Source organism: Klebsiella sp. CN_Kp100, assembly GCF_040065315.1.
In the GTDB taxonomy this organism is placed as follows: domain Bacteria; phylum Pseudomonadota; class Gammaproteobacteria; order Enterobacterales; family Enterobacteriaceae; genus Klebsiella; species Klebsiella oxytoca.
The window spans coordinates 342,599-399,255 of sequence record NZ_JBEAIJ010000001.1; the positions used below are offsets into that span (position 1 = coordinate 342,599).

At 58.1% G+C, this 56,657-nt stretch carries 56 protein-coding genes (2 of these 56 running past the window's edge); 30 read left to right on the plus strand and 26 right to left on the minus strand.

Annotated elements, in window-relative coordinates:
- The 12 genes from ABLV12_RS01630 to ABLV12_RS01685 all read left to right on the plus strand — a co-directional run.
- Positions 1-345: the 3' portion of a hypothetical protein gene (locus ABLV12_RS01630; RefSeq protein WP_004104924.1), read on the plus strand. Its footprint begins 327 nt before the window's first position; 345 of the gene's 672 nt are visible here — the last part of the coding sequence; the start codon falls outside the window, past its left edge; it ends in the stop codon at positions 343-345.
- A gap of 103 nt (positions 346-448) precedes the next feature.
- On the plus strand, positions 449-658 hold the full coding sequence (locus ABLV12_RS01635) for a DUF4762 family protein (RefSeq protein ID WP_004104922.1): 210 nt from the start codon (positions 449-451) through the stop codon (positions 656-658).
- A gap of 70 nt (positions 659-728) precedes the next feature.
- Complete coding sequence (locus ABLV12_RS01640) at positions 729-1,397, plus strand: DsbA family protein (protein ID WP_004104920.1); 669 nt, start codon at positions 729-731, stop codon at positions 1,395-1,397.
- 2 nt (positions 1,398-1,399) lie between these two features.
- Positions 1,400-2,350, plus strand: coding sequence for a hypothetical protein (locus ABLV12_RS01645; protein ID WP_064356453.1), 951 nt, complete (start codon positions 1,400-1,402; stop codon positions 2,348-2,350).
- Between the two features lie 9 nt (positions 2,351-2,359).
- Positions 2,360-4,471 (plus strand): ATP-binding cassette domain-containing protein, encoded by a 2,112-nt coding sequence (locus ABLV12_RS01650; RefSeq protein WP_024274621.1) that lies wholly within the window; start codon positions 2,360-2,362, stop codon positions 4,469-4,471.
- Positions 4,468-5,628, plus strand: coding sequence for an efflux RND transporter periplasmic adaptor subunit (locus ABLV12_RS01655; RefSeq protein WP_004104907.1), 1,161 nt, complete (start codon positions 4,468-4,470; stop codon positions 5,626-5,628). Before ABLV12_RS01650 ends, ABLV12_RS01655 begins: the two co-directional genes overlap by 4 nt.
- Positions 5,628-7,571, plus strand: a complete 1,944-nt coding sequence (locus ABLV12_RS01660) for an ABC transporter permease (RefSeq protein ID WP_064397892.1) — start codon at positions 5,628-5,630, stop codon at positions 7,569-7,571. The genes ABLV12_RS01655 and ABLV12_RS01660 overlap by 1 nt, the downstream gene beginning before the upstream one ends.
- Positions 7,568-8,965 (plus strand): TolC family protein, encoded by a 1,398-nt coding sequence (locus ABLV12_RS01665; RefSeq protein WP_004114794.1) that lies wholly within the window; start codon positions 7,568-7,570, stop codon positions 8,963-8,965. Before ABLV12_RS01660 ends, ABLV12_RS01665 begins: the two co-directional genes overlap by 4 nt.
- Positions 8,952-10,205, plus strand: coding sequence for a beta-ketoacyl-[acyl-carrier-protein] synthase family protein (locus tag ABLV12_RS01670; protein WP_049591648.1), 1,254 nt, complete (start codon positions 8,952-8,954; stop codon positions 10,203-10,205). The genes ABLV12_RS01665 and ABLV12_RS01670 overlap by 14 nt, the downstream gene beginning before the upstream one ends.
- A complete protein-coding gene (locus tag ABLV12_RS01675) occupies positions 10,202-10,996 on the plus strand; it encodes a MaoC/PaaZ C-terminal domain-containing protein (protein ID WP_064397894.1) in 795 nt (264 codons plus the stop codon). The genes ABLV12_RS01670 and ABLV12_RS01675 overlap by 4 nt, the downstream gene beginning before the upstream one ends.
- 16 nt (positions 10,997-11,012) lie before the next feature.
- Positions 11,013-11,264, plus strand: a complete 252-nt coding sequence (locus tag ABLV12_RS01680) for an acyl carrier protein (protein WP_004104899.1) — start codon at positions 11,013-11,015, stop codon at positions 11,262-11,264.
- A gap of 1 nt (position 11,265) precedes the next feature.
- The gene (locus tag ABLV12_RS01685; RefSeq protein WP_064397896.1) at positions 11,266-11,997 is read left to right on the plus strand and encodes an SDR family NAD(P)-dependent oxidoreductase; all 732 of its coding nucleotides are present in this window, start codon (positions 11,266-11,268) and stop codon (positions 11,995-11,997) included.
- A 23-nt stretch (positions 11,998-12,020) separates the two neighbouring features.
- Here ABLV12_RS01685 and ABLV12_RS01690 read toward each other — a convergent pair whose 3' ends face one another.
- Genes ABLV12_RS01690 through ABLV12_RS01700 form a run of 3 tightly spaced genes read right to left on the minus strand, consistent with a single transcriptional unit; the run spans position 12,021 to position 14,473 of the window.
- Positions 12,021-13,217, minus strand: coding sequence for an HD domain-containing protein (locus ABLV12_RS01690; protein ID WP_064397900.1), 1,197 nt, complete (start codon positions 13,215-13,217; stop codon positions 12,021-12,023).
- Positions 13,218-13,251: 34 nt separating this feature from the next.
- Positions 13,252-13,740: a hypothetical protein gene (locus tag ABLV12_RS01695; RefSeq protein WP_064397902.1), complete on the minus strand. Its 489-nt coding sequence runs from the start codon at positions 13,738-13,740 to the stop codon at positions 13,252-13,254.
- Positions 13,733-14,473 carry a winged helix-turn-helix domain-containing protein gene (locus ABLV12_RS01700; RefSeq protein ID WP_064397904.1) on the minus strand — a complete coding sequence of 247 codons (741 nt, stop codon included), beginning with the start codon at positions 14,471-14,473 and terminating at the stop codon, positions 13,733-13,735. The genes ABLV12_RS01695 and ABLV12_RS01700 overlap by 8 nt, the downstream gene beginning before the upstream one ends.
- 171 nt (positions 14,474-14,644) lie before the next feature.
- Between ABLV12_RS01700 and ABLV12_RS01705 the strand changes: the two genes are divergently transcribed.
- The 3 genes from ABLV12_RS01705 (at position 14,645) to fucO (ending at position 16,882) form a co-directional block, all read left to right on the plus strand.
- Positions 14,645-14,965 carry a FaeA/PapI family transcriptional regulator gene (locus ABLV12_RS01705; RefSeq protein ID WP_004104889.1) on the plus strand — a complete coding sequence of 107 codons (321 nt, stop codon included), beginning with the start codon at positions 14,645-14,647 and terminating at the stop codon, positions 14,963-14,965.
- A gap of 363 nt (positions 14,966-15,328) precedes the next feature.
- A complete protein-coding gene (locus ABLV12_RS01710) occupies positions 15,329-15,514 on the plus strand; it encodes a hypothetical protein (RefSeq protein WP_335269679.1) in 186 nt (61 codons plus the stop codon).
- 216 nt (positions 15,515-15,730) lie between these two features.
- Positions 15,731-16,882 (plus strand): lactaldehyde reductase, encoded by a 1,152-nt coding sequence (fucO, locus tag ABLV12_RS01715; RefSeq protein WP_004104888.1) that lies wholly within the window; start codon positions 15,731-15,733, stop codon positions 16,880-16,882.
- Between the two features lie 112 nt (positions 16,883-16,994).
- On the opposite strand, the gene ABLV12_RS01720 is transcribed toward fucO, so the two are convergent.
- The 5 genes from ABLV12_RS01720 to ABLV12_RS01740 all read right to left on the minus strand — a co-directional run bounded on the left by ABLV12_RS01720 (position 16,995) and on the right by ABLV12_RS01740 (position 23,058).
- Entirely contained in the window at positions 16,995-17,774 is a 780-nt protein-coding gene (locus ABLV12_RS01720; protein WP_023321507.1) for a heme ABC transporter ATP-binding protein, read from the minus strand.
- Positions 17,767-18,762, minus strand: coding sequence for an iron ABC transporter permease (locus tag ABLV12_RS01725; protein ID WP_064397909.1), 996 nt, complete (start codon positions 18,760-18,762; stop codon positions 17,767-17,769). The genes ABLV12_RS01720 and ABLV12_RS01725 overlap by 8 nt, the downstream gene beginning before the upstream one ends.
- The gene (locus ABLV12_RS01730) at positions 18,762-19,580 is read right to left on the minus strand and encodes a hemin ABC transporter substrate-binding protein (RefSeq protein ID WP_004114781.1); all 819 of its coding nucleotides are present in this window, start codon (positions 19,578-19,580) and stop codon (positions 18,762-18,764) included. Before ABLV12_RS01730 ends, ABLV12_RS01725 begins: the two co-directional genes overlap by 1 nt.
- Positions 19,577-20,617, minus strand: a complete 1,041-nt coding sequence (locus ABLV12_RS01735) for a hemin-degrading factor (RefSeq protein ID WP_004104883.1) — start codon at positions 20,615-20,617, stop codon at positions 19,577-19,579. The genes ABLV12_RS01730 and ABLV12_RS01735 overlap by 4 nt, the downstream gene beginning before the upstream one ends.
- 71 nt (positions 20,618-20,688) lie before the next feature.
- Positions 20,689-23,058 (minus strand): TonB-dependent receptor, encoded by a 2,370-nt coding sequence (locus ABLV12_RS01740; protein ID WP_064370244.1) that lies wholly within the window; start codon positions 23,056-23,058, stop codon positions 20,689-20,691.
- Between the two features lie 215 nt (positions 23,059-23,273).
- On the opposite strand from ABLV12_RS01740, the gene ABLV12_RS01745 reads away from it, so the two are divergent.
- Together ABLV12_RS01745 and ABLV12_RS01750 are read left to right on the plus strand one after the other, a co-directional pair.
- On the plus strand, positions 23,274-23,558 hold the full coding sequence (locus ABLV12_RS01745) for a SelT/SelW/SelH family protein (RefSeq protein ID WP_004104881.1): 285 nt from the start codon (positions 23,274-23,276) through the stop codon (positions 23,556-23,558).
- Between the two features lie 76 nt (positions 23,559-23,634).
- A complete protein-coding gene (locus ABLV12_RS01750) occupies positions 23,635-23,985 on the plus strand; it encodes a nitrous oxide-stimulated promoter family protein (protein ID WP_004104880.1) in 351 nt (116 codons plus the stop codon).
- 177 nt (positions 23,986-24,162) lie between these two features.
- Here the strand turns inward: ABLV12_RS01750 and sitD are convergent, their stop codons facing one another.
- The 9 genes from sitD to ABLV12_RS01795 all read right to left on the minus strand — a co-directional run bounded on the left by sitD (position 24,163) and on the right by ABLV12_RS01795 (position 31,928).
- A complete protein-coding gene (gene sitD, locus ABLV12_RS01755; protein WP_269776794.1) occupies positions 24,163-25,017 on the minus strand; it encodes an iron/manganese ABC transporter permease subunit SitD in 855 nt (284 codons plus the stop codon).
- Positions 25,011-25,859, minus strand: a complete 849-nt coding sequence (sitC, locus tag ABLV12_RS01760) for an iron/manganese ABC transporter permease subunit SitC (protein WP_049593564.1) — start codon at positions 25,857-25,859, stop codon at positions 25,011-25,013. The genes sitD and sitC overlap by 7 nt, the downstream gene beginning before the upstream one ends.
- Positions 25,856-26,677: a manganese/iron ABC transporter ATP-binding protein gene (locus ABLV12_RS01765; RefSeq protein WP_004104877.1), complete on the minus strand. Its 822-nt coding sequence runs from the start codon at positions 26,675-26,677 to the stop codon at positions 25,856-25,858. Before ABLV12_RS01765 ends, sitC begins: the two co-directional genes overlap by 4 nt.
- Positions 26,674-27,591, minus strand: a complete 918-nt coding sequence (locus tag ABLV12_RS01770; protein ID WP_024274611.1) for a metal ABC transporter substrate-binding protein — start codon at positions 27,589-27,591, stop codon at positions 26,674-26,676. Before ABLV12_RS01770 ends, ABLV12_RS01765 begins: the two co-directional genes overlap by 4 nt.
- 174 nt (positions 27,592-27,765) lie before the next feature.
- Positions 27,766-28,728 carry a LacI family DNA-binding transcriptional regulator gene (locus tag ABLV12_RS01775; RefSeq protein WP_348866739.1) on the minus strand — a complete coding sequence of 321 codons (963 nt, stop codon included), beginning with the start codon at positions 28,726-28,728 and terminating at the stop codon, positions 27,766-27,768.
- Positions 28,729-28,784: 56 nt separating this feature from the next.
- Positions 28,785-29,699: an ROK family protein gene (locus tag ABLV12_RS01780; RefSeq protein ID WP_348866740.1), complete on the minus strand. Its 915-nt coding sequence runs from the start codon at positions 29,697-29,699 to the stop codon at positions 28,785-28,787.
- Between the two features lie 244 nt (positions 29,700-29,943).
- Positions 29,944-30,258 carry a PTS lactose/cellobiose transporter subunit IIA gene (locus ABLV12_RS01785; protein WP_004104873.1) on the minus strand — a complete coding sequence of 105 codons (315 nt, stop codon included), beginning with the start codon at positions 30,256-30,258 and terminating at the stop codon, positions 29,944-29,946.
- A gap of 23 nt (positions 30,259-30,281) precedes the next feature.
- The gene (locus ABLV12_RS01790; protein ID WP_004104872.1) at positions 30,282-31,604 is read right to left on the minus strand and encodes a PTS cellobiose transporter subunit IIC; all 1,323 of its coding nucleotides are present in this window, start codon (positions 31,602-31,604) and stop codon (positions 30,282-30,284) included.
- Between the two features lie 9 nt (positions 31,605-31,613).
- Positions 31,614-31,928 carry a PTS sugar transporter subunit IIB gene (locus ABLV12_RS01795; RefSeq protein ID WP_004104871.1) on the minus strand — a complete coding sequence of 105 codons (315 nt, stop codon included), beginning with the start codon at positions 31,926-31,928 and terminating at the stop codon, positions 31,614-31,616.
- Positions 31,929-32,102: 174 nt separating this feature from the next.
- Here ABLV12_RS01795 and ABLV12_RS01800 point away from each other — a divergent pair, with 174 nt between their 5' ends.
- The 4 genes from ABLV12_RS01800 (at position 32,103) to ABLV12_RS01815 (ending at position 38,597) form a co-directional block, all read left to right on the plus strand.
- On the plus strand, positions 32,103-33,374 hold the full coding sequence (locus tag ABLV12_RS01800) for a PTS cellobiose transporter subunit IIC (RefSeq protein ID WP_016809474.1): 1,272 nt from the start codon (positions 32,103-32,105) through the stop codon (positions 33,372-33,374).
- 223 nt (positions 33,375-33,597) lie between these two features.
- Complete coding sequence (locus ABLV12_RS01805) at positions 33,598-34,935, plus strand: carbohydrate porin (protein WP_004104869.1); 1,338 nt, start codon at positions 33,598-33,600, stop codon at positions 34,933-34,935.
- Between the two features lie 14 nt (positions 34,936-34,949).
- A complete protein-coding gene (locus ABLV12_RS01810) occupies positions 34,950-37,142 on the plus strand; it encodes a CBM35 domain-containing protein (protein WP_348866748.1) in 2,193 nt (730 codons plus the stop codon).
- Positions 37,143-37,196: 54 nt separating this feature from the next.
- Positions 37,197-38,597 carry a glycoside hydrolase family 1 protein gene (locus tag ABLV12_RS01815; RefSeq protein WP_016809472.1) on the plus strand — a complete coding sequence of 467 codons (1,401 nt, stop codon included), beginning with the start codon at positions 37,197-37,199 and terminating at the stop codon, positions 38,595-38,597.
- Between the two features lie 119 nt (positions 38,598-38,716).
- Here the strand turns inward: ABLV12_RS01815 and ABLV12_RS01820 are convergent, their stop codons facing one another.
- From ABLV12_RS01820 to hypA, 7 genes are all read right to left on the minus strand, one after another.
- Positions 38,717-39,673, minus strand: coding sequence for an alpha/beta hydrolase (locus tag ABLV12_RS01820; RefSeq protein WP_348866741.1), 957 nt, complete (start codon positions 39,671-39,673; stop codon positions 38,717-38,719).
- A 117-nt stretch (positions 39,674-39,790) separates the two neighbouring features.
- Positions 39,791-41,863, minus strand: a complete 2,073-nt coding sequence (gene flhA, locus ABLV12_RS01825; protein WP_004104864.1) for a formate hydrogenlyase transcriptional activator FlhA — start codon at positions 41,861-41,863, stop codon at positions 39,791-39,793.
- Between the two features lie 258 nt (positions 41,864-42,121).
- The gene (gene hypE, locus ABLV12_RS01830) at positions 42,122-43,132 is read right to left on the minus strand and encodes a hydrogenase expression/formation protein HypE (RefSeq protein WP_016809470.1); all 1,011 of its coding nucleotides are present in this window, start codon (positions 43,130-43,132) and stop codon (positions 42,122-42,124) included.
- On the minus strand, positions 43,129-44,250 hold the full coding sequence (gene hypD / locus ABLV12_RS01835) for a hydrogenase formation protein HypD (protein WP_004114762.1): 1,122 nt from the start codon (positions 44,248-44,250) through the stop codon (positions 43,129-43,131). The genes hypE and hypD overlap by 4 nt, the downstream gene beginning before the upstream one ends.
- Positions 44,251-44,523 carry a HypC/HybG/HupF family hydrogenase formation chaperone gene (locus ABLV12_RS01840; protein ID WP_004104861.1) on the minus strand — a complete coding sequence of 91 codons (273 nt, stop codon included), beginning with the start codon at positions 44,521-44,523 and terminating at the stop codon, positions 44,251-44,253.
- Positions 44,514-45,386, minus strand: a complete 873-nt coding sequence (hypB, locus tag ABLV12_RS01845) for a hydrogenase nickel incorporation protein HypB (RefSeq protein WP_064343701.1) — start codon at positions 45,384-45,386, stop codon at positions 44,514-44,516. Before hypB ends, ABLV12_RS01840 begins: the two co-directional genes overlap by 10 nt.
- A gap of 7 nt (positions 45,387-45,393) precedes the next feature.
- Positions 45,394-45,738, minus strand: coding sequence for a hydrogenase maturation nickel metallochaperone HypA (hypA, locus tag ABLV12_RS01850; protein ID WP_004114752.1), 345 nt, complete (start codon positions 45,736-45,738; stop codon positions 45,394-45,396).
- A gap of 208 nt (positions 45,739-45,946) precedes the next feature.
- Between hypA and hycA the strand changes: the two genes are divergently transcribed.
- From hycA to hycI, 9 genes are all read left to right on the plus strand, one after another.
- On the plus strand, positions 45,947-46,396 hold the full coding sequence (gene hycA, locus ABLV12_RS01855) for a formate hydrogenlyase regulator HycA (RefSeq protein ID WP_004104858.1): 450 nt from the start codon (positions 45,947-45,949) through the stop codon (positions 46,394-46,396).
- 82 nt (positions 46,397-46,478) lie between these two features.
- Positions 46,479-47,087, plus strand: coding sequence for a 4Fe-4S dicluster domain-containing protein (locus tag ABLV12_RS01860; protein ID WP_023321498.1), 609 nt, complete (start codon positions 46,479-46,481; stop codon positions 47,085-47,087).
- Positions 47,084-48,910, plus strand: coding sequence for a formate hydrogenlyase subunit 3 (gene hycC, locus ABLV12_RS01865; protein ID WP_064397924.1), 1,827 nt, complete (start codon positions 47,084-47,086; stop codon positions 48,908-48,910). The genes ABLV12_RS01860 and hycC overlap by 4 nt, the downstream gene beginning before the upstream one ends.
- 2 nt (positions 48,911-48,912) lie before the next feature.
- Positions 48,913-49,836 carry a respiratory chain complex I subunit 1 family protein gene (locus ABLV12_RS01870; RefSeq protein WP_004104852.1) on the plus strand — a complete coding sequence of 308 codons (924 nt, stop codon included), beginning with the start codon at positions 48,913-48,915 and terminating at the stop codon, positions 49,834-49,836.
- A gap of 17 nt (positions 49,837-49,853) precedes the next feature.
- The gene (gene hycE / locus ABLV12_RS01875) at positions 49,854-51,563 is read left to right on the plus strand and encodes a formate hydrogenlyase subunit HycE (protein ID WP_014839316.1); all 1,710 of its coding nucleotides are present in this window, start codon (positions 49,854-49,856) and stop codon (positions 51,561-51,563) included.
- A gap of 9 nt (positions 51,564-51,572) precedes the next feature.
- The gene (locus ABLV12_RS01880) at positions 51,573-52,115 is read left to right on the plus strand and encodes a formate hydrogenlyase complex iron-sulfur subunit (RefSeq protein WP_004104848.1); all 543 of its coding nucleotides are present in this window, start codon (positions 51,573-51,575) and stop codon (positions 52,113-52,115) included.
- On the plus strand, positions 52,115-52,882 hold the full coding sequence (locus ABLV12_RS01885) for an NADH-quinone oxidoreductase subunit B family protein (protein ID WP_053064378.1): 768 nt from the start codon (positions 52,115-52,117) through the stop codon (positions 52,880-52,882). Before ABLV12_RS01880 ends, ABLV12_RS01885 begins: the two co-directional genes overlap by 1 nt.
- Positions 52,879-53,289 (plus strand): formate hydrogenlyase maturation HycH family protein, encoded by a 411-nt coding sequence (locus tag ABLV12_RS01890; protein ID WP_049095217.1) that lies wholly within the window; start codon positions 52,879-52,881, stop codon positions 53,287-53,289. The genes ABLV12_RS01885 and ABLV12_RS01890 overlap by 4 nt, the downstream gene beginning before the upstream one ends.
- Positions 53,282-53,767: a hydrogenase maturation peptidase HycI gene (gene hycI / locus ABLV12_RS01895; protein WP_004104842.1), complete on the plus strand. Its 486-nt coding sequence runs from the start codon at positions 53,282-53,284 to the stop codon at positions 53,765-53,767. The genes ABLV12_RS01890 and hycI overlap by 8 nt, the downstream gene beginning before the upstream one ends.
- Positions 53,768-54,029: 262 nt before the next feature.
- On the opposite strand, the gene ABLV12_RS01900 is transcribed toward hycI, so the two are convergent.
- Together ABLV12_RS01900 and ascF are read right to left on the minus strand one after the other, a co-directional pair.
- Positions 54,030-55,454, minus strand: a complete 1,425-nt coding sequence (locus ABLV12_RS01900; RefSeq protein ID WP_348866742.1) for a 6-phospho-beta-glucosidase — start codon at positions 55,452-55,454, stop codon at positions 54,030-54,032.
- A gap of 26 nt (positions 55,455-55,480) precedes the next feature.
- Positions 55,481-56,657: the 3' portion of a PTS cellobiose/arbutin/salicin transporter subunit IIBC gene (gene ascF / locus ABLV12_RS01905; RefSeq protein ID WP_004104835.1), read on the minus strand. The gene runs 266 nt beyond the window's last position; only the last 1,177 of its 1,443 coding nucleotides appear in the window; the start codon falls outside the window, past its right edge — the gene reads right to left on this strand; its stop codon occupies positions 55,481-55,483.

The window sequence follows — 56,657 nt, forward strand, 5'->3', positions numbered from 1 at the left end:
GCGAGTTGGCTATTAAAGAATGAATCGCTGGATAATTTTTTTAAATTTATCGAAAGCGCTGATGCCATGGTGGCGAAGAAAATTTTCTTCAGTCGATCCTTAATTAATTATACTCGACAGAAATGGCTCGCCAGGGATTTTAACAACAGCATCTCCAGCGATGACTGGTGGTTAATGGAAGAAATATTCAAAGGGAAAACGCTGTCACAAATTTCCTCTGAGCAAAAAATTGATGTTCGTCGATTGAGCCGCTGTAAACGCGGGCTGATGAAAAAATTAAACGTAAAAAATAACGTGGAACTGTTTAATATTTTCAAATGCATCGTGGCTACCCCCTGCGTTTAATAACGTACCAGCGATGACATCGCAAGAATTACTGGCAGGTATTTAAGCCAGTAGGTAAGTGTAAGAAAATACATTTCAATATAAATAGTTAAGGATCTAACAAATGAAAAAATTAAGCATGATTGAAGCATCAACAATCATTGGCGGGACCTGCAAGGAAACTTGCACCAGCTCTTACGAGACGGTGGTTGTTGGCGGTATCTCTACCTGTAAACAAGTGACTACCTGTACGGATAAGCACGGTAACTCAACCGTGACCTCCAAAGATGCGCCTGACGGTATGTGTGTTGTACCGAATAGCATCCGTCAGTAATTTCTGATGCGGTACATGGAGGGGGAACCCTCCATGTATTTCTCTGCCGTATTCGCGAGCCTGGTATCAAATGAAGATAAAACCTATTACCGCTGTTGGCTATACATTTCTGGTGGCGTTAATTTCGTCGCTAATTACCGTGCTGTGCTATCACATTTTTGTTTTTAATACGTTTTCGCTGGATAGCAGTCAGCCTTCGGCTCTGCGGGAAATTGACAGCGCCACCGTTGCCAGTAGCCCAATCAAGAATGAGAAAAGCATCATTGAAGTGATGTCCTACGGCTGTCACTACTGCGCGTCGAACGAAGAAGAGATTGAAAAATTCGCCGCCACGTTACCGGCGGATAGCGCCTTTGACGTTATCCATATTACGGCCGAAAGAAACGGCCTGGCCATTTATGCGCCGGTTTTCGCCACGCTGGAGGTGATGGGCCTTGAGCGCCAGATGCGCGATCGGGCTTTTAACGCCGTGCTGACCCGCGGTATTAATTTAGCGGATGATGACGCGCTTAATGGCTGGCTGAAAAAAAATGATATCGATGTCGAGAAATACCATCAGATACGCCAAAGTCAGGCCGTTGCCGAGCGCCTGGAATATATGGCGAAAATTACCGAACTCTACGACATTAACGCGACGCCGTTGTTTATTGTTAATAAAAAATACGTGGTTGCGAAGGATCGCCAGTTCCCTGAATTTGCCGACTATATGCGCCAGCTGTTAACGCAGGACAAGGAGTAAGCGTGACGCGTTTTCTCATCGTCTGGAGCGTTTTCAGCGTAAGAAAATGGTTCGCGCAGCTGAGCTGGCGCTACCGGCCTTTTACCGGCTATGGCCAAAAGGCGGTGCGCAGGATCATGCGTTTCACCCCCATGCCGCTGCTGTTGATAGCGGTTCGCGCGCTATGTCGGCTACGGTTATTGGGCCGACACTACCGCGGCCGTACCGCCGTGGCGACGCAAAACTACCGCTGCCTGACGGGCGCCGACGGGCGAATCGATGCCGCATGGATAGCCATGCGCCGTCAGTTGCTGGAAATGGGCGCGACCTGGGGACAGCATCCGGCTACGCTGGCCCAGATGCAGGCGTGCACGCGAGAGCTTGATGCTGTTGTCGCGCCTCTGGTGGCGCAAAAGACGCCGGTCGTCCTCGCGCCGCTGCACTGCGTTTCCGATATTTTAGCGGCGATGGTCGGGGCCGGCGTGACGCCGGGAAAAGCCAGCGTGGTGGTCTCCTCCAGCGCGGAAAGCTACACCGTCGCCAGCCGAAAAATGGGCGGCGTCGCGCTCTCTTACTGCTCAATCCACCAGGATAATACGTCGCTGGCCAGCGAGCTTATGGCGTTAATGACCCATGTATCGGAAGGGCGGGAAAATATGATTATTTTCCCCGACATTCCTGCCGATTACACCGTGCAGACCCATGAAGCGCAGTCCGGGAAAATAAGCTGCCGACTCTTTGGCCGCCCGGCGAAATTACATAGCGGCGTACAGCGATTTTCTCGCATCGTATCGGCGCAGGTGGTTTTTTATCACCTCTATTATCAGCAGGGGATAAAAATAAAGATCTATTCTCCGCTGAGACCAAAAGAGGTCGCGGCACAGCTACCGACGATGATTGAAAACACCCTGCGTGACTATCCGCAGGACTGGCTTTTGTGGCACAGCCATTCGCTCTATTTTATTAATCACTGATGCATCATCATGAAAAAGATTATCCCTGATATGGTTTTTCAGGAAGAGACCAATGAATGCGGCCTCTCCTGTATTGCGATGCTGGCGCAGACCCAGAATATTCCGTGCTCTCTCCCGGCATTGCGGGAAATTTTCCCCGCATCCGATCATGGGACATCGTTGAGCGATCTATCCGTTATCCTGCAACAGGTCGGCATTGCCACCGCGCCGGTGTTGTTTGACCACGATGAACTTCATGCGCTGCCGTTCCCGTCCATTCTGCACTATGGCGCCAGCCACTATGTCCTGCTCGCCTGGCGCAAAGGGGATTACGTTTGCGTGATGAATCCGGCGATTGGCCAGCAGTGGCTGCCTTTCTCGGCATTAAAAAAAGAGATTAGCGGCTATGCGCTGATCCTCGAAGAATCTCCCGGCGCGATCGCCAGTCCGGATCCGGTTATTGCCGGGGCGCAGCAGGAGATGCCGCGCGCGATGAGCCTGAAGGAGACCGCGGCGGTACCGGGTATCTATAAACTGATGCTATTAACCTTCCTGGTATCGCTAACGCTGTTTTTAATGCCGACGATGGTCAGTCGGGCGATAAACCAGGCCTTCTCAGACGTTCAGAATACGCAGTTTCCTTATTTATGGTTCATCCTCGCTTTTGTCATATCCACGCTGTTAGCGCTGGGGGTGAGGGTGATTAGCGAGCGCTTTATCCGCCGCTTTGTCCTCCTCAAGAGCGATATCGGTTTTTCCCGCTTGCTGAATAATCCGCTGCGTTTTTTTGAAAAACGCGCGCCGGGGGATGTTTTCAGCCGCTTTATTGCCTGGCAGGGAGGGATGCTGCAAAAAATCGAGCTGGATAACGGACTCCGCTCGGACTGGATAATCTGCGTTATCGCTATCGGCATTATGTTCTGGATCTCACCGGTGCTGGCGCTCATTTCCGCTGCGGGCATTGTCGTGATGGGGCTGATCAGCGTCTGGGCGATATTCCGCGACCGCTGGTATACGCAGCAGCTGCAGTTGAAAAGCGCGACGCTGAATGATTTTTTCATGGAAACCCTTCAGGGGGTGTTAACCATTAAAACTGCCGGACTGGAAACGCAGCGCAAAGCGCAGTTTGCCCGTTTGTCACACGACCTTTTCACCTGCCTTCAGCGGCAGAAAGTTTACCAGCAGGTAAAAGAAGGTCTGTATCAGCTCACCGGCAGCCTCGAGATGGTGGTCTTTATGCTGGTGGTGCTGCCGCTGGTGAGCGCAAAGCTTATCTCGCTGGGCGACTTTTTTGCCTATAGCTTTTTACGGCAGATTTTTACCTCTTACGTCACGCGGATATTCTATGCCGTGATCCGTAAATCGCAGCTGCACGTGATTGATACCCGCGCGCAGGGCCTGTTTACCCGTGAGGAACCTGCAACTCCTCAGTTATCTCCGCTGCGTGGGGAGGCGGTTCCACAGCTGGCGTTTGAGGCAGTGAGCTTTCATTACGCTCCGCAAAGCCCGGTGCTGAATGCCGTTGATCTCCGGCTGGAACCCGGCGATCGGGTGGCGATTGTCGGCGATTCCGGCGCCGGAAAAAGTACCCTGCTACGGCTGATGGCCGGGCTTTTTACCGCACAGCATGGGCGCATTCTGCTGGACGGTGAAGAGGCGACCGCCCGCCAGCTGGCCTCGCAGGTATGGCTGCAGAGCCAGGAAGATATTTTGTTTAACGCCTCGGTGCTGCAAAACATCACCCTGTTTGACCCGTGGTACAGCGACAGCGATCGCGGGCGAGTGGAGGCGCTGGTCGATAAAATGGCGCTGGGGCCGGTCGTTCAGGCGCTGCCGGGAGGCATGGAGGCGCTGATCCGCGAGAGCCATTCGGCGCTCTCTTTAGGCCAGCGTCAGCGGCTGATGCTGGCGCGGGCGCTCTACAGCGCCCGGCCTATTTTGCTCTGCGATGAACCGACCGCCAATCTTGATGACGAAACCGCGGAAACGGTGATCGCCGCGCTGTGCCAGCACTGTCGTGAACAGGGCAAAACGCTGATCGTGGTAACCCACAGTGCGCCCATTCTGCATCACTTCACGCGGGTATATCGTCTGGATGAAGGCGAGCTGCGCGATATCGCACAGGGAGCACCGGGCCAATGAGGCGACAATTTTTACGCCGCCGTAAAGCGTGGCTACTTGCGCTGGTCGCGATCCTGGCCATTATCGCCGCCGTTTTTTATCAGCGCTCGCTTCCGGCCCAGGCCGAGTCGCTCTACACCGTTGCGCTCGATCGCGGGGATATCGAAAAAGTAGTGCTGGCGAGCGGGACTATTAAACCTGCCGTCCAGGTGAGCGTCGGCGCGCAGGTCAGCGGCCAGCTACGTAAGCTGTACGTGCGCCAGGGCGAGCGGGTACGTAAGGGGCAGCTGTTAGCCGAAATTGACCCGACGCTGCAGCTTTCCGATTTACGCAACGCCACCGCGCAGCTGGCCAGCGCCAGGGCGCAAAAGCTGGCTTCCGAGGCCACGCTGGTACAGTACCGCAAAGCGCTGGCGCGCGAGCAGGCGATGCAGCGCGATGGTTCGGGAGTGAGTAGCGATCTTGAGCAGGCGCAGGCGCAGTATAGCGCGCAGGTCCAGCAGATTGCGGTTAACGAAGCGCAGATCGTACAGGCGGAAATGAGCGTGCAGACCGCCAACGCCAACCTCGGCTACACCCGCATCCTTGCTCCTGTGGATGGTGAAGTGCTGGGCATCGTCACCCGTGAGGGGCAAACCATCGTCTCCTCACAAATCGCGCCGACGATTCTGGTGCTTGCCGACCTCGATAAAATGCAGGTGCAAACGCGCATTTCCGAAGCCGATATTCAGAAAATCCATCCCGGTCAGCCGCTGTGGTTTTACGTCATCGCCGATCCGCAGACGCGCTATGAAGGGGAGCTGGGCTACGTCCAGCCCGCGCCGCAGGAGGCGCTGGAGGAACAAAACGGCGGAGCTTCTGCCGGTAATCAGCAGAGCAGCGCCATTTACTATAACGGTACCTTCGAAGTCGATAACCACCAGCGCTTGCTGAAAACCTCAATGACCGCCCAGGTGTTTATCCGTATCGCGCAGGTAAAAGACGCGCTGCGCGTGCCGGTCGCCGCGCTGGGGCGTTCGCTCGGTGATGAGCGTTACATTGTGATGGTGCAAACGGCGAACGGTAGCGAGGAGCGCACCGTCCGTATCGGGATTAACGATCGTCAGTACGCGCAGGTGCTGGAAGGATTACGGCCCGATGAGCGGGTGGTGATCCCGCAGGACGCGGGGTCTGTGTGATGGCTGAGCCGCTGATCGTGCTGAACAATGTCACGCGTCATTTTACCGCCGGGACGCAGATTATTCCGGTACTAAAATCCGTCTCTCTGACCATTATGCCCGGCGAAATGGTGGCGATTATGGGCGCTTCCGGCTCGGGTAAATCGACGTTGATGAACATTATTGGTTGCCTGGATAAGCCCAGCAGCGGCGAGGTTTATATCAACGGGATCCCCACTCACCGGGCGGATAGCGCGGCGCTGGCCGAGCTGCGCAGCCGCTGGCTGGGGTTTATTTTTCAGCGCTACCACCTGATGCCTTATCTGACGGCGGAAGAGAATATCGCCATCCCCGCGCTCTATACCGCGATGCCCGCCGCTGAACGCCAGGCGCGCATTGCGCTACTGGCTGAAAAGCTGGGCATTGATGCGCGGTTACAGCACAAACCCGCTCAGCTTTCCGGCGGCCAGCAGCAGCGGGTCAGCGTCTGCCGGGCGTTAATCAACGGCGCGCAGATTATTCTCGCCGATGAGCCCACCGGGGCGTTGGATAGCGTCAGCGGTCGGGCGCTGATGGATGTTCTGCACCAGCTGAACGCCGACGGGCACACGGTCATCATCGTGACTCACGATCGCGAGGTGGCGCGGCAGGCGCAGCGGATCGTCGAGATCAGCGACGGACAGGTGGTTGCCGACAGTACCCACGGCGTTCGTGATAATCGCGGCATTCAGCGCCTTCCCGCAGTACAGGATAATGGTCGGGCCTCGCTGTCGCGCAGTATCGGAGAGTCGGTGCGGATGGCCTGGCGTTCCTTACTGGGACATCGGATGCGCGCCTTTCTGTCGATGCTGGGGATAATAATCGGCATTTCGTCCGTGGTCTCCTCCATGGCGGTGGGGGAAGGCGCCCGGCAGAGCATCATGAACGAGATTGGTAAGCTCGGAAATACCACGCTTGAAATCCGCCCGGGTACCGGCTGGGGCAGCAAGCGTCCGGATATGGAGCGGGCGCTGTCGCTGGATGATATCGCCAGCCTCGGCAGGCAGCCCTGGGTTCTGGGGGTATCGCCGATTGTTTCCAGCATGACCACCGCGGTACGTCAGGGCTTTGATTCTTCGATAATTCTTTCCGGCGTTTCCGCAGACTACTTTTCGCTGCAGGGGATTCGTTTTATTCAGGGCAACGGTTTTACCCGCCGCGATGTCGAGGATCGCGAACCGGTGCTGGTACTGGATGAAACCAGCAGGGAGACGCTGTTTCCCGGCAATGAAGATCCGCTGGGTAAAATTGTGCAGATTGCCGGCGCGCCGTGGCGGGTAATCGGCATTGCCAGCAAGCCCGGGCCAAAGGTGGTCAGCGGGTTTATGTCGGCGTGGATCCCCTATAGTTCGCTATTGCAGCGGATTTCCGGCGATAAGCCGCTGGAGGCGCTGACGCTGCGCTTCCAGGAAACGCTGTCGCCGCAGGAAGCAGCGCGGCGCGTGGAAAGGCACCTTATCCGCGAGCACGGCAAAAAAGATTTCTTTGTCCAGACCGATGAGCAGCTCGCCAAAGCGCTGCAAAAAACCTCCGACTCCATGTCGCTACTGATCACCGCTATTGCCGCCATCTCGCTGCTGGTCGGCGGCGTGGGGGTGATGAATATCATGCTGGTTTCCGTTACCGAACGCACTCATGAGATTGGCATTCGGCTATCGGTCGGCGCCCGCCCTACTGACATCATGCACCAGTTTTTAATTGAGGCGGTGATGATCTGCGCGCTCGGCGGCTTAACGGGAGTGCTGGGCTCATGGGTCGCCGGTAACCTGTTTGCCCTGTTGACGCAGGAGTTTTCCATGGTCTTTACCTGGCTGCCGGTGGCGATGGCCTGCGGCTTTTCCGCCCTGATAGGCCTGACGTTCGGCTATTTCCCGGCGCGTCGTGCGGCGCGGCTAAACCCGACGGAGGCGCTGGCCCGCGAATGAGATCGCTGACTTTATTATCGTTAATTGTATTGCTGACGGGCTGTGGAAATTTGACCCGCAGCGATTATCAGCGGCCGCTGCTGTCGGTGCCGGAGGACTGGCAGCGAACGGAAGGGCAAAGCGCCGAGCTTGCGTCGGAGAAGGCGGGTCGCTGGTGGGACCGTTTCGGCGATGAACGTCTGTCGCGGGTGATGGGGCAGGTTCTGGAAAGCAATAACGATCTGGCCGCTGCCGCCTTAACCCTTCGGCAGGCGCGCATTTCCGCCGGGCTAGCCCGAACCAATATCTCTCCCGACGCGACGCTTAACGGCGCCGGCAGTAACTCAAAGCCGCTCAATAGCGGAGGTTCGCAGGAGAGCTACAGCGCCTCGTTATCCCTGAGCTATGAGCTGGATCTGTGGGGCAAGCTGGCGCGGGTTCGTGAACAGAGCGAGTGGGAGGCGATTGCCAGCGAACAGGACTATCGGGCGACGATCCTGTCGACGATTGATACTACCGCGCAGCTCTACTGGAATATCGCGCTGCTGAATCAGCAAATGGCTTATCAGGCCGCCAGCCTGGATATCGCCAGGCAGACGCTGGCGCAGATTGAGTCCTGGCAGCGGGCGGGGAAAGTAGGGCTGCTTGACGTTCTGCAGTCCCGGCAGACGGTCATCAGTCGCCAGAATCAGTTGCTAAGCCTGAAACAGCAGCGGGCGATCTCCCGCAACGCGCTGGCGCTGCTGCTCAACAGGCCCCCCGCGCAGCATAGCGATGAAGCACCGGCGCTTGACGTCCATCAGCGTGTCGCCATTGCCAGCGCCACGCCGCTGGCCGCGCTCGCCAGCCGGCCCGATCTGCAGGCGGCGGAGTCGCGGCTGCGCGCGGCGCTGGCGGGTTCCGATGCGGCACGGCTGAGCTTTTATCCCACGCTCTCGCTGCAGGGGACGCTGAGCGCCGGCAGCCAGATCTTTCACCAGTGGTTTAACGACCCGCTGCGTACCGTCGGAAGCAGCGTCGGCGCGCCCTTTATCCAGTGGAACACGGTACAGCTTACCGTGGAGCAGGCCAGCGTAAAGGTGCAGCAGGAGGCGGTGAACTTCCGCCGTACGGCCTACACCGCGCTGTCGGAGGTGGACGATGCGATGGAGAAGCGGCTTAACGCCGACGAGCAGCGCGAGCGCCTGCTGCAATCGCTGCAGCTGGGCCAGCGGCGCCTGACGCTCACCGAAAGCCGCTATCGGGCGGGCGCGGTGGACTACCAGACCCTGCTGAACGCACAGGACGCGCTGCTCGACGTACAGAACAGCCTGGCGCAGAACCAGTACGACTATCTTTATGCCACTTTGCAGCTTTGGCTGGCGCAGGGAGGCAATAACCCGCAACAGAGGATTTCCCAGAATGAGTCACAGTAAACCCCCTTATCGCGTGGTGATAACCGGCTATGGCGCGGTGACTCCCCTTGGCGATAGCGCTGCCGAAAGCTGGCAGGCGATCATGGATTATCGACGCGGTTACCGCTATGTGGATCTCTCCGCTAACGGCATCCACACCCATTTTATCGGTCAGGTAGAGAATGAACCCAGCCTCAAGGGGGTTCCCGCCGCTATTCGTCGGCGTCTGCCGCGTCACGCTCGCCTGGCGCTGGCCGCCGCGCGGGAGGCGGTGGCGATGGCCTTTGCTGGCGAACCACCCACTGATGCTTATGATCCGCTGAGGTGTGGCGCCATTATCGGCTCCGGCTGGGCAGGGCTGGATGAAAGCTATCTGGCGGTACCTGAGTTTGAGAAAACGGGCGTCTCTTCGCCCTTCAGCTGCTTCTTTTCGATGCCGAACGTGACCACCGCGGCCTGTAGTCAGCTGTGGAATCTGCGCGGTTATCAAAATACTCCGGTCGCCGCCTGCGCCACCGGCACTATCGCCATTGGCGAGGCCTATGATGCGATTCGCTTTGGCCGGGCCAGCATGATGCTCGCCGGGGCCGGGGAGTCGTTAAACAGCGTTTGCGCTATCTGGAATATCGATGTGCTTGGCGCGTTGAGCCGGGAAGCGTCATCGCCGGAGCGGGCCAGCTGCCCGTTCAGCCTGCAGCGCAGCGGGTTTGTCCTTTCTGAAGGCGGCGCGGTGCTGTGCCTGGAAGAGCGCGAAAGCGCCCTGGCGCGGGGCGCGACAATTCTCGCGGAGGTCACCGGTTATGCCAATTTCTCCGACGCGGTGGATTTTACCTCACCGGCCGAAGACTGCGTGGCCCGTGAACAGACTATCCGCTGGGCGCTGCGCGACGCGGGCCTGCAGCCTGCCGATCTCGATTATATCAACGCTCACGGCACCTCCACGCCGCTCAACGATATGAATGAAACGCAGTCGCTGAAAAAAGCGCTCGGCGACGAGGCGTACCGGATCCCGGTCTCCAGTACCAAAGCCTACTCCGGACATCTGATCGCCGCCGCGGGGAGCTTCGAGACCATTGTCTGCCTGCAGGCGATGGCGGCGGGGATCATGCCGGCGACGGCGCATCTGACGCAGCCCGATCCGCAGTGCGATCTCGACTATATCGCCGAAGGGCATCGTCAGGGAGAGATCCGTCGGGCGCTGAATCTGAGCTTTGGTTTCGGCGGCGCGAACGCCGCGCTGGTACTGGAGAAACACGCGTGACGCTGCTGCGCTACACCCTTGCCGATGCGCAGCAGTGGGCGGCGTTTTCCGGCGATGAAAACCCCATTCACTTCGACTACGCGGCAGCGCGCGCGATGGGGGCGGGGCAGCTGAGCGTCCACGGAATGCGCGCGCTGCTGGACGTGAAGCGCGATGCCCAGTCGCGGCTGTGCCGCCCGGAGGGATACGTAAAATGCCAGGTCCGTCTGCGCAGGCCGCTATGGTGCGATACCGACTGGCTGTTAACGCCCGGGACGGCGAAAAAGCGGATTCTCTCCGCCGCATCGGTTAGCCACCCGCAGAATGGCGAAATCTGTTTGTCATGCCAGATGAGCCTGGCGGCTGAGCCGGAATCGCTGGAGGGTAAGCAGCCCAGCAAACTGGCGTCCACGACGCTGCTCGAGCTGCAATCCCATTTCAACCGCGCCTGGCCCGACCTGGCGCAGTGGCAGTTCCTTGATGCGCTGCTGTTCCGTCAGCTGATTTGCGATGAGGCGCTGCTGCGCCAGGAGAATATTGCAGCCTTGCTCGGACCGGGGGAAACCTCGCTGCAGCAAATTTTTTCCCGCTACCCGGTGCTGCAAACCCATCAGGAAGTGGTTTTTGATGCTCATCTGGCAGGCAAAGGGACGCCGGTCCAACCCGACTCGCTGTCGCTCTGGCTGTTGCCTTCATTGGTGGTCGGCCAGGCTGAGCAGGGCGCGCTGGTGCGTATTGCAGCGGCGGCGCAGCTGGATGATCAGGTCATAACGAATGTGGTTACGCTAAAAGTTGGACCAATTACTAATTGATAATTAAGGATAATTTATGATTCCCTATGATGAAGTTCTGCAAAAAGTGTGTGAAATGATTTGTGACGCCAAGGACCTGGAGCCGGATGAGGTGGATGAGAATACGCCGCTGGTTCGCTTAAAGTTAGATAGTCTGGACTACGTCGAGCTGATGGTGCTGGCAAAACGTGAATTCAATATTACCCTGGAAGCGGACTGGTTTATTCAAAATCCGGGGATCACGCTGGGTGAACTGTGTCAGCACATCAGCAAAGAGTCAGGCAGCTGATATGGCGCAAAAATGGGTGCTGATTACCGGCGGCAGCCGGGGGATAGGCCGGGCGCTGGTCGCCGGCCTGGCGCAAAACGGGAACGTGGTGTTTACCGGGCGCAATGAAGCGGCGATTAACGCCACTCTGGCGGAGTGTGAAAATTCATCGTATCAGGTGCAAGGATACGCCTGCGACGGCAACGACGAGTCGCGGGTTGGAGAACTTGCTCAGGCGCTGCTGGCCGAGCAGGGCGCACCGGAGGCAATTATTCACAATGCCGGAATGGCTCGCGATGGCCTGCATATTCACCAGAACGCCGCGCTATGGCGCGAGGTGCTGGACACCAACGTTATCTCAATGATGAACTGGAACCGGGTTCTGCTGCCGGCGATGTTGATGCAGCGGCGCGGCTCCATCGTGATGATGTCGTCGGTCAGCGCCTTCAAGGGTAACGTCGGGCAGACGGCGTATGCGGCGAGTAAAGCGGCGATGAGCGGCATTGCGCGTTCGCTGGCGCTGGAGGTCGGGCGCTTCGGCATTCGGGTAAACTGCCTGGCGCCGGGCCTGATCCGCACGGAGATGCTGGAAGAGATACCCGCGCAAAAATTGAAAGAGATGCGCCAGTCGATACCTCTGCGCAGGTTGGGCGAAACGGATGATGTACTGAAGGCCGTGGCGTTTTTAATCGGCGAGGGGAGTGAATATATGACCGGACAAACTCTGATTCTGGACGGCGGATTAAGCGCCTGAGGACGTTCAGGCGGGGTGGCTCTTTACGCGGAGCTGGTGAGTTGCTCAACGCGATTCACCAGCTCTTTTATTTCTCCCGCAGTTGCGCGATAGATCTGAATAATTTGTGAAGCGTGCTGCGCGATAGGCGACAGCATAAACGAGGGAATTTCATTTCCCGGGTTATTTTTAATTAACTGGGCCAGCGATTTTTCTTCCCCCTTCGGCCCGTTCAGGGCATGGACCAGCAGTCGACTAACCGTAATGAGCAGGGCTTCCGTTTGTAGCGATTCAGCGTGCCATTTAGAGGACGCATTACGATTTTGCATGGCTATCCATTCAGTAATATCATCAATTCCTTCAATACTATAGAGAGAGGCTTCTGCTCTGCCTGGCGAAGCGGATCGCGCTGGCGGCGGGCTATGATCCAGGCAGGAGATATTATGCAGCAATCCGCCAATCTCAACTTTTAGCGTTTGCGTTGCGCTCATTTCCATGGTGGTCGCCAGATAGCCGGCAATATGGCCGACGGCCGCGGAGTGCCACGGCGTCTGCTGGCTGAACTGATCGACAATAAAAGAGACCAGTTCAGCAATATCGCGGAGGTTATGTAAAGAGATGGTATCGTTATGCACGCCTGGAATCGCTTTGATGTAATCGCGATAGTCGGTGGAGGCCATGACTGACCAGAAATGTTCATCGGCGGAAAGCGTTCTGAACGCCTGGACGTACTCTTGTTTATAGAGAATATTCGCCCCGGCGGTGACGATGTCGACCAGCTTTTTGCTTAAAAATGCGATATGACCGGTACGGTGCTGGCAATAAAGTACATCCAGCCGGTCGGCGAAGAACAGCAGGTGACTCTCTTCGGGGACCAGTTCTCCTTCAATATAATGTCCAAGACCGTTGCGCCAGTGGGTGTGATGATAGCGAACAATCCTGTTAAGAGGACGAAACAACGGGATGCGGCTGAGCAATTCGCTGCCGATAAGCGCGTGGTTGTTATGCTCGTTATCGATGTAATTTAGCGGCTCAAGACGTGATTTTTCATTTAACCCACCGACATCGTGAATTAACGCCGCCAGAATGGTTTTACGCCGCTGGGCCGGAGAGAACGCCACTAAATTAGCCAGATGTGATGCGATAAACGCCGTTCTGACATGATGCAGGTTCAGCCGGGGGTTAATCATATCAATGATATTGGCGATGCTGGCTAATGTCGGAAGTAAATGTATCGTCATGATATCGTTTTAATTAAAATTAATGAGATGAATCTCAATCAATGATGGTTTGCTGACGGCGACAACCATATTGTGGAAACTTTTGGGTGCCTAACAAAATAGTATCATCATTGACGTGATTTATATAGATGATTTTATCATTAGTTTGGCTTCCAAAGAGATTTTTTTGCGCAATATCTTCTGGCGTATTATCAGCATGGTGGCGAATGACTTGCGAATCTTTTATATAAAAAAGATGGCTGGGATCGATTTTTCTTTTTAAAGTGATGGCGATGGTGCGTGAGACAATATATTTATCGCCATTGCTGGTGAGTAAACCCTCCAGATTGATTAAAAGATGGTTTTTGAAAAGTTCTGCGGATAGCAACCCTTGGGAACGAAGAATGTTCTCATTTATATTCTCCGTCAAATCGTAGCGTGATTCACAGGAAAATGAGTCCTCAGAACTGAAGTTTAGGTACAGGGTTGAAAATAGTATCAGCGCGAAAGAACAGGCGGAAAATATCAAGGCATATTTACGCATTTTTTATTTCCTTATAGTAATAACTATGGCATTGCTGGTCTTTAATGTCGCACTCAAGCATGAAGATATCCATGTAAATACCTAATCCCTGTTCCTGATTCATTTGTCGGTTAAAGAAGTAGATTTTCTTTGGCGTGGAACAGTCCAGCCCCGAGGTAAAGAGCTTTTTATTCCTGAGGATTTCTGCCACCGGGATAGCTTCGGAACCATAAATAGTGCATTTATCCTGAGTGAAAATGAACTTAGCTGTTTGTTTTTTATAGATAAAAAAATAAGAGAGCAGCATCGCGACCGCTGCGAACGCGATCAGTAACATCGCCGCTTTGCAATGTTGTTGCAGCAAATTACGCTCAGGCAGCTGTGGAGAAAGGGTTGGCAGTGTGATAGAGGAAGAGTAATCATTGTCGGTAGTGATAATGACATCCTCAGAAATTTTAAAGCCAATTCGCGGTACCGTAATAATCACATTCTTTTCAATACCCAGATCCGCAAGGCTGCGACGCAGCGTTGAGATGTACTGATTAAGATTACTATTAGATGGCCTCGCGCCATATTTTTCAAACACCGTCTGGAAAATATCAACCCGCGAAATAATATCCCCCCGGTATTGCAACAGACTAGTAAGAAGGCGAGTCGAAGTGGCGGAGAGTTCAATACAATCGCCGGTCAAGAGATTGACCAGAGAGGCCTCCTCAGTATCAAATGTAATAAATCCCTCTATATCGAACCGCATTTTTATCTCCACACGGAATTAAAAATTCACTCTTTATATCAGGTTTTTTATCATAAAAAAAAGTGAATTTCAGATAAATGTACTGTTTAAGTTGAAATTTAAAGTTAATGTTGCCGTTTTTATGGGGTCATCCCATACTCCCAAGCACTGAATGACAGAAGGAGCTGACTCATGAAGATTGCAATTTCACCCAGTACGCCAGATTCACATCATGGTTCGCTAACCGCAGTTGAGAGTTTAAGAACATTGATGACCACAATGGGCATCAATAAATTCTCCGGGGTGAACGTACCAGAGCAGGAGTATATTCTTTATGTATTGAAAGAACATGAGCCTGAGGGGTTACTTACTCGTGAGTTAGCGGACAGGTGCGAAATGTCAATATATAAGGTCAGACATTTACTACTGCCGTTAGAGAAGTATGGTCAGGTGATCAGAATAAAGGTTAACAAACATCATAAGTGGTATTTTTATAATAAACATATTGACTAAAGGTCATACTAACAAGAGGCTGTGATGTTTGCAATAAATATAGAAATCTTAGGCGTTTTTTGTTTTTTTTAAGGTTTTTTGAGAATCGATATCTCGCAAATAATAGAGAAAGTTCTTAATGCTGATATCTTTTTCTTACTCGTAACAAGTCATTTCGCTATTCAGAGGCTGATAAATTTTTATCAGCGATGATAGATAATTCTTAGAGGCTCATTTGAGCGAGGGACGATGATCGCTGGAGGGCTTTTTTTGTTGATGAAATGACACGCTTGTTTCTGATATGTTAAATTGGCGGCCGGGTTGTCAGATGAGTATAACGACAGAGCGCAATGAGCTAAGGATGCCGGTAGCAAAGGTAGAAAAATGAAAATCCCGACCCTGGCTCTTCTTTATGTACTTCGGTTGAGTGGCGCCCTCATTCCTGTTTTGGCGCTTGCTGATAAAATATCTATTTTTCCAGGAAGGGATGTTGATCATAGAAAACAAAATAATGTGATCCAGTTCAATAATATTTATCTGAGTATAGTGGTTGGTTGCTGCTTATATTGAGGAGCGAGGCTTATCACTAGATTAAGCGCAGGGAGTCGCTGATGTCCAATATACTGGACTCACTTTGTTGTATATGACCGATACGTGAATTAACTGCGCCAACGTGCAGAGCAATTAGGGTGTTATTTGATATGAAATAATAAAATGGCTGCGTCAGTCACGTTACTGTAGGGCTAAATATTATGGTTATCAAACACTCGAATTGAGGGAGCACAAATGGCTTACAGAATGATTTTAAACGAAACCTCTTATTTTGGCCCAGGTTCGATTCGTTGTATCGTAGATGAAGTTAAAAAACGCGGCTTCAAAAAAGCGCTGGTGGTCACGGATAAGGATCTTATTCGTTTTGATGTAGCAACCAGGGTGTTCGCTATCCTCGACGGCGCCGGATTGCCCTACAGCGTCTTTGATGAAGTGGTCCCGAATCCCACGATTGAGGTTGTGCAGCAGGGCGTAGAGGCGTTTAAACAGTCAGGCGCCGACTACCTGATCGCGATCGGCGGCGGCTCGCCGCAGGATACCTGTAAGGCAATAGGCATTATCATTAATAACCCCGAATTTGCCGACGTTCGCAGTCTCGAAGGCGGGGCGGATACGAAAAACGCCGCCGTACCGATGATTGCCATCCCAACGACCGCCGGTACCGCGGCGGAAGTCACCATCAACTACGTAATAACCGACGTACAGAATCGCCGCAAGTTTGTTTGCTACGACCCGCATGATATCCCGGTGGTAGCGATCATCGACGCCGAAATGATGAGCAGCATGCCTGCCAGCCTGAAGGCGGCCACCGGCGTTGATGCCCTGACCCACGCCATTGAAGGCTATATCACTAAAGGCGCATGGGAATTAACCGACATGCTGCATCTGAAGGCCATCGAGGTGATTGGCCGCTCGCTGCGCGCTTCCGTACAGGGCGACGCGCAGGGCGCGGAAGGGATGGCGCTGGGGCAATATATTGCCGGGATGGGTTTCTCCAACGTCGGTCTGGGGCTGGTTCATGGTATGGCTCATCCGCTGGGCGCTTTTTACGGCACGCCGCACGGCGTGGCTAATGCGGTGCTGCTGCCGCATATTATGGCTTATAACGCCGAATTTACCGGCGAGAAGTATCGAGACATCGCGGTTGCGCTTGGTAACAAGTCGGCGGCAACCCTGCCGATTGCCGAAGCGCGTGCCGCGGCAATTGAGGCGGTGGCGCAGCTGAATCGCGACGTCAATATTCCGGCGCGCCTGCGCGACGTGGGAATGAAAGAAGAAGATATTGATGCTCTGGCCGCCGCGGCCCTGGCGGACGTGTGTACCGGCGGCAACCCGCGCGATACCAATCTGGAAGAGATTAAAGCGCTCTATCGGCAGATCTTCTAATTTGCCAATCACAACGAAGCCGGTAAAGGTATCGGCTTCGTTGTTTATCAAGGAACGTTTTCACAGGACGGGCAGAGCGTTAGCCTACGCCCGGCACAATCATTTCCTCAGCTCACGGCGCCAGATACACCTGCGGAACGGCCGCATCGGGATGTTTGCCCGTGCTGACCTCCGCGCCGTACCAGCGGCTGATAATCGGCTGCTGGATCACCTCCTGCGGCGTGCCCTGAGCCACCAGTTTCCCCTGATGCAGCAGCAGAATCCGATCGGCCCATAGCGCTGCGAGGTTCAGATCGTGCAGTACCACGCAGACGTGCAGGCGGCGGCTGCGGGTCAGGCGTTTGAGCAGGCGCAGCAGGTGCTGCTGGTAATAGAGATCCAGAGCCGAAGTGGGTTCATCAAGGAACAGCCAGCCCTCGGGGGCGCCGTCGCGCCAAAGCTGCGCCAGGCAGCGGGCCAGCTGCACCCGCTGCTGCTCGCCGCCGGAGAGGGTAGGGTAGCGTCTTCCGGCCAGATGATCGCACCCGGTCTCTTTCATTACCTGGCAGATCATCTCCTGGTTTATCGCGCCGCCCCACGGCGAGCGCCCCATAGCGATAATCGTTTCTATCGGCCAGTCTGCGTGCAACTGGGTGCGTTGCAGCATCACCGCCCGGCGGCGCGAAAGCGTTTCTGCCGACCAGCTCTCCAGCGGTCGGCCTTCCACCACCCGTTCGCCCTCGTCGGGCGTTAAATAACCGGTCAACAGGCGCAGCAGGGTCGATTTACCGGCGCCGTTGGGGCCAATCAATGCCGTCATCTCGCCGCCGCAAAGCTGGAGCGAAACATCATGAATAATCTGCCGGTTACTCAGACGCAGCGAAAGCGAACGCGCGCTATAGCGGTTATCCATGAGCCCCTTTCTCCCGACGAAAAATCAGCCACAGAAACCACGGCGCGCCAAGTACGCTGGTCAACAGCCCGACCGGCATCTCCGCAGGAGCGGCAACGGTGCGCGCCAGCGTGTCGGCCAGCAGCAGCAACATTGCGCCGCACAGTAGCGAACCGGGGACCAGGCCGCGGTGGTCCGGCCCCAGCCACATCCTCATCAAATGCGGCACCACCAGTCCGATAAAACCGATAATGCCGCTGATGGCCACCGCCGACGCCACCAGCAATGCGCTGCACAGCAGCAGCAGCCGCTGCAGGGCGCGAACGTTGACGCCGAGATAGTGCGCCTCTTCATCGCCCAGCTGCAGCAGGTTGAGCCGCGAAGCCATCGCCCACACCACCAGCGAGGCCGGGATCATCAGCGTGGCGGCCACCAGCAGCGTCGACCATTCCGCTTGCCCGAGGCTGCCCATCCCCCAGAGGGAAAGCTGGCGCAGCTGGGTATCATTGCTGATCCACGAAAGTACCCCGACCAGCGCGCCGCACAGGGCATTAATGGCGATGCCGACCAGCAGCAGGCGCGAAAGTGAGGCGTCGCCCGCCCGGCTGAGAATAAAAATTACCACCATCACCGCCATGCTGCCGATAAACGCCGCCAGCATCGGGGCGTACAGCGCCACGAGCGCCGGCACCGACAGGGGCAGTACCAGCCAGCAGGCGACCGCCAGCGCCGCGCCGCTACTAATGCCTAGCAGCCCGGGGTCGGCGAGAGGGTTGCGAAACAGCCCCTGCATCACGCAGCCGGAAAGCGCCAGCGCGGCGCCGACCAGCAGCGCCAGCAGCACTCGCGGCAAACGAATGGTCAGCCAGATATTCCTCAGGATCTCATCGCCGGAGGGCAACAGGCTGGCTAATGGCAGGCGCATTGCGCCCAGGGTCGTGGCGAGCAACGTCAGGAAAATCAGCAGCAGCGTCATTAACCCCAGATGACGGGCAGGGTGGGTGCGCATCAGGGCAGATGCTCCGCTTTTTGCCGTAACGCGAGCACCGCCTGCGGGGTACGCGGGCCAAAGCCGAGCAGGGCCATATCATCTATCACCAGCACCTGCTTATTGCGCCCCGCTGGCGTCTGCGCCAGTCCCGGCAGTTTCCAGAGCCCGGCTTCGCCGCCCATGCCTTTCAGCCCATCGGCGGAGATCACCACCAGGTCCGGTTTACTGGCGATAACGCCCTCCTGCGACATGCTGCGATAATGGTCGAAGCTCTGCATGGCATTCTCTAACCCGGCCGCCCTGATTGCCCCATCCGCTGCGGTTTGTTTCCCGGCCACCATGGTATTCATGCCGCCGTGGCTGAGGATAAACAGCACCCGCTTGTTTACAGGCTGGGAAGGAATTTGCGCGATCTGCTGAAGAAGCTTGTGGCGCAGAGCTTTTCCTTCGCTCTGCTTACCGAGGGCGTCGGCAATCACGTCAATTTTTGCTTCGATTGCCGGAAGGTCGTAGCCGCCCGGCACGTTGACGACCTTAACCTTATTCTCTGCCACCTTTTTCAGCACCAGCGAGGGCTGCGCCTGGGCGCTGGCCAGCACCAGCGTCGGGCGCAGGGAGAGGATCCCCTCGGCATTCAGCTGGCGGATATAACCCACATCCGGCAGGCTCTGCGCGGCGGCAGGCCAGGTGCTGGTGCTGTCTTTCGCCACCAGCTGCCGCTGGGCGTTGAGGGCGTAAACCACCTCCGTGACGTCGCCGCCGAGTGACACAATGCGCTCGGCGGCGGCGCTGGCCAACAGCGGGAGCGCCGCAAGCAATATCAGCCAGCGCTTCATGCGATGAGTCCTTCGGTAGTCAAACGATCGACCTGCGCACGCCACTGCGTCTGCTCCGGATGGCCTTCGCTGCGTTGACCGAACAGCTGTGCGATCTGCGTGCCGTCTTTGGCGAACAGCTCGACGCTGGTGACGTGGCCGTCAGAGGTCGGTTTGCGGGTCACCCAGATTTCATCCACGCTCTCCTCGCGCAGATGCAGGGTAAAAGCGGTGTTGAAGATATTCAGCCAGCCGCGCATCGGAGCGACTTTTTCCAGCGCGCCGGTGAAGATCTGCACGCAGCCGCGGTTGCCGACAAAAATCATGATCTCGTTGCCGTCCTGGCGGATGGTTTCCAGCAGGCCCGGCAGCGTCTGGTTGTCAATGCGGCAGGCGAGGTCGTCGCTGACCAGGCGGAAAGCCTGCTGGCGCGACAGGTTATATTTTCTCAGCAGGCCGAAGAACTGGTGGACGTCGGTCATGGCGCGCCATTCGTTTTCCAGCGCCTCGCCGTCGGCGGAGTCGGCAAATTTCAGCGGATCGGCCGGGCGAATCGCCAGCGGGGCAGGCGATTGCTGCGTCTGCGCGACAATCAGCGCATCCCAGGCCGCCATGTCGGTATTTTCAGTGGTGTAAACCTTGAGCAGCGCGTCGCCGTGCGGATCAAAGAACTGGATGCTCTGGCGGCCGTTGTCGTTCAGACGAAAAGCGCTGGCCCACTGGCTCAGAAACAGGCGCAGGTCGAGGGCGCGCGGATTGAGCACCAGTCCGGCGTGGCCGCTTAAATGCTGATGGGTAAATTCGCCGACCTGTTCATGCACCGCGTATTCGTTGCGACAGATGCATTTGGTTTCCCCCACGGCTTCCAGTGCCGTCAGGATGGCGCGGGCGTCGTTCTGCAGACGTACGGCGTCGTAGCCCAGGCGGGCTTCGGTTAGCTCCGCTTCGCTAATCCCCATTTCGGCGGCGATATCGCGGGCGTATTTCGCGGAAGATTGCGCTTTCGTGGTCAGGTAGCGTTGCCACAGCGGGGCATGTTGCGGTTGGGTGTTTTGCATAATTCACATCCTTCTCTACGATGAGTTTCCCCGGCGCGCGGCCGGGGAGCAGGTTTCTTATTATTGGCCGGTCAGAAATCGACGTTCACGCCCAACTGCCAGGTACGGCCAGGCATCACCGCCAGCGCTCTGTCGTTGGCGTCCTGATTCGTCGCCGTTTCGATATTGCGGCTGCTCAGATAATCCCAGTATTTACGATCGGTAATGTTGTAAACGCCGCCGTTCAGGCGCACGTTCTTCGCGACCTGCCAGTACGCGGTCCAGTCCAGCATGCCGTAGCCCGGAACGCGCATATATTCGTTGGTCGAATCGGTAATGGCGGAACCGGTGTTGGTATAGCTTTCACGGTTGGTGGCGGTGGCGCGCTTGCCCTTAACAAAGGTGGCGGTCAGCGCGGTGCCGTACACTTTTGCCGGATCGTCCCACGCCACGCCGACGATAGCCTTCATTGGCGCGACGCTATCGAGGTCAACGTACTTGTCGCCGCTGTAGCTGGATTTCGATTGCCCCTCGCTATAACCGTAAGCGAGAGTGGCGCTCAGGCCGTTAACCTCTTCAAACCAGGTGCCAAAGTTGAATTTAGCGCTGATTTCGCCGCCGTAGATATAGGCTTTATCGCGGTTTTCCGCCTGGTAAATGGTGTAGATGTTCGACGGAACGCTGGCGAACTGCAGCGGATTATTGGCGCGGGTGTAGCGGGTATAGGCGATAAAGTTCTTATAGGTGTTGTAGAACAGCGCGGTGCGCATGGTGATGCCTTCCGTCACTTCGCCTTTCATCCCCCACTCAACGTTATCGCTGGTTTCGGTTTTCAAATCGGTGTTGCCGATCAGCGCATACTGGGCGCGTCCGGCGTAGCTGGAGCCGAGGTTCCAGGAACCGTACAGCTGGCTGGCGTTAGGGAACTGCGCGCCGCGCTGATACTGCAGATAAGTCATCAGGCGCGGAGTGATATCGTACTGCAAGACCAGCGACGGCAGCGCCTGGGTATCAGCGTTCTTACCGTACAGATTTGACACGTCGGAACCGGTCAGTACGCTGCTGTTGTTGGCCAAATCGGAGACGTTTTCCGGTTTGGTCGACTGATGCATCACACGAATGCCCGGGATCACCGCAAAGTTATGGCCGTCGAGATCGAAGTTAATTTTGTCCTGCAGGAAGCCGGCGACGATATAGCCGCGGCTATCGGCGTCCGGCTGCATAATCTGGCTATAAGCGCTCGGGGTTGGCGACTGGGTTAACGGCCGCTGGGTTTTCGTCGTGCTGGCGTTAAAACCGGCACTCAGATCGTGGCGGCCTATCGATTTCGCCAGCGCGCTCTGAATACCCCAGGTGTCGGTGTCATAGTCGGAGCTCACCGTTTGCATCGCGCGGGTGATGCTGTCGGGCATATAGGTCCAGTCGTGGGCCTCGGTATGCTGGTAGTAGACTTTAGTCGATACGCTGTCGATATAATCATTCATCGGCGTCCAGTCATCTTTCAGGCTCAGGCCCCAGCGACGGGTCTGACTAGTCTGGTTTGACGTGCCGATAACGCTGTTGCCGCTGGAGTCCCAGGCGTCGTAATGGGTGTGGTTCGTTTTATGGTAATAATCGAAGGTGCTGGTGAACTTATGCTCGTCATTCGGCTGCCAGATCCCGGAGGCCATAAAGGCGTCCGAGTGCCAGTTTGCCGGATAGGAATCAACGGTCCCGCTGTTATTTTCCGTCTCCTGACCGTCGCGACGGCTGTAGACGAAGACCCCGCGCAGGGTTTCATCGCCGCCGGCTATGGTCACGCCGTTGTGCCAGCTGCGATCGGATGAGTCGTAGCCGCTGCGGTAGCCGAAGGCGCTGGTTTTGCCCGGATGCAGATAGTCATCCGCAGATTTCGGACGGAAAGAGACGTTGCCGCCGATGGCGCTGTTGGCGGTTTCTGTTGATGTCGCCCCGGACTGAATATCAATGCTGCCGTACATATAGGGGTCAATATAGTCGCGACCCATACCGAAGGTATTGAGGCCCGCGCGGCTGGCGTAGCTGCGTCCGGTGGCGTTCGGCTGGGCAATGCCGTCGACGTCGATCCCGACGCGGTTGCTCTCCATGCCGCGAATATTGTAGCCGGTATAGCCGCCGCGGTCGAAGCCGCTTTTGCCGTTGCCGGAACCGCCGCTGGCGCCGGTGGCGCTAATCAGCGGCTCGTAGCGCATGATCGAGCCAAAGTCGTTGGCCCCTTTATCCTGCAGCTCCTGAGCGCTGATTGAATGTTCGCTGCCCGCTTTTAGCAACGGCGCCGGCGCGGTAACGGTCATCCGTTCCGAGCTGTCATCAGTCGATGCGCTGCTGGTGGTTTTCGCGGTGGTATCAGCCGCCCCGGCGGAAGTCTGATAAATTGCTGTAAGCAAAGAAGTCACCAGCAGGCTTTTCTTGAACCATGCTGTTGATTGAGTGGAGTTATACATAGTAGCCACGCCTTAATCATTATTAGTATTGGCCCACGCGTTACTTCCAGAGTGCAGGTGTGTCCCGTTATTCCGTTACTGGACGTTTTTTCTCCATGCTTGTTGATTGCGAATGGTAATGATAGGTATTATCGTTTGCAACAAAATAATCATGTATTCTTCAATTAATCTGCAAGTTGTTTACAATTTGCCCTTTTACCGACAGCGAGAAGCCGATGAGCCACAAAGCCGCGATTACCATCACCTACTGTTCGCAGTGCAACTGGATGCTGCGCGCCAGCTGGATGGCCCAGGAGCTGCTGCACAGCTTTAGCACCGACATCGCTTCGGTCACGCTGGTGCCGGGGACCGGCGGGATCTTCGTGGTCGCCGTTGATGATGTGCAAATCTGGGAGCGCAAGCAGGACGGAGGTTTCCCCGATGCGGCGGAGCTCAAGCGCCGGGTACGCGATGTATGCTTCCCGGAAAAACCGCTGGGGCACCTGGACAAGCCGGCATAATCCTCAGGGAGTATGGGGCTGCATCGCCCTCTCTGAATGTGTATTATAAATACATCTTTTTCGGGAGGAACAGGCGATGGCGGGCAAACGTATTGCGCGGGAAAAAAAGACCATTAGCAGCATGATCGCGCTCTACCAGCGCCGCTGCCCGGAGGCCCGTGACGATACCGAACACTATCAGGCGCTCAACGCCTATGCCGACAAGCGGCTGGATAGGTGCGTATTTGGCGAAGAAAAGCCGGCCTGCAAGCAGTGCCCGGTGCACTGCTATCAGCCCGCGAAACGCGAAGAGATGAAGCAGATTATGCGCTGGGCGGGGCCGAGGATGCTCTGGCGGCATCCGATCCTGACGATTCGCCACCTGATCGATGATAAACGCCCGGTGCCGGAGTTACCGGAAAAGTATCGACCCAAAAAGCCGCAATAAACTCCCCGGCTTGCGCTGCGCTTAGCCGGGCTACAATTCGTGCGGTCTGTAGCCCGGGTAAGGCGTCAGCCGCGATCCGGGGCCTCGCTGGCCTAAAAAATGGCGAATTTTCCCCGGAGGCGATGCTGCGCATCTGTCCGGGCTACGTCCTACGGGAGAGGTAGGCCGGGTAAGGCGTCAGTCGCGACCCGGGGCCTCGCCGGAACGGGCTGTGGTCTGACTATCGCGAACCGACGTCCAGATAAACGCGATAACGAACAGAACGGTAAACAGCACCACAATGGTCGGCGCCGGCGCGCTGTCGAGATAAAACGACAGCCACACGCCGCCCAGCGAACAGCCTAACGCCACCGCCACCGCCAGCAGCAGGGCGTTGATAAACCGCCGCGTCAGCAGCAGAGCGATCGCCCCCGGCGCTATCAGCAGCGAAATCGACAAAATGATCCCCACCGCTTTCAGCGTCGCCACGATGGTCAGCGCAATCATGCACAGTAGCCCATAATGCAGCAGCCCGCAGCGCAATCCGCTGGCCTTCGCCTGCTGCGGGTCAAAGGCGTGCAGCAGAAAATCACGCCACTTAAACCCGATAATCAGTGCTATTCCCAGTGCGATCAGCGACGTTTGCGCAATATCGCCGGCGGAAATTCCCAGCATATCGCCAAACAGAATATGATCGAGATGCACCTCCGACTGAATCGACACGTACAGCACCAGGCCCGCGCCAAACATCCCGGAAAACACGATGCCCATGATCGTATCGCGTTTAATGCGGCTGTTATCGTCGAGATAGCCGGTGGCGATGGCGCAGAATAACCCGGCGATAAACGCGCCGATGGCGAAGGGGATACCGAGGATATACGCTACCACTACCCCCGGAAAAATCGCGTGGCTCATGGCATCGCCCATCAGCGCCCAGCCTTTGAGCACCAAAAAGACCGACAGCAGCGCGCAGGGAACGGCAACGATCGTCGCCACCAGCATGGCGTTGACCATAAAGGAGAACTGAAAAGGTTCAAGCAGCGCGCTCAGCATGAGGCCTCCCTGGCGCGGCGACGGCTGGCGAGCAGGCCGTGCTTCGGCGCGAAAACAAAAGCGGTTAAAAACAGCAGCGTCTGGGCGACGACGATAATCCCGCCGGTCGCCCCGTCCAGATAGTAGCTCAGCCAGGCGCCGAAAAAGCTGGTCAGGCTGCCAATCGCAACGGCAATCGCCAGCAAGCGCGGGAAGCGATCGGTCAACAGCCAGGCGGTGGCACCGGGCGTCACTACCAGACAAATCACCAGGAACGCGCCGACGGTTTGCAGCGCCGCCACGGTACAGGCCGCCAGCAGGGTAAAGAACAGCAGCTTTAACCCGCTGGTGTTGAGGCCAATCGAACGAGCGTGGCTTTCATCGAAAAAGGTCACCATCAGGTCTTTCCACTTCAGCAGCAGAATCGCCATCGAAATAAAGCCAATCGCCGCCAGCTGAATAATATCCTCCGGGGCAATTGCCAGAATATTGCCGAGAATAATGGTCTGGATATTCACCGAGGTCGGATTCAGCGACACCATAAACAGGCCAATACCGAAAAAAGAGGAGAAGATCAGGCCGATAATCGCGTCTTCCTTCAGCTTCGAGCGCTGGTTAAGAAACAGCATGCTGCCCGCGGCCAGCCCGCCGGAAAGAAACGCCCCCAGCGCAAAGGGCAGACCGAGCATATAAGCGCCCGCCACGCCGGGGACAATGGAGTGGGAGAGGGCGTCGCCAATCAGCGACCAGCCTTTGAGCATCAAGTAGCAAGAGAGAAATGCGCACACCCCGCCTACCAGGGCCGAAACCCACATCGCATTCAGCATATAGTGATAACTAAACGGCTCCAGCAGCCAGCTCATCTTTCGCCCCCCGCCGCCCGGCGGCTGATAAATGGCCGCTCATCGTCGGTAATAATCCGCTCTTCCGCGCCGCTCAGCACCACGTGGCGCAGCACGCCGCTAAACGCCAGCTCGAGGTTTTCAGCGGTAAAGGTGCTTTCCGTCGGGCCGCTGGCCAGCACGGTACCTTTGACCATCACCGTGTAGTCGCAGAATTCGCTTACCGAACCGAGGTTGTGAGTGGAAACCAGCATGGTGCAGCCTTCGTCGCGCAGTTCCCGCAGCAGCTCGATGATGCGCGCTTCGGTCTGCACGTCGACGCCGGTAAAGGGTTCATCCAGCAGGATGACTTTTCCCTGCTGAGCGATAGCGCGGGCCAGAAAGACGCGTTTTTTCTGGCCGCCGGAGAGTTCGCCGATCTGGCGATGGCGGTACTCGCTCATGCCGACCCGCGCCAGGGCGGCGTCGACAATCTCATGGTCACGCGGTTTGGCCCGCCGCAGCCAGCCCATATGGCCGTAGCGCCCCATCATTACCACATCCTCCACCAGTACCGGGAAGGACCAGTCCACCTCTTCCGCCTGCGGAACGTAGGCGACGAGATTCTGCCGCAGAGCGCGATTAACCGGCTGACCGAGAATCGCAATATCGCCCTTTCCGACGCGCACAAAGCCCATCAGCGCTTTAAACAGCGTCGATTTTCCCGAGCCGTTCACGCCGACCAGCGCGGCGATAGAGCTGCGCGGGACGCAGAACGAGGCATCGCGCAGCGCGGTGTGGCCGTTGCGGTAGGTGACGCTGACGTTGTTGACCGCGAGGCCCGGCTGCTCATGGCTCATGCCTGTTTCCTTAGTCCGTCGTTGATGCCCTGGACGATGGTTTGGGTCGTAACGCGCAGCAGGTCGAGGTAGGTCGGCACCGGGCCATCGGCGGTACTCAGGGAGTCGACGTACAGGACGCCGCCATAGTGGGCGCCGGCTTCCCGGGCCACCTGACGCGCCGGTTTATCGGAAATGGTGCTTTCGCTAAAAATGGTCGGGATGCGCTCTTTCTTCATGGTGTCGATGGTTTTGCGCACCTGCTGCGGGGTACCCTGCTGGTCGGCGTTGATCGGCCACAGATAGCGCTCCTGCAGGCCGTTATCGCGGGCCAGGTAAGAAAACGCGCCCTCGCTGGTCACCAGCCAGCGCTTATCCTGCGGCAGCTTCGCCAGTTCCGCCTTCAGCGGCGCCATGGTCTGACGGATCTTCTCTTTGTATGCTTCGGCGTTGTGGCGATAGGCGTTGGCGTTTGCAGGATCGTATTTCACCAGCGCGTCGCGAATATTATCGACATAGATCAGCGCGTTGTCCGCCGACATCCACGCGTGCGGGTTGGGTTTGCCGTTATACGGCCCTTCGCTGATGCCCATCGGCTGAATGCCGTTACTGACCACCACTTCCGGTACGCCGTTTAAGTGCTGATAGAAGCGGGCGAACCACAGTTCAAGATTCAGGCCGTTGGCGAGGATGAGCTGCGCGCCCTGCGCGCGTTTGATATCCCCGGGGGTCGGCTGATATTCATGGATCTCGGCCCCCGGTTTGGTGATGGAGCTGACGTCGGCGGCGTCGCCCGCGACGTTTTGCGCCATGTCGGCGATCACCGTGAAGGTGGTAATCACTTTAAATTTCTCTTTGGCCTGGACGGGGGCGACGGCCAGCAGCGCCAGAGTCGCGGCAAACATCAGATGCTTCAAAGGTGGCAGGTGCAGCATAAGGTCCCTCACAACGTTGCGGTTAATTAATCATCATTTATAGCCATGGCTATGTTATATAGCATAAGCTATTTATAAATGAAAATAATTCTTATTTAGATGTGAGGCGAATGATTAGCGTTGAAACCAGCGGCGCGTGCGGAAAAGGCCCGGCCAAAGGGCCGGGCGCTAAAATCAGGAGAGATCGGCCACCGACTGGCGGGGGATCAGGCGGCCCGCCAGCGTGCGCCCTTCGGGAGAGAAGGCGGGGCGCTCGTCAATCAGGTTGCGGATACGCTGCAGGCAGTTCTCCATCAGCTGCTCCAGCGGCCAGGAGATACAGGTCAGCGGCGGATTCAGCAGCGAGGCGAGGGGAGAATCCTCCAGGCTCAGCAGCGAAACCTCCTGCGGTACGGCGATGTTGAATTCGCGCAGCAGGCGCATCGCTTCGGCGGCGTAGCGGTCGCGTTTCACGATAATCACCGAGTATTTGCTGAAGCTGTTGATCAGCGTCAGCAGCGCCTGTTCAACGTTGTCGTTGGCCGCCAGCATCAGCTGCCGGTTAAAAGGGATGGAGTAGTTTTGCAGGACGTTGCGATAGCCTTCGAGCATCTGGCGGCTGGTGTCATCGCTGTCGCTATCAATAAGCAGAGCGATATTGCGATGGCCTTTGCCGATCACGTAGCGGCAGGCGCTTTCGGTAGCAAAAGCGTAGTCATAGCCCTGATTATTGACCCCGGCAATGCTGAAACGGTCAAAAGAGATCACGTTGCGCGGCGCATCCGCCGGGACGGCGCCGAGTACCACTACCGCCACGCACTGACGCTGTAGATCATCGACGACCGCCGCCTGTTCCGCCGCATCCGTGACGTACTGAACAATCAGGTTCTTATTCAGCCCCTTCAGCGCTAATGAAAGCATCGGCAGCAGGCGCGCGCCGCTGCTTTCATCGTTTGCCGGGATCACCAGCCCCACGTGATTGGATGTTTGACTGGCGAGGTTTTGCGCGGCAAAGCTCGGGCGGTAGTTAAGTTCTTCTACCGCGCGCAGCACCGCTTCCCGGCTCTCTTCGCGCACGCCCCGGGTGCCGGTCAGCACGCGGGATACCGTCGCTCGGGAGACATTCGCTAATCTTGAAACATCATCAATGGTTGGCATGGCTTTTTCTGTGTGAATATTTTCGCCTAGCTTAGCATACCTGCTGAAAAAAGTGTCTACCGGCGGGGGCCTTCAGCAGCGGCCAGAACCGGCAGCCAGGCCGCGCCGCGCACGCCGCTGGCGTCGCCGAAGCGCGCCTTTTTGATCTGCGTTCGGCAGCTGTCGGAAAAGAGATACGGGACGATGGCCGACGGCAGCTGCTCGTAGATTTGCCCGACGTTGGAGAGCCCGCCGCCCAACACAATCACCTGCGGATCGAGGATATTGATTACCGAGGCCAGGCTGCGGGCGAAAGCGTCAATAAAATGCCACCAGTGGGCCAGCGCCTGCGGTTCGCCGTTTTGCGCGGCGGCGATAATCGCTTCCGCAGGCGCCTGTTCGCCGTAGCGGCGGGCAAAGCCGGTACCGGAGATAAAGCTTTCGATGCAGTTCTCTTTGCCACAGTAGCAGGGCTGCGCCGGACCGTCGCGCTCGGGGCAATAGCCCGGCAGAGGATTGTGTCCCCATTCGCCAACGATGGCGTTAGGCCCGCTAAGTAGCCGTTGGTTCACCGCGATGCCGCCGCCGCAGCCGGTACCGATAATAACGCCGAATACGGTCGTTGCCCCCGCGCCCGCGCCGTCCACCGCTTCAGAGAGGGTGAAGCAGTCGGCATCGTTCGCCATCCATACCTGTTGACCAAGTTCCCGCATCAGGTCATGACGCAGGTCGTGGCCGTTGAGCACCAGACAGTTACAGTTTTTAATCAGGCCGCTTTGCGGGTCGATAGCCCCCGGCAGGCCGATGCCGATAGTAAACGGCCATTCGCTCCAGTCGCCGATGGTCGCAATCAGCCCGAGCAGTTGCTGCATAAACGCCTGATAGCTCTCTTTATGCGTCGGACGGCGCTGGCGATAGACGCATTCGCCCGCCGCGTTGAGCAGGACGGCTTCCATTTTGGTGCCGCCAATGTCTAAACCCAGATGTAGCATAGTTATCCTTAATCGTGGTCGACGGTTTCCCGGGCCGCGACGTTATCCGCGATGCCAGCCGGTTTTTCCGGGAGGGCGCTACGCGTGCAGTCCGGGTAACCCGGCTAAGCGCAGCGCGAGCCGGGAAGTCAGCCAGGTGACATGAGCATTTACCGTTTTCCCGGGTTGCGGCGTCAACGCCTTACCCGGGCTACGTCATCCGCGATGCAGGCCGGTTTTCTTCTCTCCCCTGGAGAGGGGAGCCCTACGCGTGCAGCGGCCGCGAGCGGTAAATGGCGATCAGTTCGCCGATCAGCTCTTTCGCCAGAATCGAGGTCATCAGATGATCCTGAGCGTGAACCATCACCAGGGTCATTTTGGTTTTACCCTCGCCTTCGTCGGCTTCAATCAGCTGGGTCTGTACCCGATGCGCTTCGCGGGCAAAATGCGCCGCTTCTTTCATTTTTTCGTCGGCGGCGGCGAAGTCCCCCGCTTTAGCGCAGCTCAGCGCTTCGTAGCACAGGCTGCGCGACTGCCCGGCGTTGATGATAATACCCATCACCTGTTCTTCTAATTCCATGACAAACCTCTGAATAGTATGAATTATGCGGACTGCGGCGCGCCTTCAGCCTGGGCGGCGGCGTTAGCGTGCTCCTGCTCCAGCAGCTGTTTTTCGTAGGCTTTGAGGAACGGCAGATACATCACCATCGCCGTCGCCATACAAATCAGGCACATGATCACCGGGCTAAAGCTCCAGTTTGCCGCCCAGGAGGCGCCGATAGGGGCCGGCGTCGTCCACGGCGTCATCGACACCACGCGGCTGACCAGGTCCAGCTTCAGCGCAAAGTAGGCCAGGGTCGCGTTGACCATCGGCACCAGCACGAACGGCAGGAAGAACAGCGGGTTCATGATGATCGGCGCGCCGAACAGAATCGGTTCGTTGATGTTAAATACGCCCGGCACCACGCCCATCCGGCCAATCGTCCGCAGATGCACGGCCTTGCTGCGCAGCAGCATCAGCGCCAGCGGCAGGGTGGAGCCGACGCCGCCGATCAGCAGATAGTGATCCCAGAAGCCCTGGACATAGATATGTGGAATCGCGGTGCCTGCGGCCATCGCCGCCTGGTTGATCGACAGATTCGCCATCCAGAACGGATTCATAATCCCGGTGACGATCAGCGCCCCGTGAATGCCGGCAAACCACAGCACCTGGCACACCAGTACCGACAGCAGGATCGCCGGTAGGGTATCGGACGCCGCCACCAGCGGTTTCACCAGCGACATGATCGCTTCCGGGATGATCATGCCCAGCTGCGCTTCGATAAACAGGTTCAGCGGATGCAGCGTCAGCACGATCGCCAGCACCGGGATCAGGATCTCGAACGAGCGCGCCACGCCCGCCGGAACTTCAGGCGGTAGACGGATCGTAATGTTATGGCGTTTGAGAAAGGCGTACAGCTCGGTAGAGTAAATCGCCACCAGAATTGCGGTAAAGATCCCCTGGCCGGAGAAGTAGGCGGTAGAGATCTGGCCATCTTTCAGCGGCGCGGCCACCAGCAGAAACGACATCAGCGACAGCATCCCGGCGGTCAGCGAGTCCAGGTTATGGTGCTTCGCCAGGCTGGCGGCGATCCCGACGGCGATAAACAGCGTCATCACCCCCATGCTGAAGTTAAACGGCAGCATCAGCGCATCGCGATGATCGAGCGAAAATTGCAGCCAGGCGCGGGCAAAGCCCCACGTCGTATCCGGGGAGAACGGCGGGAAGATAAACACCAGCAAAAACGAGCCAACGATCATAAAGGGCAGGGCGGTAATGAAACCGTCGCGGATGGAGGTGACGTATTTTTGCTGGCCGATCGCCCCCGCCATAGGCGTGATCTTCTGTTCAATCACGGCGATCAGCTTCGCGTACAGAGAGCTCATGATCTTTCCTTAGTTTTTGTTATCGATAAGGGAAAGCGCGAAATCCAGCACGGCGCCGCCTTTCTGCATGCCGTAATCCATCATGTTGATGGGTTCCACGCGGATCCCGTATTTATCAGCCTGTTTTTGCAGATCTTTCTGCATGTATTTCACCTGCGGCCCCAGCAGGACCACCTGGTAATGGCCGACCTGTTGATCGAACTCCGCGACGCCAAAGGCGTTGATCTCTACCGGCAACCCGCGCTGCTCGGCCTCGGCGATCATTTTTTTCACCAGCAGGCTGGTGGACATGCCCGCGGAACAGCACAACATTATCTTTTTCATATATCGCTCCTGATGAGTGGGATGCGCCGACTATAGTCACAACGGATATAAAACGGAAAGCGCTTTCCGTTTGTGGATTTATTTATTGTGACCACGATCACCTATGACGGGCTTTTACTTTACACAGGAGTGCGCGATCATCCTGGCGACTACTCTCTTCTGAAAGGCAGGATTATGAACATTCAGTTAATGAATGTTGCCGTCGATATCATCGAGCAGCGGCTGGCGCCGCTGGCCAACGTTCTGACGCGCAATAACCACATTACGGCGATGCGCGACAGCTTTGCGCTGGCTATGCCGTTTGTGATCGTCGGAAGTTTGCTGGTGCCGATTTTGTTTCCGCCCGTTTCCATCGACGGCGCATCGGCCTTTGGCCAGTTCTATTTCCAGCTGCGGCCTATTCTGCTGCCGACTTTTGAACTGACTATCGGGCTGGTGGCGCTGATTGTGGCCTTCGGCGCCAGCGCCAGTCTTGCCAAGCAGTACCGGCTACCGGAGCGTCTCTGCGGGCTGACCGGCTGCCTGGCGTTTTTGCTGTTTATCGGCTTTCGCGACAACGGCGCGACCAATATTTTTCTTGGCGGAATGGGGATTTTTACCGCGCTGATATCGAGTACTTACTCCATTGAAATTGTACGCTTTTTCTATAAGAAAGGCTGGTGCATCCGCCTGCCGGAAGAGGTACCGGTGATGACCCGTAACGGCTTTCAGCTACTGATTCCGCTGCTGGTGGTGATGCTCTCTATTAGCGTCATTAACGCGCTGCTGTTGCAAAGCACCGGGCGCATTTTACCGGAGCTGATTAGCGAAGCGGTGCGGCCGCTGGTGGTGGCCTCCGATACCCTAACCGCGGTCTTAATATCGTTATTTATCTGCAACCTGCTTTGGTTTGTCGGTATTCACGGCGCGCTAATTATCACCGGGATCATGAACCCGTTCTGGATGACCTATCTGTTTGAAAACCAGCAGGCGCTGGCCGCCGGTTCCGCCACGTTACCGCATATTTACCTGCAGGGATTCTGGGATTTCTACCTGTTAATCGGCGGTATCGGCTCGACCCTGCCGCTGGTTTTTATGGCGATGCGTAGCCGTTCCCGGCAGTTGAAAAGCGTCGGGAAAATTGGCCTGCTTCCCTCGCTGTTTAACATTAATGAGCCGATATTGTTCGGCTTTCCGATTATCATGAACCCGGTTTTTCTGCTGCCGTTTATTTTTGTGCCGCTGATAAATGCCTGTATCGCCTGGTATTTAACCCATTTGGGGATTCTCGACCGGGCGGTGGCGATGCTGCCGTGGTCGATGCCGGCGCCGCTCGGCGCGGCGTGGTCAGCCAACGGTAGCTGGAAAAACTTATGCATGTGCCTGTTCGCTATTTTTAACGCCTGGATGCTCTATCGCCCGTTCTTTAAGGTCTACGAACGCCAGCTTGCCGACGCTGAACGCTAAGCTTTTCGCCTGTCTGCCCCAGCCCGCCCTGCGCGGGCTTTTTTATTTCTGCCAGAATATGTGAACTCCATCACGAATATTTGCCCGCTATCGTTAAATTTGTGAACTCATCCGGCAATTACGGAAAGCGCTTTCCGTTTGTGGATGTACATTTCCTTTTTTGATCCGTAAATTTCCTCCCGTTCTCAGGCAGTGTTAATAAAAAAATAACCAAGGATAAAAAATGATCAGGCTAAATCATTCAATACCTCTGTCTTTACTTGCCCTTGCGGTGATGAGCGACTGCGCCAGCGCCGATCCGAAGTACGATTTTATGCTGCATGGCTATATCCGTTCAGGGATCCTTGCCAACGCCGACGGCAATCGCGCTGACTCCGTTGGCCTGATGCCGGACGGCAAGTGGCGTCTGGGCAACGAAGAAGATACCAAGATCGAACTGATCCCAACGGTGACGTTAACCTCGGACAGCGGCGTGGTGGCAAAAGTCCAGGCCAACATCACCCATCAGTCAAAATGTACCTCTGACTGGAACTGTCAGGACGACGACGGGCATGATGTGCAGTTCCGCGAAGGTTTTGCCGAACTGTCCAACCTCGACTTTGCCCCGGAGATGACCTTCTGGGCCGGTAAGCGCTACAGCAGCTCCAACACCTCCAGCCATCAGTTTGACTGGGAGTACATTCAGTACAACGGCACCGGCGGCGGCTTCGACAATATGGATCTTGGCTTCGCGCGCTTCGATGCCGGGGTTTACGCCTTCTCGCCGACGGACGAAACCAAAGCCTACCCGGTCGACAAAGGCGATCAGGGCTATCCGGATGACTACTCGCTCAACCTGTGGCTGAAAAAGATCGGCGGCACCGGCTTCGATCTTGAGCTGATTGGCCACCACATGAACCGCAACGAGAAGCACCCGACCTCGGCGGAAAAAGGCTACGGCGTGACCGGCGTTTACAACTTTGACGGCTTTTACGGCCTGACCGGCGGCTACTCTCGCGTGGTCTTCCAGTACGGACGCGGCCTGGCGGCGGGAGACTCGCTGGGTAAAAACGGCTGGGGCTGGGCAAACCTCGACGATACCCAATCCTGGCGCGTGGTGCTGGATAACATGGCCTCGCTCGGCGACTGGGAAATCTCCACGTTTGCCTACTATCAGAAAGACAAAAACTACCGCTGGTGGACGGAAGACGCCGAAGGCTGGGGGCGCACCAGCTGGGTGGCGGGGATCCGCCCGTATCAGCAGATCACCAAAAACTTCGCCATGCAGTACGAGCTGGGCTACGAATATCTCGACGATAAAAACTACAAAGGCGTGGACGGCAAAGGCAAAGGCGGCCTGACTAAAGTGACCATCGCGCCGACCCTGACCTTTGATTCCGGCTTCTGGACGCGCCCGCAGCTGCGCTTCTTCGTCACTTACGCGAAGTGGGATAAAGGGGTCTCCGACGCGCTGGACGGCAACTACGACTGGAGCACCAATACCCTTTCCGCTGGTAGCTACTCGCGCAGCGGCGACACCGATACGCTGAACTTCGGCGTGCAGGCTGAAGTCTGGTTCTGAGGAGAGATACGATGATTAAGCCGGTGAAAAAACTGATGCTCGTCGCGCTGCTTTCGGCGCTGGGAAGCGCAGGCGCGATGGCCGCGGAGCAGTCGCACTTTGAACACTTTATTACCCGCGACGGCGCGACGTTAAAAGATGGCGACAAGGTGTTCCGCTTTGCGGGCATTCATGCGCCGGAGCTGCATCGTATTGAAGACGACGCGCGCGGCACCTGTAAAGCCGACTCGCGCGGCTGGGGGCAATACTTCCGCTGGCCGACGGCGGAGGAACAGGAAAACTGGATTAAAGCGCTGGTGCAAACCGGCGCCAGGGCGCAGCGGGTATACGTGCTCTCGGTGCAGCAGACGTTTGACGAGGCCTGCGGTCGCGAAACCCATATTCTGGCCCCGGAAACCGCCGACGGCATGCCGCGCCTGAACGAAAAGGCGATGCGGGTGTACGACAACATGATCGCCGAGGCGGACAAACAGGGTCTGCGCCTGATTCTGCCGTTTATCGATCACTGGTGGTGGTGGGGCGGTCGCGAGCAGCTGGCGGCGTTCTACCACGAAAAGCCGGAGGATTTTTACCGTACCGACAGTAAAACCTTCAAGGCCTATCTGGACGTGATTCGTCAGGTTATCACCCGTACCAACAGCGTAACCGGGCGCCCTTACTATGACGAAAAAGCGATTATGGCCTGGGAGACCGGCAACGAGCTGGAGGATACCAACGCGGCGTTCCTTCAGCAGACCGCCGCATGGATCAAAAAGTGGGCGCCGCATCAGCTGGTGGTGGATGGCACCTATAAGAAAATTAATGCGTTTGCGCTTAACGATCCCCATGTCGATATCGTCAGCAACCACTACTACACCAATGCCGATAACAACCATCCCGATCAGGTGAAAAAAGACCTGACGGTGGCCGCGGGTAAGAAAGTTTATATGGTGGGCGAATTTGGCCTGCTGGATGCGCAGCAGCTTAACGCCATTATGCAGTCGATCGTCCATAGCGAAGTCAACGGCGCGCAGGCGGCGGGCGGTTTAATCTGGGGCTTCCGCGGTCATCGTCACGATGGCGGTTTCTACTGGCATAAAGAGTCCACCGGCCACTACAGCTACCATTTGCCGGGCTTCCCGGTCGACGGTAAAGCCAATCAGGAGATGGAGGTAGTCGATCTGGTGCGGACCGCCGCGGCGCAGATGAACGGGCAGGAGAAAGCGCCGCCGCTGCCGAAGCCGGATGCGCCGAAGCTGCGGGCGACGGATTCACCGTTTGCGATCAACTGGCTGGGGGCGGCGGTAGGGCGCGCTTATGATGTCGAGCGCGCCGATTCGGCATCCGGACCGTGGAAGATCGTGGGGCGCGATATTTCGGACGGCGTAAACGAGTGGAACCCGCAGACAATGGATCTGTTCCGCGATGACTATCGCAGTCTGCAACTGGGGAATACGTACTATTACCGCGTCATTGCTAAAAACGAGAGCGGCAGTTCATCGCCTTCGAACGTGATTAGCGCGAAGCACACCCAGGCGAATCAGGCGCCGGAAGTCACGCTGGTGGAAACGCTCACCACCAGCCAGGACCAGGGCGTGCAGCTCAGCGCGAGCTGGCGCGATGACGGGCTGCCGGATGGCAACGTTAAGGTGAGCTGGAGCAACGGCGGCAACGCGCAGGCCCATATCTGCGCGACGGATAAAGCCGAAACCCGCGCCTGGTTTAGCGCCCCCGGTGAATACGTGCTGACCTTTAGCGCCGATGATGGTCTGCTCAAAAGCAGTAAAACCGTAAAGGTCACGGTGACAGAAGCCGTCGGGAAAGCGCCCGCTGATTACTGCCGTTTTAGCGCCGGGGTTGTGAACGTGACCGATGGCAAGATCGAGGCGGGGAAAAGCGAGAAAGACGCGCTGACGATTGACGAAGACGGCTTCCTCGGGCCGTTCGCCAACGATGGCGATAAGGTGAGCTGGCAGGTTGCCGCGCCGTGGGCCGGCAAGTATCAGCTGCAGGTGACGTTCAGCGGCAAATGGGGCGGCAAGAAAAACTCGTTTATCGTCAACGGCGGCGCGCCAATCGCGGTTGAATTCCCGCAAACCGATGAACAGGGCCAGCAGCTGCGGGTGCCGGTGGAGCTGAAGGCTGGCGATAACCGCATCGACTTCGGTAAATTCGCCGGCGACTGGGGCTACATGTTTATCAAATCGATTGAAGTGGTTGCAGAGTAGTGCTTATTGGCTGCGCCCGTTGGGCGCGGCCTTTTTTAACTTACAGGAGGCGTTATGACCCGGTATCAGTTTCCGGAAGGTTTTTTTTGGGGCGCGGCGGCATCCGGTCCGCAAACGGAAGGGATAAGCAACAAGCCGCATCGTTCTATTTGGGATAGCTGGTTTGCCGAACAGCCGGAACGTTTTTATCAGCAGATTGGGCCGCAAACGGTTTGCGACACTTACCATCAGTATCCCCAGGACGTGGCGTTGATGAAGCGGACCGGGTTCAACTCTTTTCGCACCTCGATACAGTGGTCGCGGCTGATTGATGACTTCGAAACCGGCGCGCCCAATGCGGACGCGGTACGTTTTTATCATGCCTACCTGGATGAGATGATTGAAAACGGCATCGAGCCGATGATCAACCTCTATCACTTTGACATGCCGGAAGCGCTGCAAAAGCAGTACGGCGGCTTTGAGTCGGCGCACGTGACCGATCTTTTCGCGCGTTTTGCCCGTACCGCTTTTGAGCTGTTTGGGCACAAAGTGAAATACTGGATCACCTTCAACGAGCCGATTGTGCCGGTTGAGGGCGGCTATCTGTATGACTTCCACTATCCCTGCAAGAAAGACGGCAGTCTGGCGGCGCAGGTGGCGTTTAACATTATGCTGGCCCACGCCAAAGCGGTGCGCGAGTTTCGCGCGCTGGCGCTGGAAAGCGAGATTGGCGTGGTGCTGAATCTGACGCCGTCCTATACCCGCAACGACAGCGCGGAAGACCAAAAAGCGGCGTGGTATGCGGATCTGTTCTTCAACCGCAGCTTTCTCGATCCGCTGGTGAAACATCAGTTCCCGAAAGAGCTGTGCGAAATTCTGGCCGCGCACGACTGTCTGCCGGAGGTGACAAAAGCCGACGTTGAGCTGATTACCGGATCGCGCGTCGATTTTCTCGGCGTTAACTATTATGTTCCGCGGCGGGTGAAAGCGCGCGAAAGCGACTATACGCTGGACTATTTCACCCCGGAGTTCTATTTCGAAAACTATGTGAATCCGCAAGGGCGCTTTAATCCATATCGCGATAATAATGAGATTCTGCCGCAGGCGATTTATGACATTGCCGCCAATATTCGCGATAACTACGGCAATATAAAGTGGTTCCTCGCGGAAATTGGTATCGCGATGGATATCGAGTCGGAAGGCGAGCCGGGCGAGGACGGGGTGATTGACGATTCGTTCCGCATCGGCCTGATGGAAGAGCATCTGGTGCAGCTGCATCGCGCCATTGCCGACGGCGCGAACTGCTTTGGCGTGCATCAGTGGACCTTTATCGATAACTGGTCGTGGATTAACTCGTTCAAGCGCCGCTACGGCTTCTGGCGGCTCGACCTGCAAACCGGAGAGCGGCTGATAAAGCGCAACGCGCTGTGGTTTGCCGAACTGGCGACCAGCAACGGCTTCAGTTCTGATAAATAGCCCGGCAAAATCCCCCCGGAGGCGGCGCTTGACGCGCCTGTCCGGGCTACCAAACCGCACGAACTTGTAGCCCGGACAGATGCGCAGCATCGCCTCCACGAAGTCATCCCCACCGGGGATTATTGGCGCGATTTGTTCATTTCCGCCAGCGAAGCTATCCAGTTCATCGCCAGCTGCGGCCATTCGGCGGCGGGCAGGCCCCGGGTCCCGCGAATACCAAATCCGTGTTTCCCCTCGGCGAACAGATGCAGCTCGGTCGGCACCTGCTGCGCGCGCAGGGCGTTAAACATCACCAGCGCGTTATCCACCGGCACGGAAGGATCGTCTACCGCGTGGAAAATAAAGGTTGGCGGCGTCTGCGGCGTGACGTTCTGCTCCGGTGAATAACGATGCTGCCGCTCCGCTGTCGGCGTTTCGCCAATCAATGCCTTGCGCGATCCGGGATGGGCAATCGCCGGATCCATCGAAATCACCGGATAGCCGAGCACCGCGAAGTCCGGCCGCGCGCTCTGCCGATCAACTGCGTCCACGGCGACGTAAGCCGGTTCGCTATACCGGGTCTCCAGGCTGGCCGCCACGTGCCCCCCGGCGGAAAAGCCCATAATGCCGATTTTATGCGGGTCGATATGCCACTCGGCGGCCCGCGCCCGCAGGGTACGCAGCGCGCGCTGCGCATCGGCCAACGGCGCCTCGCTGCCTTCTGCGTGACCGTCCGCCGGCATCCGGTAGGTCATGACAAACAGGGTATAGCCACGGGCGTTAAATACCGGCGCGAGATCGCTGCCCTCTTTATCCAATACCACTCGCTGGTAAGAGCCGCCCGGCGTCACCAGCAGTGCAATACCGTTGGGCTTCTCCGGTGCGTAAACGGTAATTGTCGGAGCACGAATCCCGGTGACCGCGCGATCGGGCAGCGAGGGATCTTTGCTGCGCTCTATCAGCGATTCGCTCGCCGGGCTGTTTTTCGCGCCGGGGGCTTCACCGCCGGGCCAGACAGAAAAGGTGGGGAGAGAGGAAAATGCCGCCGGAGAAGCCAAAAGCAAAGCGATGGCGGCGGCCAGAGGTAAACGCGTCATAAGCATCTCCATTAAGGAAAAAGCTTATTTATCATTCATCAGGAACGGGTAAAGCGAGTTGTCTCACAGAACGCTGTTTCATTAAAAATAAAATGAAACAGCGTTTTAAGGTTATGCCTACTGCAGCTGGTCTTTATTAATACCCAACCGTTTCATGCGCGAAAGCAGCGTCGTGCGCTTTAATCCCAGACGCTGGGCCGCGCCCTTCGGCCCGGCGACCACCCCGTTACTCTCTTTCAGCACCCGGACAATGAGCTGGTATTCGTCTTCGCCCTCTTCCGGCAGCACTTCTGCCGGCAGCGGCTCAGTCTCGAGGCTCATTTCCGGCAGTGAAAGCTGCAGCACGCTGCCGCGGGTGAGCAGCACCGCGCGTTCAATGACGTTCTCCAGTTCGCGCACGTTACCCGGCCACTCCATGCGGCTAAGCAGGCGCAGCGTCTCCGCCGGAATGCTGTCGATATTGCGTCCGAGGCGGCGGGCGATTTTAAAGGTGAAGGCCTTCACCAGCAGAGGAATATCCTCCGGCCGTTCGCGCAGGGGCGGCAGATGGATCGGGAAGACGTTCAGCCGGTAGTAGAGATCGCTGCGAAACTCGCGATCGGCGACCATCTGTTTAAGATCGCGGTTGGTGGCGGCGATCAGGCGCACGTCGGTGTGAATCAGCTTATTGCTGCCGAGACGCTCGAACTCCTGCTCCTGCAACACGCGCAGCAGTTTCGGCTGTAGTTCAATCGGCATATCGCCCACTTCATCGAGAAACAGCGAGCTTTTGTCCGCCAGTTCGAAACGGCCGATACGCTGGGCGCTGGCGCCGGTGAAAGCGCCGCGCTCGTGGCCAAACAGGTCGCTTTCCAGCAGCCCGGCTGGCATCGCCGCGCAGTTCATTTTGACCATCCTGCGGCTATTGCGGCCGCTCAGGTTATGAATAGCGCGGGCAATCAGCTCCTTACCGGTGCCGGTTTCGCCGAGGATCAGCACCGTACTGTCGCTCTGCGCCACCATCTCCACCTGCTTGAGCACGCTGTTCATGGCCTCGCTGCGGCCAATGATTTCGCCAAACTCGCTCTCAACGTTGTTGAGCTGTTCGGTCAGGGCGAGGTTCTCATCGACCAGCCGCTCTTTCAGCCGCTGAATCTCGCGGTAGGCGAGGGCGTTGTCGATGGCGATCGAGACGCGCTCGGCGATTTGCCGCAGCAGCTTGAGGTTGGTGGTGGTGAAGACTTTTTCATCGCACTGCGCCAGCTTCAGCACCCCAAGCAAAGTATTACCGGACATCAACGGCAGCAGGCACAGAGTCTGGATTTTGTTATCCCACATCTCGAAAAGCATTTTTTCGTACGGCGCCAGCGGGTCGTGCTCGTGGAGATTGAGCAGCAGCATCTCTTTGCTTTTGAATACCCGCTCGGTCAGGGTACCGGCTTCGTCCACTTCGCTCTGGTCATGTACCGGATGGCTGGCGTCGAGGTAGTGGGTGGAGTAGATATTGAGCTTACCTTTGCGGTTGCTGCGCAGTACCACGCTGATGGCGTCGATGCGGAAGTAGCGGTGGATCTCTTTGGCCACTTCGCTGACCAGCTCATCGATATCCAGCCGCGAGAGCACCGCGTTGGTGATCGCCACCAGGATGCGGAAGTTATCGCGTTCCCGGCACAGCAGGTCGTAATCGACGTTGTTGCTGACCCGGCTTTGGATCTGTTCGGTGACCACGGCAACGATTTGCGTAAAGGTGTGCAGCCGCTGGTACTCTTTTTCGGTCCACGGCCGGTTGTCGTCGCGAATAAATTCGCAGCCGCCGAAGATACGCCCTTCCGCCGCCAGCGGCAGCAGGCAGTAATAGCCAAAGTTGGGGTAGAGTCCGCTTACGGCGAGCTGCGGCCAGGTTTCGGCAAAGGTGGCGCTATCGCAATGCAGCGCATCCGGACGCGATAGCAGGCGTCGAACCGGGCCGTTGGCGAGGACGGTTTCATCTTCGTAGCTCACCGGCTGCCCCGCGTCGTCGCAGGCGTGCCGGATAGCGCGATGATTGCCGGAATGCCACAGAATAATCGCCGCCCGGTCGGCGAGCGCGGACTGCTGCACCAGGCCGGTCAGCGTCTCGCTCAGCGCGGCCAGGTCCGGCTGCTGTAATAAAATGCGGGTGATATCAAACAGACCCTGCTGCCCAAGATCGCCCATCGGTGTATACGACATTGCTTAAGTCCAAAAGCGCCGCAAAGCGGCGCAGAAGAAAGTGATGACACAAATAATAGTCTGTTAATAAAGCGGTTGTGACCGCCATTAACCCATCCGTGGGTGCCCGCTGGTTTGGGCTGGATAATCATACAGAGATCCTGATTTTTCCCCGGAGGCGATGCTGCGCATCTGTCCGGGCTACAGGTCCGTGCGATCCGGGTTAGGGTAGCCCGGACAGGCGCATCGCGCCGCCTCCGGGAAAGCGCCTGAATCTCGTTAACAAATTCTCGGCAGCGGCTCGGCGTGAGGAAGATCCAGCGTGCGTTTGACGCCGTACAGACCGACAGAGCGCACGCCCGCGCGCGGCACAACGTCGCCGATTATCGCCGCATCGCGGCCTAATGGATGAGACCGTAAATGCGCAAGTACGCTTTCCGCCGCCTCGCGGGCAACGGCGATCAACAGCTTACCCTCGTTGGCGAAATTAAGCGCGTCCAGCCCCAGCAGCTCGCACACGCCGCGTACGGTATCGTTAACCGGCAGCTTTTGTTCATGCAGCTCTATTCCGCAGCCGCTGGCGGCGGCGAATTCATGGGCCACCGCGTTAACGCCGCCGCGGGTGGCATCGCGCAGGGCTTTCACGCCAGCTACGTCGCGCAGCGTCTGAATCAAGGGCGTCAGCACCGCGCAGTCGCTGGACAGCGCGCCGTCCAGCCCCATCTGTTCGCGCAGATTGAGGATCGTTGCCCCGTGATCGCCAAGCGTGCCGCTGACCAGCAGCACGTCTCCCGCGCTAATCTGCTGCGCTCCCCAGCGAATACCGGTGGGGATGACGCCGATCCCGGCGGTATTGATAAACAGCTTATCCGCCGCCCCGCGCGGCACCACTTTGGTATCGCCGGTCACAATGGCGATACCGGCTTCCCGCGCGGTCTGCGCCATGCTGCTCACCACCGCTTCGAGGGTGGCCATCTCCAGTCCCTCTTCGAGAATAAACCCGCAGGAGAGATAGCGCGGCAGCGCGCCGCTCACCGCCACATCGTTCGCCGTGCCGCAGACCGCCAGCTTGCCGATATTACCGCCGGGGAAAAACAGTGGATCGATAACGTAGCTGTCGGTGGAGAAGGCGAGCCTGTCGCCCTGCGCGCTAAGCTGAGCGAGATCGAGACGCGCCTGATCTTCCTGCTCCGCCAGCCAGGGGTTGGCGAAAGCCTGCATAAACAGGTCGCCGATCAGCTGCTGCATCGCCTGACCGCCGCTACCATGGGCTAACTGAACGCTTTTCATGCTTCGATTTCCTGACTGCGATATTGATACCAGGCGGCGCAGGCGCCTTCCGATGAGACCATCAGCGCGCCGAATGCGCTCTGCGGGTTGCAGGTATTGCCGAATAGCGGGCACTGGTGCGGTTTACAGCGGCCGGTCAGCACCTCGCCGCAGCGGGCGCGCGGGTCGTCGCAGACCCGCTGCGGCGCCGGGCGGAAATGCGCTTCTGCGTCGAAACGCTGATACGCGGCCGTCAGGTGCACGCCGGAGTCGTTAATCACCCCCAGACCGCGCCACTCGCTATCGCCGCTGAGGCAAAACACGTCGGCGATGGCCGACTGCGCCAGCGGGTTGCCCTCATCGGGCACCACCCGGCGATACTGGTTCTCCACTTCGCTGTGCTGCGCTATTGTCTGCTCAACCAGCATCATCGCGCCTTGCAGTAGATCAAGCGGTTCGAATCCGGCCACCACTAATGGACGGTGATAGTCGCTGGCGATAAACCCGTAAGCATCAGTGCCAATCACCATGCTGACGTGACCGGGGGCGAGAAAAGCGTCGATACCGTTATCCGGCTGGTCGAGCAGGCTGCGCAGGGTCGGCAGCAGGGTGATGTGCTGGCAGAAAAAGTAAAAGTTCCCGACGCCGCGCTCGCGGGCCTGACGCAGGGTCAGGGCGGTGGCGGGCATCGTCGTTTCAAAGCCGAGACCGAAGAATACCACTTCTCGATCGGGGTGCTGCTGCGCCAGCTTCAGGGCGTCCATCGGCGAATAGACGATGCGGACGTCGGCGCCGCGCGATTTTGCCTGCAGCAGCGAGCCGTTTTTTCCCGGCACGCGCATGGCGTCGCCAAAGGTGCAGAAAATCACCCCCGGACGGCTGGCGATATCGATACAGGCGTCGATACGCCCCATCGGCAGCACGCACACCGGGCAGCCGGGGCCGTGGATAAATTCAATATTTTCCGGCAGCAGCTGATCGAGGCCAAATTTAAAAATAGCGTGGGTATGGCCGCCGCACACTTCCATTATGCGCAGCGGACGTTCGGCGGTATGCGGCAGTAGGCGCGCGCGCAGCCGGAGATGTTCCACCAGCTGCATCACCTGTTCCGGAGCGCGGTATTCATCAACAAAACGCATTTACCGCTCCTCGCCGTACAGCAGCGCGCCGACGTCCGGCTCGACTTCAAACATATTTTGCAGCGCCTCGAGGGTGTCGCGGGCTTCGGCTTCGTTAATCACGCTCATGGCAAAACCCACGTGGACCAGCACCCACTGGCCGAGACGCGGCTGACCGCGATCGTCAACTGCGCCCACCAGGGTCAGGTCGACTTCGCGTTGAATGCCGCACACTTCGACCTTCGCCAGATTGCCGTCAATAGCGCAGATTTGTCCGGGTATGCCTATGCACATTGCTGCGCCTCCAGCCAGCGAAGCCACTGGTCCATGCCTTCGCCGCTGGTGGCGGAAAGCAGAATAATGTCAATATCCGGGTTCACCTCGCGGGCGCAGGCCAGACACTTCTCTACGTCAAAGTTGAGATACGGCAGCAGGTCGACCTTGTTAAGCAGCATCAGGCTGGCGGCGGCGAACATATGCGGATACTTCAGCGGTTTGTCTTCGCCTTCGGTTACCGACAGCACCGCCACTTTATGACGTTCGCCGAGGTCGAAACTTGCCGGACACACCAGGTTGCCGACGTTTTCGATAAACAGAATGCCGTGGTCCGCCAGCGGCAGGCGCGGCGCGGCGTCGGCGATCATCTGCGCGTCGAGATGGCAGCCTTTGCCGGTGTTGACCTGAATCGCCGGAGTGCCGGTGGCGCGGATGCGTGCGGCGTCGTTCACCGTTTGCTGATCGCCTTCAATGACCGCGCAGGCGGTTTTCTCTTTCAGCCGCAGCAGGGTTTCCGTCAGCAGGGTGGTTTTGCCGGAGCCGGGGCTGGAGACCAGGTTCAGCACCAGCTGGCTCCTGGCGGCGAAGCGCGCGCGGTTGCGGGCGGCCAGACGGTTGTTTTTATCCAGGACGTCGATTTCCACTTCCAGCATCCGCCGCTGGCTCTGGCCCGGCGCATGGGTACCCGCTTCGCCATGACCATAGTGCAGGTCGCCATTCTCCGAACGGGTGGGGGAAAAGTTATCGGTTTTCACGCCGGTAATGGTCATCATCTGGCGCGGGGCGGGCGCGAAGGGGGCGCTGCGAAACGCCGAATGCGGGTTATGCTCGTCGCCTTCTATATAAAGGTTGCCTTCACCGCAGCCGCAGGTTGTACACATAATCTTATTACTCCACTTCTAGTCGCTGAATCTGTAAGCCGTCATCCGCCACAATTTGCAGCCGGTCGCTCTGACACTGCGGGCAGCGGCGCACGTGCTGTGAGATGAGATGCACGTACTGCTGGCAGGATTCACACCAGCATTCAGCCTGTTGTTCGGCGATATGCAGCTCACAGCCTTCCGCCAGCGTGCCGCGGCACACCAGCTCAAAGCAGAAGGTCAGCGCGCTGGCTTCCACGCAGGAAAATGCCCCCACTTTCAGCCACACGCCGGTGACCCGACGCGCGCCGGCCTGCAGCGCCTGCTGTTCGATAATTTCCAGCGCCCGCTGGCTAAGGGTGATTTCGTGCATGGTGCCTCCGTATCGCGATGGCCCATTAATGCAATAACGATGCCAGGTCATAAGTAATGTCATAAAAATGTCGATGACACCGCTCAGACATCGTCATCGACATGTCTTTCTTATAGGATGAATTTATTAAAATCGTTAAAAATCAATTAATTAATTTTTGGCATGAAAAATGCTTAACCGGTGCATCTCATACAACGGGGGATCCGGGATGACTATTTGGGAATTAAGTGAAAAGGCGGACTACATCGCCGATCGTCACCGCCAGCATCAGGAGCAGTGGCATACCTACTGCAACTCGCTGGTACAGGGGATAACCCTGTCGAAAGCGCGTTTGCATCATGCGATGAGCTGCGCGCCGGATAAAGAGCTGTGCTTCGTATTGTTTGGCCATTTTCAGGTTTACGTGGCGCTGGCGGAGGGCTTTAACAGCCACACCATCGAGTATTACGTAGAGAGTAAAGACGGCGGCGACAGACGGCTGATTGCCCAGGCCACGCTGGGCTCAGACGGCACCATTGATGGCCGGATCAGCAACCGCGATCGCGAGCAGGTTCTGGAGCACTATCTGGCGACTATCGCCAGCGTTTATGACCGTCTCTACGAGGCTATCGAACAAGACCAGCCGGTGGATTTAAACCACCTGACGCTGGCCCGTTAATCGTCAGGTGTCGACAAGTGTCGAAGCTGACACCTGCGCAACCTGTTTTCGTCAAAAATGACTTTCACCTGAGGATGACCCGGTGAACCGTTTTGTAATTGCTGACTCCACCGTCTGTATCGGCTGTCGCACCTGCGAAGCCGCCTGCGCTGAGACTCACCGCCAGCAGGGCCTGCAAGCCATGCCCCGGCTACGGCTGATGCGCAATGAAAAAGAATCCGCGCCGCAGATGTGCCACCACTGTGAAGATGCGCCCTGCGCCGCCGTCTGCCCGGTTAACGCCATTAATCGCGTCGATGGCGCGGTGCAGCTCAATGAGAGCCTGTGCGTAAGCTGCAAGCTGTGCGGCATCGCCTGTCCGTTCGGCGCCATTGAGTTTTCCGGCAGCCGCCCGCTGGATATTCCGGCTAACGCCAATACGCCGATGGCTCCCGCCGCGCCGCCGGCCCCGGCGCGCGTCAGCTCGCTGCTCGACTGGGTGCCGGGCGTACGCGCTATCGCCGTCAAATGCGACCTGTGCCACTTCGATGAGGAAGGCCCGGCGTGCGTGCGCACCTGCCCGACCAAAGCGCTGCTGCTGGTGGATATCCGCGATATCGCCCAGGCCAGCAAGCGTAAGCGGCAGCTGACTTTTAATACCGACCTCGGCGATCTGTCGCTGTTCCAGGCGCAACAAGGGGACGTGAAATGAGTGTGATTTCCTTAGTGAATCAGGCGGTGGCCTGGTACGCCGCCAGCGCGGTGCTGGCGTTTTTGTTCGCTCTGCGCAAACCGCTGAGCGGGGCGATCGCCGGGATTGGCGGCGCGGTCGCCAGCGCGATGCTGGTGCTGGCGGGCGGAACGGCGCTGCTGATGCCGGATCGCGTCAGCTCCGGCATGCTGCAAATGCTGCACCTGCCCCTGCGCGTTGGCGGCGTCAATGCGCTGTGGCTGCTGGCAATCGGCCTGTCGGCGCTGCCGATTTCGCTGTTCAATATCGCCTGGCATCGTCATCCGCAGGTTAAAGCCAACGGTCTGCTGGTGAATCTCCTGCTGGCCGCCGCCGTCTGCGCCGTGGTGGTGACGAACTTCGGCGCGCTGGTGGTGATGGCGGAAATTATGGCCCTTTGCGCCGCGTTTCTTACCGGCTGCGCGCAGTCCGGCAAGCTGTGGTTTGCGCTGGGACGCCTCGGTACGCTGCTGATGGCGTGGAGCTGCTGGCTGGTCTGGTCGACCTACGGCACTCTTGAGCTGGGGCAGATTACCCGGCTGGCGGTGGCGGCGCCGCAAAACGCGCTACTGTGGCTGCCGGGCCTGATCGGCTTTGCGCTGCTGGCCGGGGTCATTCCGCTGCACGGCTGGGCGCCGCAGGCCCACGCTGGCGCCAGCGCTCCGGCTGCCGCGCTGTTTTCTACGGTAGTGATGAAGGTCGGTCTGTACGGCATCCTGACGGTCTCGCTGGCCGGCAGCGTTCCGCCGCTGTGGTGGGGCGTGATGCTGCTGGTGCTGGGGATGATCACCGCCTTCGTCGGCGGGCTGTACGCCCTGATGGAGCACAATATTCAGCGCCTGCTGGCGTACCACACCCTGGAAAACATCGGCATTATCCTGCTCGGCCTCGGGGCATTCGTCACCGGCGTGGCGACCCATAACCCAACCCTGATGGTGCTGGGCTTTATCGGCGGCATGTATCACCTGATCAACCATAGCCTGTTTAAAACTACTCTGTTCCTCGGCGCGGGAGCGGTGTGGTTCCGCACCGGCCATCGCGATATCGAAAAGCTTGGCGGGATCGGCAAGAAAATGCCGCTGATTTCCCTTTCGATGCTGGTGGGTCTGATGGCGATGGCCGCGCTGCCGCCGCTGAACGGCTTCGCCGGAGAGTGGGTTATCTATCAGTCCTTCTTTAAGTTGAGCACCGGCGACGCGTTTGTTGGCCGCCTGCTTGGGCCGCTGCTGGCGGTGGGCCTGGCGATCACCGGCGCGCTGGCGGTGATGTGTATGGCGAAAGTCTACGGCGTCACCTTCCTCGGCGCGCCGCGAAGCAAAGAGGCGGAAAACGCCACCTGCGCGCCGGGGCTGATGACCTTTAGCGTGGTGCTGGCCGCCGTCTGCTGCGTGATTGGCGGGGTTGCCGCGCCGTGGCTGCTGCCGCTGGTGAGCGGGGCGTTTCCGGTGCAGGCGGAGGTCTCCAGCGTGGTGTCTCAGCCGCTGATCGCCATTCTGCTGATTGCCTGCCCGCTGCTGCCGCTGCTGCTGATGATCTTCTTTAAGGGCGATCGCCTGCCGGCGCGCTCGCGCGGCGCGGCCTGGGTCTGCGGCTATGACCATGAAAAATCCATGGTGGTGACCGCCCACGGTTTCGCCATGCCGGTGAAAGAGGCTTTTGCGCCAATTCTCAAGCTGCGCCACTGGCTGAACCCGGTGCGCCTGGTACCCGGCTGGCAGAACGCTTCCGCGCCCGCGCTGTTTCGCGGCGTGGCGCTGGTGGAGCTGGCGGTACTGGTGGTGATTGTGATTTCCCGAGGAGCCTGAGAATGAGCGTATTAATTGCATTGTTGCAGGCGCTGGTGCTGTTCGCCGTCGCGCCGCTGTTGTCCGGGGTGACCCGCGTCGCCCGCGCGCGTCTGCATAATCGCCGCGGCCCGGGCGTACTGCAGGAGTACCGGGATATCCTGAAACTGCTGGGGCGCCAGAGCGTTGGCCCGGATGCCTCCGGCTGGGTCTTCCGCCTGACGCCGTACGTGATGGTCGGCGTGATGCTGACCATCGCTACCGCGCTGCCGGTGGTGACCGTTGATTCGCCGATGGCGGGGCTGGGCGACCTGATTACCCTGATCTACCTGTTCGCCATCGCCCGTTTCTTCTTCGCTATCTCCGGCCTCGATACCGGCAGCCCGTTTACCGCTATCGGGGCGAGCCGTGAAGCGATGCTCGGCGTGCTGGTGGAGCCTATCCTGCTGCTCGGCCTGTGGGTCGCGGCTCAGGTCGCCGGATCCACCCATATCAGCAGTATCACCGACACCATTTATCACTGGCCTGTCGCCCGCACTCTTCCGCTGATTCTGGCGCTGTGCGCCTGCGCCTTCGCCACCTTTATCGAAATGGGCAAGCTGCCGTTCGACCTGGCGGAAGCGGAGCAGGAGCTTCAGGAAGGCCCGCTCTCGGAATACAGCGGTAGCGGCTTCGGCGTGCTGAAGTGGGGCATCAGCCTCAAGCAGCTGGTGGTCCTGCAAATGTTCGTCGGCGTATTTATCCCGTGGGGACAGATGACCAGCTTTAGCGTCGGCGGTCTGCTGCTGGCGCTGGTAGTTGCCGTCGTCAAGCTGGTGCTTGGCGTGCTGGTGATTGCGCTGTTCGAAAACAGCATGGCGCGTCTGCGCTTTTGCGCCACCTCCCGCGTCACCTGGGCCGGGTTTGGTTTTGCCTTTTTAGCCTTCGTCTCCTTGCTGGTGGCGTGATTTAAGAGAGTTTGAGCATGTCTGAAGAAAAAATCGGTCAACACTATCTCGCCGCGCTGCATCAGGCCTTTCCGGGCGTGGTGCTGGATGAAGCCTGGCAGACCAAAGACCAGTTGACGGTCACGGTAAAGGTCAACTATCTGCCGGAAGTGGTCGAGTTCCTGTACTACAAGCAGGGCGGCTGGCTGTCTGTGCTGTTTGGCAACGACGAACGCAAGCTCAACGGCCACTACGCCGTCTACTACGTGCTGTCGATGGAGCAGGGCACGAAATGCTGGATCACCGTGCGCGTGGAAGTGGACGCCAATAAACCGGAATATCCGTCGGTGACGCCACGCGTGCCGGCGGCGGTGTGGGGCGAGCGCGAAGTGCGCGATATGTATGGTCTGGTGCCGGTGGGGCTGCCGGACGAGCGCCGGCTGGTGCTGCCGGACGACTGGCCGGATGAACTCTATCCGCTGCGAAAAGACAGCATGGACTACCGTCAACGCCCGGCGCCGACCACCGATGCCGAAACCTACGAGTTTATCAACGAGCTGGGCAGCAAGAAAAACAACGTGGTGCCGATTGGCCCGCTGCACGTCACCTCCGACGAACCGGGCCACTTCCGCCTGTTCGTTGACGGCGAGAATATTATCGACGCCGACTACCGCCTGTTCTACGTTCATCGCGGGATGGAAAAGCTGGCGGAAACCCGGATGGGCTACAACGAAGTCACCTTCCTGTCGGACCGCGTGTGCGGTATCTGCGGTTTCGCCCACAGCACCGCCTACACCACTTCGGTAGAGAACGCGATGGGCATCGTAGTGCCGGAGCGCGCGCAGATGATCCGCGCCATTCTGCTGGAGGTGGAGCGCCTGCACTCGCACCTGCTGAACCTCGGCCTCGCCTGCCACTTTACCGGCTTCGACTCCGGGTTTATGCAGTTCTTCCGCGTGCGCGAAACCTCGATGAAGATGGCGGAAATTCTTACCGGGGCGCGTAAAACCTACGGTCTGAACCTGATTGGCGGCATTCGTCGCGATCTGCTGAAAGAGGACATGATCCAGACCCGCCAGCTGGCGCAGCAGATGCGTCGCGACGTGCAGGAGCTGGTGGATATGCTGCTCAGCACGCCGAATATGGAGCAGCGTACCGTGGGCATTGGTCGTCTCGACCCGCAAATCGCCCGCGACTTCAGCAACGTTGGCCCGATGGTGCGCGCCAGCGGGCACGCCCGCGATACCCGCGCCGATCACCCGTTTGTCGGCTACGGCCTGCTGCCGATGGAAGTGCACAGCGAACAGGGATGCGACGTCATCTCGCGTCTGAAGGTGCGCATCAACGAGGTCTACACCGCGTTGAACATGATCGACTTTGGCCTCGATAACCTGCCGGGCGGCCCGCTGATGGTGGAGGGCTTCACCTATATTCCGCACCGCTTCGCGCTCGGCTTCTCAGAAGCGCCGCGCGGGGATGATATCCACTGGAGTATGACCGGCGATAACCAGAAGCTGTACCGCTGGCGCTGCCGGGCGGCGACCTACGCCAACTGGCCGACTCTGCGCTATATGCTGCGCGGCAATACCGTCTCCGACGCGCCGCTGATCATCGGCAGCCTTGACCCGTGCTACTCCTGTACCGATCGCATGACGGTGGTCGACGTGCGCAAGAAGAAAAGCAAAGTGGTGCCGTACAAAGAGCTGGAGCGCTACAGCATCGAGCGTAAGAACTCGCCGCTGAAATAAGGAATCGCCATGTTTACCTTTATTAAAAAAGTCATCAAAACCGGCACCGCGACGCACTCATACCCGCTGGAGCCGATGCCGGTGGATAAAAATTTCCGCGGCAAACCGGAGCATAATCCGCAGCAGTGTATCGGCTGCGCCGCCTGCGTTAACGCCTGTCCGTCGAACGCCCTGACGGTAGAAACCGATCTCGCCACCAACCAGCTGGCGTGGCAGTTCAACCTCGGGCGCTGCATTTTCTGCGGACGCTGCGAAGAGGTCTGCCCGACGGCGGCGATTAAGCTCTCTCAGGAGTACGAGCTGGCGGTATGGAAGAAAGAGGATTTTCTCCAGCAATCGCGTTTTGCCATTTGCCACTGCCGGGTGTGTGAACGCCCATTCGCCGTACAGAAAGAGATCGACTATGCCATCGCGCTGCTCAAACACAACGGCGATAGCCGCGCCGAGCTGCATCGCGAAAGCTTCGAGACCTGCCCGGAGTGTAAACGCCAGAAGTGCCTGGTGCCGTCCGACCGTATTGAACTGACTCGCCATATGAGAGAGGCCAGCTGATGAGCAACTTATTAGGCCCGCGCGATGACAACGGCATTCCGGTGCCGATGACGGTGGATGAGTCCATCGCCAGCATGAAGGCATCGCTGCTGAAGAAAATTAAGCGTTCCGCCTACGTTTATCGGGTGGACTGCGGCGGCTGCAACGGCTGCGAGATCGAGATTTTCGCCACCCTGTCGCCGCTGTTTGACGCCGAGCGCTTTGGGATCAAAGTGGTGCCGTCGCCGCGTCACGCCGATATTCTGCTGTTTACCGGGGCGGTGACCCGGGCGATGCGTTCTCCCGCACTGCGCGCGTGGCAGTCCGCGCCGGATCCGAAAATCTGCATCTCCTATGGCGCCTGCGGCAACAGCGGCGGCATCTTCCACGACCTTTATTGCGTGTGGGGCGGAACCGATAAAATCGTGCCGGTGGATGTCTATATTCCCGGCTGCCCGCCGACCCCGGCCGCGACGCTGTACGGCTTCGCGATGGCGCTGGGCCTGCTGGAACAGAAAATCCACGCCCGCGTGCCGGGCGAGCAGGACGAGCAGTCGACCGAGCTCCTGCACCCGGATATGGTACAGCCGCTGCGGGTGCGCATCGATCGCGAAGCGCGCCGGCTGGCGGGCTATCGCTACGGCCGGCAGATTGCCGATGACTATATGCGCCTGCTGGGGCAGGGCGATAGCCAGGTGATGCGCTGGCTGGAGGCGGAAAAAGATCCGCGTCTGACCGAGATCGTCACCCATCTGAACCAGGTCGTAGAAGGAGCGCGTATCCGATGAGCGAGACGGTGGTGTTCAGTCAGCTGAGCCGTAAATTTATTGATGAGAACGACGCGACACCTGACCAGGCGCAGCAGGTGGTCTATTACAGCCTGGCGATTGGCCACCACCTCGGCGTCATCGACTGCCTCGAGGCGGCGCTGAGCTGCCCGTGGCAGGCGTATCTGGCGTGGATTGCGACCCTCGAAGAGGGCAGCACCGCGCGGCGTAAAATGGAAGGCGTGCCGAAGTACGGCGAGATTGTTATCGACAGCAATCATGTGACGATGCTGGCTAACGCTTTTGATAAAGCGCTGGCGCGACAGACCCCCGAGCAGCAGGCGTGGAGCAAAACGCTGCTCAGCATGCTGCATGATATTCACCAGGAAAGCGCCATCTATCTGATGGTGAGGAGACTCCGTGACTGACGTTTTACTCTGTGTCGGCAATAGCATGATGGGCGACGACGGCGCAGGCCCGCTGCTGGCGGAGATGTGCGCGGCTAATCCCGTCGGTGATTGGGTGGTGATTGACGGCGGCAGCGCGCCGGAAAACGATATCGTCGCCATTCGCGAGCTGCGCCCCGAGCGCCTGCTGATCGTCGATGCCACCGATATGGGTCTGAACCCCGGCGAGATCCGCATCGTCGATCCGGACGATATCGCCGAGATGTTTATGATGACTACCCACAATATGCCGCTCAACTATCTGATCGATCAGCTAAAAGAGGATATCGGCGAGGTGATTTTTTTGGGTATTCAGCCGGATATCGTCGGCTTTTATTACCCGATGACCCAGCCGATTAAGGACGCGGTCGAAGCGGTGTACGCGCGGCTTGATGGGTGGCAGGGGCAGGGGGGTTTTGCGGCACTTGAAGCCGCAGAGGAGCCGGCGTTCCCCGGCTAAGCGCAGCGCAAGCCTGGAGTTCGATCAGGGGGAGCAGGTTTACTTTTTTCCCCGGGTCGCGGCGTAAACGCCTTACCCGGGCTACGACGACTTTTGTCACCCTGGCGTTTGCCATTCCCGGAGGCGATGCTGGGCATCTCTCCGGGCTACCGGCCCGCGGGCGTTGATGAATCTGTAGCCCGGCTAAGCGCAGCGCGAGCCGGGAAAATTTCCGTGTTGCAGGTGTTTGTCAGGCTGAGTATCCCTCAGCCTGCGGGGCGCACTACGCCAAATCTTCCCCGTTGCTGGCAATCACCTTCTTATACCACCAGAACGACTTTTTGCGCTTTCGCGCCAGCGTACCGCAGCCGGCATCGTCGCGGTCAACGTAGACAAAGCCGTAGCGCTTGCTCATCTCACCGGTGGAGGCGGATACCAGGTCGATACAGCCCCAGCTGGTGTAGCCTATCACCGGAATGCCGTCCTCGATGGCGTCACCCATCGCTTTAATATGCTCGCGCAGATAGCTGATGCGATAGTCGTCGTTAATCTCGCCGTTAGCCTCCACCTCATCGCGCGCGCCGAGGCCATTTTCCACAAGGAACAGCGGTTTCTGGTAGCGGTCATACATCATATTCATGGTGATGCGCAGGCCGAGCGGGTCGATGCCCCAGCCCCATTCGCTGGCCTTGATGTGCGGGTTTTTCAGTGATTTAACGATATTGGCGGCGCTGGTGTTGCCGGCATTCATCTCCGCCGATGCGCAGCGCGAAGCGTAGTAGCTGAAGGAGACGAAATCGACGGTATGGCGCAGGATCTCATCATCGCCGGACTCTTTGGCGATAGTCACGCCTTTCTCGCGGAATACCCGCGCCGCCCACACCGGATACGCGCCGCGCGCCTGGACATCGATAAAGAACAAGTTTTCGCGATCTTTTTCCAGCGCCATCCACACGTCTTCCGGTTTACAGGAGTAAGGGTAGAAATTGCCGCCCGCCAGCATACAGCCGACCTGATTTTGCGGATTCACCTCGTGGGCGATTTTGGTCGCTAAGGCGCTGGCGACCAGTTCATGATGGGCGGCCTGGTATTTCACCTGCTCCTGATTTTCCCCCTCTTCAAACACCAGACCGGCGCCGGAGAACGGGCTATGCAGCATAATGTTGATTTCATTGAAGGTAAGCCAGTATTTCACCAAACCATCAAAAGCTTCAAAACAGGTACGGGCGTAGCGGGTGAAGAACTCCACCATTTTTCGATTGCGCCAGGAGCCGTATTCGGTAACCAGGTGCATCGGCACGTCGAAATGGCACAGCGTCACCAGCGGCTTGATGCGGTGCTTTTTGCACTCCTCGAACAGCGAGCGATAAAAGGCGATCCCTTCCGGGTTCGGTTCCAGCTCATCGCCCTCAGGAAAGAGGCGGCTCCAGGCGATAGAGGTGCGGAAGACGCTAAAGCCCATCTCCGCCATCAGGGCGATATCTTCTTTATAACGATGATAAAAATCGATCGCCTCGTGGCTCGGGTAGAACTCATCTTCGCGTAGCGCGAAGCGTTTCTCCTGCCCCAGCTTGACCGCGAGGCGGTGAGCCCCGTGAGGAATCATATCGACGGTGGTCAGCCCTTTGCCGCCCTCCAGATATGCCCCTTCGGACTGGTTGGCGGCCAGCGCGCCGCCCCATAAAAATCCCTGTGGAAAAGTCGCCATGCGTTACCTCGTTAACAAAATGGTGTTCAGGCGTGAGAAGCCTGGGTGCCGGCCTGACGCTGTCTGGCGTCGGCGGCGGCTTCTTCTTGCGGAATATCTTCAAAGCCGAGCATCAGCGTCAGGACAAACGACAGCACCACCGCCAGCGCCATGACGCCAAAGACCCAGACGATGGTCATCGGATTGGCCGGGTCGAAAAACTGGACGCTGGTGAACAGGCCCGGCGCCGCCATCGAGTGGCTGGCGAGCCCGGCAATGCCGGCCACCGCGCCGCAGATAAAGCCGCTAATCAGGCTGGCGATCAGCGGTCGCTTCAGCCGCACCGCCACGCCGTACAGCGCCGGTTCGGAAATCCCCGCCAGAATTGCAGAAGCCGCGGCCGCCAGCGCCGTCTGGCGCAGCTCCGGGTTTTTGGTTTTCCACGCCACCGCCAGCGACGAGCCGCCCAGCGACAGATTAGCGCCGATTTCCGACGGCATCACCATGCCCTCTTTGCCGGTTTCGGCGATGGTCTGAATGATCGTTGGGGTAAAGACCCGGTGCATCCCGGTCATTACCAGCAGCGGCCACAGGGCGCCCATGATCGCCACCGACAGCCAGCCGAGATAGCTGTGGATCGTATAGACCAGCGCGGAAATGGCGCTACCGATCCAGATGCCGAGCGGGCCGATCAGCAGAATCGACAGCGGAGCGGCGATCAATACGATCAGCATCGGTTTAAGGAAGTTTTTTGTCACCGCCGGGGTGATACGGTCGACCCAGCGTTCGATATAAGAGAGGCACCAGGTCATCACCAGCGCCGGGATCACGGTATAGGTGTATTTCACCGCCGTCACCGGAATAAAGGCAAACTCCACGTGCTCGCCCTGGGCGGCTTTGGCCATCAGTTCGATAAAGCTCGGGTGCACCAGCACCCCTGCAATGGCAATCGCCAGCGACATATTGGTTTTGAACTTCACCGCTGCGGAAGCGGCGACCATCAGCGGCAGGAAGAAGAACGCGCCGTCGCCGATCACCGTCAGAATAGTCAGCGTTGGCGCGCCTTTGGGCAGAGCGCCGGTCATCTCGAGGATCATTGCCAGCAGCTTAACCATCGATCCACCGATAATCGCCGGGATCAGCGGCGACATGGTGCCGATCAGCGCGTCGAGGATCCCGGCGCCGATGCGTTTCAGGGTAATAGGCGGTTTCCCCTGCGGTTCG

Coding starts and splice junctions, on each gene's coding strand:
- ABLV12_RS01745 (WP_004104881.1), top strand. CDS start 23,274: ATGAGCCACAAAGCCGCGATTACCATCACCTACTGTTCGCAGTGCAAC.
- ABLV12_RS01665 (WP_004114794.1), top strand. CDS start 7,568: ATGAGATCGCTGACTTTATTATCGTTAATTGTATTGCTGACGGGCTGT.
- ABLV12_RS01670 (WP_049591648.1), top strand. CDS start 8,952: ATGAGTCACAGTAAACCCCCTTATCGCGTGGTGATAACCGGCTATGGC.
- ABLV12_RS01800 (WP_016809474.1), top strand. CDS start 32,103: ATGAACATTCAGTTAATGAATGTTGCCGTCGATATCATCGAGCAGCGG.
- ABLV12_RS01685 (WP_064397896.1), top strand. CDS start 11,266: ATGGCGCAAAAATGGGTGCTGATTACCGGCGGCAGCCGGGGGATAGGC.
- ABLV12_RS01900 (WP_348866742.1), bottom strand. CDS start 55,454: ATGGCGACTTTTCCACAGGGATTTTTATGGGGCGGCGCGCTGGCCGCC.
- ABLV12_RS01690 (WP_064397900.1), bottom strand. CDS start 13,217: ATGACGATACATTTACTTCCGACATTAGCCAGCATCGCCAATATCATT.
- ABLV12_RS01805 (WP_004104869.1), top strand. CDS start 33,598: ATGATCAGGCTAAATCATTCAATACCTCTGTCTTTACTTGCCCTTGCG.
- ABLV12_RS01880 (WP_004104848.1), top strand. CDS start 51,573: ATGTTTACCTTTATTAAAAAAGTCATCAAAACCGGCACCGCGACGCAC.
- ABLV12_RS01710 (WP_335269679.1), top strand. CDS start 15,329: ATGAAAATCCCGACCCTGGCTCTTCTTTATGTACTTCGGTTGAGTGGC.
- hycA (WP_004104858.1), top strand. CDS start 45,947: ATGACTATTTGGGAATTAAGTGAAAAGGCGGACTACATCGCCGATCGT.
- ABLV12_RS01695 (WP_064397902.1), bottom strand. CDS start 13,740: ATGCGTAAATATGCCTTGATATTTTCCGCCTGTTCTTTCGCGCTGATA.
- ABLV12_RS01770 (WP_024274611.1), bottom strand. CDS start 27,591: ATGCTGCACCTGCCACCTTTGAAGCATCTGATGTTTGCCGCGACTCTG.
- hycE (WP_014839316.1), top strand. CDS start 49,854: ATGTCTGAAGAAAAAATCGGTCAACACTATCTCGCCGCGCTGCATCAG.
- ABLV12_RS01640 (WP_004104920.1), top strand. CDS start 729: ATGAAGATAAAACCTATTACCGCTGTTGGCTATACATTTCTGGTGGCG.
- ABLV12_RS01765 (WP_004104877.1), bottom strand. CDS start 26,677: ATGAGCCATGAGCAGCCGGGCCTCGCGGTCAACAACGTCAGCGTCACC.
- flhA (WP_004104864.1), bottom strand. CDS start 41,863: ATGTCGTATACACCGATGGGCGATCTTGGGCAGCAGGGTCTGTTTGAT.
- ABLV12_RS01735 (WP_004104883.1), bottom strand. CDS start 20,617: ATGCAAAACACCCAACCGCAACATGCCCCGCTGTGGCAACGCTACCTG.
- ABLV12_RS01750 (WP_004104880.1), top strand. CDS start 23,635: ATGGCGGGCAAACGTATTGCGCGGGAAAAAAAGACCATTAGCAGCATG.
- ABLV12_RS01740 (WP_064370244.1), bottom strand. CDS start 23,058: ATGTATAACTCCACTCAATCAACAGCATGGTTCAAGAAAAGCCTGCTG.
- ABLV12_RS01655 (WP_004104907.1), top strand. CDS start 4,468: ATGAGGCGACAATTTTTACGCCGCCGTAAAGCGTGGCTACTTGCGCTG.
- hypE (WP_016809470.1), bottom strand. CDS start 43,132: ATGAAAAGCGTTCAGTTAGCCCATGGTAGCGGCGGTCAGGCGATGCAG.
- ABLV12_RS01780 (WP_348866740.1), bottom strand. CDS start 29,699: ATGCTACATCTGGGTTTAGACATTGGCGGCACCAAAATGGAAGCCGTC.
- ABLV12_RS01785 (WP_004104873.1), bottom strand. CDS start 30,258: ATGGAATTAGAAGAACAGGTGATGGGTATTATCATCAACGCCGGGCAG.
- ABLV12_RS01885 (WP_053064378.1), top strand. CDS start 52,115: ATGAGCAACTTATTAGGCCCGCGCGATGACAACGGCATTCCGGTGCCG.
- ABLV12_RS01725 (WP_064397909.1), bottom strand. CDS start 18,762: ATGCGCACCCACCCTGCCCGTCATCTGGGGTTAATGACGCTGCTGCTG.
- ABLV12_RS01820 (WP_348866741.1), bottom strand. CDS start 39,673: ATGACGCGTTTACCTCTGGCCGCCGCCATCGCTTTGCTTTTGGCTTCT.
- ABLV12_RS01660 (WP_064397892.1), top strand. CDS start 5,628: ATGGCTGAGCCGCTGATCGTGCTGAACAATGTCACGCGTCATTTTACC.
- ABLV12_RS01705 (WP_004104889.1), top strand. CDS start 14,645: ATGAAGATTGCAATTTCACCCAGTACGCCAGATTCACATCATGGTTCG.
- ABLV12_RS01890 (WP_049095217.1), top strand. CDS start 52,879: ATGAGCGAGACGGTGGTGTTCAGTCAGCTGAGCCGTAAATTTATTGAT.
- ABLV12_RS01840 (WP_004104861.1), bottom strand. CDS start 44,523: ATGTGCATAGGCATACCCGGACAAATCTGCGCTATTGACGGCAATCTG.
- hypD (WP_004114762.1), bottom strand. CDS start 44,250: ATGCGTTTTGTTGATGAATACCGCGCTCCGGAACAGGTGATGCAGCTG.
- ABLV12_RS01775 (WP_348866739.1), bottom strand. CDS start 28,728: ATGCCAACCATTGATGATGTTTCAAGATTAGCGAATGTCTCCCGAGCG.
- ABLV12_RS01635 (WP_004104922.1), top strand. CDS start 449: ATGAAAAAATTAAGCATGATTGAAGCATCAACAATCATTGGCGGGACC.
- ABLV12_RS01730 (WP_004114781.1), bottom strand. CDS start 19,580: ATGAAGCGCTGGCTGATATTGCTTGCGGCGCTCCCGCTGTTGGCCAGC.
- ABLV12_RS01870 (WP_004104852.1), top strand. CDS start 48,913: ATGAGCGTATTAATTGCATTGTTGCAGGCGCTGGTGCTGTTCGCCGTC.
- ABLV12_RS01700 (WP_064397904.1), bottom strand. CDS start 14,473: ATGCGGTTCGATATAGAGGGATTTATTACATTTGATACTGAGGAGGCC.
- ABLV12_RS01650 (WP_024274621.1), top strand. CDS start 2,360: ATGAAAAAGATTATCCCTGATATGGTTTTTCAGGAAGAGACCAATGAA.
- hypB (WP_064343701.1), bottom strand. CDS start 45,386: ATGTGTACAACCTGCGGCTGCGGTGAAGGCAACCTTTATATAGAAGGC.
- sitD (WP_269776794.1), bottom strand. CDS start 25,017: ATGCTGAGCGCGCTGCTTGAACCTTTTCAGTTCTCCTTTATGGTCAAC.
- ABLV12_RS01680 (WP_004104899.1), top strand. CDS start 11,013: ATGATTCCCTATGATGAAGTTCTGCAAAAAGTGTGTGAAATGATTTGT.
- ABLV12_RS01815 (WP_016809472.1), top strand. CDS start 37,197: ATGACCCGGTATCAGTTTCCGGAAGGTTTTTTTTGGGGCGCGGCGGCA.
- ABLV12_RS01720 (WP_023321507.1), bottom strand. CDS start 17,774: ATGGATAACCGCTATAGCGCGCGTTCGCTTTCGCTGCGTCTGAGTAAC.
- fucO (WP_004104888.1), top strand. CDS start 15,731: ATGGCTTACAGAATGATTTTAAACGAAACCTCTTATTTTGGCCCAGGT.
- ABLV12_RS01790 (WP_004104872.1), bottom strand. CDS start 31,604: ATGAGCTCTCTGTACGCGAAGCTGATCGCCGTGATTGAACAGAAGATC.
- hypA (WP_004114752.1), bottom strand. CDS start 45,738: ATGCACGAAATCACCCTTAGCCAGCGGGCGCTGGAAATTATCGAACAG.
- ABLV12_RS01795 (WP_004104871.1), bottom strand. CDS start 31,928: ATGAAAAAGATAATGTTGTGCTGTTCCGCGGGCATGTCCACCAGCCTG.
- hycC (WP_064397924.1), top strand. CDS start 47,084: ATGAGTGTGATTTCCTTAGTGAATCAGGCGGTGGCCTGGTACGCCGCC.
- sitC (WP_049593564.1), bottom strand. CDS start 25,859: ATGAGCTGGCTGCTGGAGCCGTTTAGTTATCACTATATGCTGAATGCG.